We start from the raw sequence: 56,957 nt of genomic DNA, 5'->3' as shown, positions 1-56,957 counted from the left end.
CCGATCAAAATCCTGGCCAACGCCCTGGGCTCGCCGCCCGCCGATGTCGTGGCCCGCGCACATGATCAGGGTGTGCTCGTGGCCGCCCTCGCGGGCAGCGCCCGGCACGCGCGCAAGCACGCCGAGGGCGGTATCGACATCGTCGTCGCACAGGGCTACGAGGCGGGCGGCCACACCGGTGAGATCGCCTCCATGGTGCTGACTCCCGAAGTCGTCGACGCCGTCGACCCGTTGCCGGTGCTCGCGGCCGGCGGTATCGGCAGCGGACGGCAGGTGGCCGCAGCGCTGGCCCTCGGTGCCCAGGGGGTCTGGCTGGGCTCCCTCTGGCTGACCGTCACCGAGGCCGACATGCACTCGACCGCGCTCACGCAGAAACTGCTCGCGGCCGGCTCCGGCGACACCGTCCGCTCCCGCGCCCTGACCGGCAAACCCGCACGCCAGCTCCGCACCGAGTGGACCGACGCCTGGGACTCCACCGACGGACCCGGCACCCTCCCCATGCCCCTGCAGGGTCTGCTCGTCGCCGAGGCCGTCTCGCGCATCCAGAAGTACGAGGTCGACCCGCTCCTCGGCACACCGGTCGGTCAGATCGTCGGCCGGATGAACAGCGAGCGGAGCGTCCAGGCCGTCTTCGACGACCTGACCAGCGGCTTCGAGCAGGCTGTGAACCGAGTCAACAAGATCGCGGGACGGAACGCCGACGGAAGCAACGCAGACGGAAGGGGCGACCAGTCGTGAGCGGGACAGTGAGCGAGACCCCCAACGGATTCTGGGCACAGGCCGCCGCCGACCCGGAGCGCGCGGTCCTCATCGCGCCCGACGGTGAACAGTGGACCGCCGGACGGCTGCACGCCGCCACCAACCAACTGGTCCACGGGCTGCGCGCCGCCGGACTCGAACGCGGTGACGCCTTCGCCGTGGTCCTGCCCAACGGTGTCGAGTTCCTCGTGGCGTATCTGGCCGCCTCCCAGGCCGGGTTCTACCTCGTCCCCGTCAACCACCACCTCGTCGGGCCCGAGATCGCCTGGATCGTCTCCGACTCCGGCGCCAAGGTGCTCATCGCGCACGAGCGGTTCGCCGACGCGGCACGCGCCGCCGCCGACGAGGCACAGCTCCCGGCGGAGCGGCGGTACGCGGTCGGCGAGGTCGACGGATTCCGGCCGTACGCAGGGCTCCTTGACGGACAGCCCGAGTCGCCGCCCGACGAGCGCACCCTCGGCTGGGTCATGAACTACACCTCGGGCACCACGGGCCGCCCGCGCGGCATCAGGCGCCCGTTGCAGGGCAAGCCGCCCGAGGAGGCGTACCTCGGCGGGTTCCTCGGCATCTTCGGCGTCAAGCCGTTCGGCGGGAACGTGCACCTCGTCTGCTCGCCGCTCTACCACACGGCCGTACTCCAGTTCGCGGGCGCGTCCCTGCACATCGGGCACCGCCTGGTGCTGATGGACAAGTGGACGCCGGAGGAGATGCTCCGCGTCATCGACGCCCACAAGTGCACGCACACCCACATGGTCCCGACCCAGTTCCACCGGCTGCTGGCGCTGCCGGAGCGGGTACGGCGGGCGTACGACGTGTCGTCCATGCGGCACGCCATCCACGGTGCCGCGCCCTGCCCCGACCATGTGAAACGGGCCATGATCGACTGGTGGGGCGACTGCGTGGAGGAGTACTACGCGGCCAGCGAGGGCGGCGGGGCGTTCGCCACCGCCGAGGACTGGCTGAAGAAGCCCGGCACGGTCGGCAAGGCCTGGCCGATCAGCGAACTCGCGATCTTCGACGACGACGGCAACCGGCTGCCGCCGGGCGAACTCGGCACCGTCTACATGAAGATGAGCACCGGCGGCTTCGCGTACCACAAGGACGAGGGCAAGACGCGGAAGAACCGCATCGGCGACTTCTTCACCGTCGGCGACCTGGGCGTCCTGGACGAGGACGGCTACCTCTTCCTCCGGGACCGCAAGATCGACATGATCATCTCGGGCGGGGTCAACATCTACCCGGCCGAGATCGAGTCCGCCCTGCTCGCCCACCCGGCCGTCGCCGACGCCGCCGCCTTCGGCATCCCGAACGACGACTGGGGCGAGGAGGTCAAGGCGGTCGTGGAGGCGGCACCCGGACATGTGCCGGGGCCCGACCTCGCCGCCGAGATCCTCGGCCACTGCGCGCGCCAACTCGCCGGGTACAAGCGGCCCAAGAGCGTCGACTTCATCGAGCGGATGCCGCGCGACCCCAACGGCAAGCTGTACAAGCGCCGGTTGCGCGACCCGTACTGGGAGGGCCGTACGCGGGCTGTGTGAGCGACCGTGTGACCTGCGGTGCGGTGCGAGCCGAGCCGCGGTGTGATCCCGCCCCGCCCCGCGACGGGACGGGACCACACCGGGCCGACTGTACGTACGTCAGCCCGTCAGCTCATCAGCCGCGCACCCGGATCACCCGCAGCGCGGGCGACGACAGGATGTCCTTCTCGCAGAACCTCGCCCTGACCCACTTCTCGGCCGAGAACAGCCGTGTCTGGTCCGCGAAGTGCGGCGAGTTCGGATTCGACGACTGGGAGTACGTCAGCAGCGTGCGGGCCACCGGGCAGCGGCTGTCGTCCCAGCCCACGGCCTGGATGTGGCTGGAGCCGAACGCGTTGTCGCGGTAGCCGCCGCTCGCCGTGTCCCACACGGGCTCGATCTTGTTCCACACCCCGAGGGACTCCGTGCCGCCGCCGACCGGCAGGCGCTGACCCTTCCGTACGACGTACTGGTGCTCCCCGAGCTTGGCGTTCAGCGGAATGCCCGCCGCGCGCAGCTCCGTCACCGCGTCGGCGAGGGCTCTGGTGAAGCCCGGCGCGTCCGTGTTGAGCGTGTTGGGGGTGCCGACCGGGTCCGCCGCCGAGAACGGCACCTTCCAGCGCTGCGCGGACGGCACGGCGCCGAGCAGCTTGCGCCAGAAGCGGTCGAAGAGCAGCGCGCCCCGGCTGTCGCTGTTCATGGTGCGGTCCCAGGACGCCAGCACACCGCACGCCTGACTGACGTCAACTGCCGTACCGGTGCTACCTGTTGCCGTACCACCCGGCAGGGCCGCGCATGCCCGGGCCGCGTCGGCGGCGGCCAGCGCGCCCGACGTGGAACGGTTCGCGAACTGCTGCCGCTGGAGATCCGCGACCGTCAGCCCGCCCTTCGCGGCCAGCGCCGCCACATCGGCGACGGCACCCCGGGTGCGCGGTGAGGCGGCCGTGCGCACCGGGCCGAAGATCCGCTCGTACCCGGTGATCGGCTTGTCGAGATTCGTCAGCCACGCACTGTCGTTGGAGTTCTCGACGTACGGCGTGTCCTTCAGAGTCGGCATCCGCGAGGGCCCGAATATTCCGGGCGCCACGGCGTCCGGGTCGTCGCCGATGGCGCAGTCGGCGCGTGAGCCGTCGAGGACCGCGACCCCCGCCGCCGGATAGAGGACCTTGCCGAGCGGAGTCGAACAGGCGGCGGCCAACTCGTTGGTGACCCGGGGGAGTACCTGCGACTGGGCGAACAGGGAGTGCCCCGAGGAGTCGGCGGCGACGGTGTTCACCCAGGGTATGCCCTGGTGCTGGTCAAGGGAGTTGAGGACGTCGGCGGTGCCGCGTGCCTTGCTGAAGCCGAGCGAGGTGTCGTAGAAGCGCATGTTCGCCGCGTTCGGGTCGTTGAGCGCGAACGCCGTCGTCGTGGTCCAGGGCAACGGGAGATCGCCGCCGGGGGAGAGGACGACGGGGCCGTAGCGGGTCCACCACTGGGTGCGGGTCACCGGCGCGCCGTCCTTCACCGCCACCGTCACTGAGCGGCGTGTCATCCGTTCCGGCTTGCCGTCGACCAGGTACGTCGTCGGGTCGGCGGGGTCCAGCTTCAGCTGGTGCAGACTGAGGGGCACCCCGGTGGCCACGGTGTGGCTCCACGCCACGTTCGCGTTGTACCCGATGGAGATCGTCGGCGAGCCGAGCAACGAACCGCCCGCGACGTTCAGTTCACCCGGGATCGTCTGCTGGGACTGCCAGAACCGGCGTCCGCCCTTCCACGGGTAGTGCGGGTTGCCGAGCAGCAGGCCGCGGCCGTTGGCGGTCGTACTGCCGTTGAACGCCACCGCGTTGGAGCCCATGTCGGAGAGGTCGAACAGCTCGCGCGCACCCTTGGCGGCGTCAGCGGCGTCCGGGAGAGCCGACTTCGCGGCTGTGGTGGACGCGGCCGGAGGCTGCGCTGCGGTGATCGCGTCCACGAGGCCGCCCTGTCCGCCGAGCACCGCGAGGGCGTAGGCGCGGGTGGCCACGTCGACACCCGTCACGGGCCGGACCCAGGCGGCGCCCGCACAGGCCGGGTCCTTGACCCGGTTCTGCTTCAGCCAGGCGTTATAGCCGGCCGCCCAGCCGTTCATCAGGTCCTTGACGGCCCGGCTCGGGCCCAGTGGCGCCGGCTGGGCGATCAGCCGCTTGACCGTGCCGTTGTCCCGCACTCCACGGAAGTACAGGTCACTGGAGAGGTTGTCGGAGGCGTCGGAGAGCGAGAAGTCGGTCTCGGCGTCGGGGCCGAACCAGCGCGAGCGGTCGCCGCGCAGGGTCACAAAGCCGTCGGCGAGCACACACACCTGGTCGGCGGCCTGCGCCCAGCCGCTGCCGAAGCCGAGGTTCGCGTAGTCCTTCGCGACGATGTGCGGGATGCCGTACTCGGTGTAACGGATCACGGCGGACAGGCCGCCGTGGGAGGGATGTTGCTGTGACGCCTGCGATGCCTGTGAAGGCCCGCTCTGCGCCGTGGCGGCGGGCAGTGCTGTGGTGGCGGTGAGTAATGCGGCGGCCGTGACGACGAGCCGTCTCAAACGGGTGCGCATCGTGTCTCCCAACGTCATTGAGGGAAGAAGCGGTTGAGCGTACCAACGGGTATGTTCCCTGGCCCCCTCCGGTGCTTGACCTCGTTCGGTGCCGGAACGAGGATCATGAGTTATGACGCAGCAATACGGGAGCACGGTTGACGGGGTGTTGCGGCGCAGCGCCCAGCGCGTTCCGGCGCGGACGGCGGTCGAGTACCGCGAGCGTGTCTGGACGTACGAGGAACTCGACGAGGCCGTGTCCCGTGCGGCGGGTGTTCTGCGTGCCGAGGGCCTGGCACCCGGCGACCGGGTCGGTGCCTACGGCCACAACTCGGACGCCTACCTGATCGCCTTCCTCGCCTGCGCCCGCGCCGGTCTCGTGCACGTCCCCGTCAACCAGAACCTGACCGGCGACGACCTCTCCTACATCGTGGACCAGTCCGGCAGCACCCTGGTCCTGGCGGACCCGGACCTCGTCGCCAGCCTCCCCGACGGCGTAAGGACCCTGCCGCTGCGCGACGCCGACGACTCACTGCTCGCCCGGCTGGCCGGCACCGCGCCCTACGACGGCCCCGAGTCGCGCACCGAGGACCTGGTGCAACTGCTGTACACGTCCGGGACCACCGCGCTGCCCAAGGGCGCGAAGATGACCCACCGCTCCCTGGTGCACGAGTACCTGAGCGCGATCGCCGCCCTCGACCTGAGCCCCGGCGACCGGCCCGTGCACTCGCTGCCCCTCTACCACTCGGCGCAGATGCACGTGTTCCTGCTGCCGTATCTCGCGGTCGGCGCCCCGAACGTCATCCTCGACGCACCGGACGGCGACGCGATCCTCGACCTCGTCGAGGCCGGCCGGGCGGACAGCCTGTTCGCGCCGCCGACCGTGTGGATCGGCCTCGCCAACCGCCCCGACTTCGCGACCCGCGACCTGAGCGGACTGCGCAAGGCGTACTACGGGGCGTCGATCATGCCGGTACCCGTCCTGGAGCGGCTGCGCGAGCGACTCCCGAAGCTCGCCTTCTACAACTGCTTCGGCCAGAGCGAGATCGGTCCCCTCTCCATGGTTCTCGGGCCCTACGAGCACAAGGGCCGGCTGGACTCCTGCGGGCGGCCGGTGCTGTTCGTGGACGCGCGGGTGGTCGGTGAGGACGGCGAGGAGGTGCCCGACGGCACGGTCGGCGAGGTCGTCTACCGGTCTCCGCAGCTGTGCGAGGGCTACTGGGAAAAGCCCGAGGAGACGGCCGCCGCCTTCCGCGACGGCTGGTTCCACTCCGGTGACCTGGTCGTCCGGGACGCCGACGGTTTCTACACCGTCGTCGACCGGGTGAAGGACGTCATCAACTCCGGTGGCGTACTGATCGCCTCACGTCAGGTCGAGGACGCCCTTTACACCCACGAGGCGGTCGCCGAGGTGGCCGTCGTCGGTCTTCCCGACGAGCGCTGGATCGAGGCGGTCACAGCGGTCGTCGTCCCGCGCGGCGAGGTGACGGAGGCCGAACTCATCGCCCACGCCCGCGAGAAGCTCGCCCACTTCAAGGCACCGAAGCGGGTTGTGTTCGTGGACGAGCTGCCGCGCAACGCGAGCGGGAAGATCCTCAAGCGGGAGCTGAGGGACCGTTTCGCGGGTTCCTGACCGTCAGTTCTCGTCGCCGGCGGCGGTGAAGGTCGCTTCCGAGGTGCTGACCGTCCCGGCAGTGCGACCGGGGGCGCTCTGCCACTGCCAGTAGAGGTTGGTGTGCGAGATCACCTCGGCCGGCGTCGGAGCGCCGTACTGCGTGAGGTCCTCCGTTGTGTGGGCGTCGCCGACCAGCGTCACGTCGTATCCGCGAACGATGCCGCCGTGCAGGGTCGAGCGGATGCACGCGTCGGTCTGGGCGCCCGTGACGACCAGCCGGCCGACCCCGCGTTCGGCGAGGACGTCCTCCAGTTCGGTGGCCTCGAAGGAGTCACCGTACTTCTTGTGGACGAGGGGCTCGGTGTCGCGGCGGACCAGTTCCGGCACGTACTCCCAGCTTTCGCTGCCCGTCTTCAGCTCGTCGCTGGAGTGCTGCACCCAGACCACGGGCACGCTCTCTGTGCGAGCCTTGTCGACAAGGGCGTTGATGTTCGCGATCACCTCGTCGCGGTTGTGGGAGCTGTCCACCACGCCGTTCTGGACGTCGATGACGAGCAGGGCGCTGTTCGGGCGGTCGGGCAGGGTCGTCATGGGAACCTCTTAGTCTCCTCGGCGCGGATGCTGATCTCGCCACCCACACTAGAACCGACCACTGACAACGGCACCTGACCTGGCACTTTCCCCGTCGGGCACGTCTCAGGGCGAGCTGATGTCCACCACCTGCCTGGCCCTACTGCTTCTCCGGCCCGTACGCCGTCATGAAGCGGTCCCGGAACTTGTCCATGCTCCACTCCGGGGCGTCGGCCGCGGGCTTGAGTCCGTCGGTCCAGCCCCAGTCGGCGACGCGGTCCAGCACCTTCGGGTCGCGGGCGACGATCGTGACCGGCACGTCCTTGTTGGTGCTGCCCCCTGTGACCGTCGGGACGGGCTGGTGGTCGCCGAGGAAGACAAGGACGGTGTTGTCGTCGCCGTAGCGCTGGACCCACTGGGTCAGGCTGTCCAGGGAGTATTGGACGGCCTTGCGGTACTCGGTCCGTACGCGCGTGGCGCTCTTCCAGACCTCCGTGGGGTTCGTGCCCTCTTTCTTGATCTTGTTGAAGACCGTACCGTCCCCGAGGTCGTTCCAGTCGATCATGTGGGCGATGGGGGACCAGGGGTTGTGGCTGGAGGCCAGGATGATCTCCGCCACGATCGGGTCGCGGTCCTTCTTCCCGTGTTCCAGCTTCTGGAAGGCCTCCAGGCTGAACTGGTCCGGTACAGGTGTCCAGCTGAAGTACGGACCCTGATAGCCGAGGTGCGTGGAGTCGTAGATGTTGTCGAGGCCGAAGTACTTGCCCTCGGGCCAGGACTTCCGGACGCCGGGGACGATGCCGACCGTGCGCCAGGCTCCGGTCTTCTGGAAGTAGCTGGTGAGGGTGGCGCGGTCACTGGTGGTCACGGTCCGGTACCGCTGCTGGTTCTTGACCCACAGACCGGACAGGAACGTCGTGTGGGCGAGCCAGCTGCCGGCGCCCGTCACGGGTGACGTGAGCCAGCCGCTGCGCGCAGCGAAACCGGCCGACTTGAGCCTGGCGTCGCCCTCCTTGAGCGTCGCGTCGATCTCCGGGGCCATCGCCGGATCGTCGATCGCCACCCGGCCGTAGCTCTCGACGAAGGTGAACAGCACGTCCTTGCCGCGCAGTCCGGTCAGCAACTGGTCGGACGGGGTGTTGGCGAAGGCGTCGACCCTGAGCTGCTTGTCGAAGACCTCGGCGTCCCCGAGGCCGTCGCGTACGTACTGCACACGGTTGGAGAGGTACTGGCTGTAGCCCTTGGTCGCGATCGTCACACCACCTGACTGCACACCCATGGTGAAGCAGACGATCCACGCGGTGCCGAGGGCCAGCGTGCCGCGCACGGCCATGGGGCGGTGCCGGGCCATCAGGTCGGCCAGCCGCACCACCGCGAGCGCGCTCACCACGAGAACGGCGATCAGCAGCACGATCACGCCGATCACCGCGAGCACCTCACCCGAGCGGCCGAGCGAGTCCTTCAGGAAGTCCGCCGCGTCGTTCAGCAGAACCCAGTCGAAGACCAGGTCGAACGGCCGGGCCAGGGTCTGGTAGAAGCCCATGTCGAGGCACTTCAGGACGGTGGACAGCCCGATGAACGACCCCAGGACGACGGCCGTGATCCGCCGTGCCCTCGACGGCAGTACGAGCAGCACAGCCGCGAGGAAGATCGCCTCGACAGGCAGGCGGAGGAACGAATCAAAGCTGATCCGGTCGAGGCGGTTGGGCATGAGGAGCACGCCGAGCACCATCGCACCGGCCAGGACACTCGTACCCACCCGCACGGCACGTGCGGCGCGGGGGAAACGTCGGCGCCAGCCGAACCAGCCGGGGCGGGCAGCAGCGGAGGCGGCGCCGCTCGGGTCGGGTTCGTCGGTGGACGCGGAGTCGGAGGCCGCCGCGTCGGCGGACTCGCCGTCGGCGGAAGCCGCACGGGGGACGACGGCCTGGTTGGGCACCTTCCCGTCCTCTGCGCCGTCGGCCGGCTCCTCCACTGCGGGGCGTGGGCCCGGCTCGTCCGCCTCCGCCTCCGCGGTCGTCGTCGGCCCGGTCGTTTCGTCCGTCACGCCGGCCGCTTCCCTGTCGGCCGGTTCCACGTCCGCCGGGGCGCCGGGCTCGGTGTCGTTCACCGCGGGAGCGGTCGAGGCCTCCTCGGCTGTGGTCCCGTCCGGTCCGTCCGCGTCCGTCTCCGGCAGTTGACGAGGGGGCGTGTGGTGCGACACCCGAGGGTCCTTCCGTGCGAAGCCGCTGATGGCACGGCGGCCCGGGCCCGCAGGGCAGGGCCGCCAACCTCGCGTACGGCTCTGCGTCACCCTCCGTTCAAACCGGGTCAACCGCGCGCACAGAGTACGCCCGCAGTCCCGGCCGGCTCACGGGCGGGTCGCGGCCCCCCGCCTACCGGTCCGCGCCGACCGCCACCTCCTGGGCCCACCGGTAGTCCGCCTTGCCACTGGGCGACCGCTGTATCGCCTCGGTGATCACAAGCTGGCGAGGGATCTTGTAACCGGCCAGATGCGTACGGCAGTGGGACTGGACGTCCTCAAGCGAGGGCAGTGGCGCCCCCTTCCGCAACTGCACCACCGCAGCCACATGGTTTCCCCACCTCGGGTCCGGGACGCCGGCCACGAGCGCGTCGTACACGTCAGGATGGGACTTGAGCGCCTGCTCGACCTCCTCCGGATACACCTTCTCGCCTCCGGTGTTGATGCACTGCGAACCCCGGCCGAGGACGGTGACGACACCCTCCTCGTCGACCGTCGCCATGTCGCCGAGCAGCACCCACCGCTTGCCGTCCCGCTCGAAGAAGGTGTCCGCCGTCTTCCGCGGGTCGTTGTAGTAGCCGAGCGGTACGTGGCCGCACTGGGCGATCCGGCCCACCTCGCCCGCGGGCACCGGCTCGTGGGTTGCCGGATCCACCACCTGGGTCCGGGAGTTGACGCGGATGCGGAAGCCGCGCTCAGGGCCCGAGTCCGCGGTCGCCGTACCGTTGAAGCCCGACTCCGACGACCCGAAGTTGTTGAGCAGCATGACGTTCGGGACCAGGGCCTGGAAGTCGGCTCGTACCGTCTCCGACATGATCGCGCCGGAGGAAGAGACGCTGAACAGGGCTGAGCAGTCCGTGCCCTTCATGGGCCCGCTGAGGGCGTCGATCAGTGGACGCAGCATCGCGTCGCCCACCAGGGACACGCTGGTGACCTTCTCCTTCTCGATCGTACGCAGCACGTCCTCGGCGGTGAACTTACGGTGGATCACCACCCGTTGGCCGAAGTTGAAGCCGATGAAGGCGGTCAGGGTCGAGGTGCCGTGCATCAGCGGGGGAGTGGGGAAGAAGGTGATCCCCTCGCCGCCGGCTGCGACCCGCTCGGCCAGCTCCTGCGGGGACTTGACCGGCTCGCCGGTGGGAGCGCCACCGCCCAGCCCCGAGAAGAACAGGTCCTCCTGGCGCCACATCACGCCCTTGGGCATGCCCGTGGTGCCGCCGGTGTAGATGATGAACTGGTCGTCGCCCGAACGGGCCGGGAAGCCCCGCTCCGGGGACCCGGCGGCCTCGGCCTCGATGAAGGGCACTGCCCCCAACTCCGTTGATTCCGGCGACGGTTCGCCCACGCGGATCAGATGCCGCAGCGCCGTGGCCCGCGGCCGTGCCGCCGCCACCCGCTCCGTGAACTCCGCGTCGAACACCAGGGCCGCGAGGGCGGCGTCCCGGTAGAGGTACACCAACTCCTCTTCCACGTAACGGTAGTTGACGTTGACCGGCACGACCCGCGCCTTCAGGCACCCCAGTACCGTCTGGAGGTACTCGACCCCGTTGTAGAGATGCAGGCCCAGATGCTCGCCGGGGCGAATCCCGCTGTCGATCAGATGATGGGCTACCCGGTTGGCGGCGGCGTCCAACTCCGCGTAGGTCAGGCGCCGTTCCGCGCCCGTACCGGGGTGGTCGAGATACACGAGCGCCGCACGATCCGGCACGACGTCCACGACCGACTCGAACAGGTCGGCAAGGTTGTACTCCACCGCTCCTCCTGACCCTGGGCATCCCTGGCGGTTGTCGGCTCGCCGTCATCAGAGCAAAGGGCGCGGCAACTGTGAAGGGGCGGCGCCGAAGAAATCTGACTACCTGTCAGAAAACCCTTGAAGTGCTTCCTCCGCTCCTGCAACCTGTTCTCGTTCTTTCACCTGTTCTCGTTCTTTCAGAGGGGAGATGGGCGATGGGTGGCACGGAACACCTGACCGTTCGGCGTGAGAACGCCACGCTGGTGCTCACACTCAACCGGCCGGAAGCCAAGAACGCGCTCTCGCTGCCGATGCTCGTAGGGCTGTACGACGGCTGGGTCGAGGCGGACGAGGACGACGACGTCCGCTCGATCGTGCTCACCGGGGCGGGGGGAGCCTTCTGTGCCGGGATGGATCTGAAAGCGCTGGCCGGGAGTGGTCTTGAGGGGGAGGAGTACCGCCACCGGCTCAAGGCCGACCCCGATCTGCACTGGAAGGCGATGCTGCGCCACCACCGACCCCGCAAACCGGTGATCTCCGCGATCGAGGGCTACTGCGTCGCCGGCGGCACGGAGATCATCCAGGGCACCGACATCCGGGTCGCGGGTGAGTCTGCGACCTTCGGACTCTTCGAGGTCAAGCGCGGCCTCTTCCCGATCGGCGGCTCCACGGTCCGCCTCCAACGGCAGATCCCCCGCACCCACGCCCTGGAAATGCTGCTGACCGCACGCCCGTACAGCGCCCAGGAGGCCGCCGCGATCGGGCTGATCGGACACGTCGTCCCCGACGGGACCGCCCTGGACAAGGCCCTGGAGATCGCCGAACGCATCAACGCCTGCGGCCCGCTCGCCGTCGAGGCCGTCAAGGCCTCGGTCTACGAGACCGCCGAACTGACCGAGACCGAAGGGCTCGCCGCCGAACTCAAGCGCGGCTGGCCCGTCTTCGACACCGCCGACGCCAAGGAAGGCACCCGTGCCTTCGCCGAGAAGCGCCCACCCGTCTACCGGCGGGCCTGACCCGCGAAGGAGTGCACCAGGATGACCACCGAAGTCCTCAAAGCCCCCCTGGTCGTCGAATTCCCCTTCACCCGCTCCCTGGGCCCCGTCCAGAGCGCCTTCCTGACCGGCCTGCGCGAACAGGTCGTCCTCGGTGTCCGCGCCACCGACGGCCGCATCCTCGTCCCGCCCGTCGAGTACGACCCGGTGACCGCCGACGAGATACGCGACCTCGTGCAGGTCGCCCCCACCGGCACCGTCACCACCTGGGCCTGGAACCACGCCCCGCGTCGCGGCCAGCCCCTGGACACGCCCTTCGCCTGGGTCCTGGTCCGGCTCGACGGAGCCGACACGGCCCTGCTGCACGCCCTCGACGCCCCCGGCTCCGACGCGGTACACACCGGAATGCGTGTCCGCGTCCGCTGGGCGGCGGAGCGCTCGGGCGCGATCACGGACATCGCCTGCTTCGAACCGTACGAAGGCACGAGCGGCGATGAAGTGGCCGAACACGACGGCCAGTTCGAGTCCATGGTGACCGGCATCGTCGCCCAGGCCCGCCTCGACTACACCTACTCGCCCGGCCGCGCCCAGACCGCCTACATCAACGCCCTCGCCGACCGGCGGATCGTCGGCGAACGCTGCCCGTCCTGCCGGAAGGTGTACGTCCCGCCCAGGGGCGCGTGTCCCACCTGCGGTGTCGCCACGGCCGAGCAGGTCCAGGTGGGTCCCGGGGGCACGGTCACCACCTTCTGCATCGTCAACATCAAGGCGCGCAACCTCGACATCGAAGTGCCGTACGTCTACGCGCACATCGCCCTCGACGGCGCCGACCTCGCCCTGCACGGCCGGATCGGGGGCATCCCATACGACCAGGTCCGCATGGGGCTGCGGGTGGAGCCAGTGTGGACGGAGGGGGGCCGCTACCCCGACCACTACCGGCCCACCGGCGAACCCGACGCGGACTACGAGACGTTCAAGGAGCTGCTGTGACACGCGAGATCGCCGTCGTCGCCTTCGCACAGACCGATCACCGGCGCACCAGTGACGAGTTCTCCGAGGTCGAGATGCTCATGCCCGTGCTGCACGAGGTGCTCGACGCGACCGGGCTGAAGACCAGCGACATCGGCTTCACCTGCTCCGGCTCCTCCGACTACCTCGCCGGCCGCGCCTTCTCCTTCACCCTTGCCCTCGACGGGGTCGGCGCCTGGCCGCCGATCTCCGAGTCGCACGTGGAGATGGACGGGGCGTGGGCGCTGTACGAGGCCTGGACCAAACTGCTCACGGGCGACGCCGACACGGCACTCGTGTACGCGTACGGCAAGTCCTCGCCGGGCTCGGTGCGTGATGTCCTCACCCGGCAGCTAGACCCGTACTACGTCGCCCCCCTGTGGCCGGACTCCGTGGCGCTCGCCGCGCTCCAGGCGCAGGCGCTCATCGACGCGGGCGACACAGACGAGCCCGCACTCGCCGCCGTCGCCGCCCGGAGCCGGGCGGACGCCCAGGACAACTCCCATGCCCAGCTGCGGGGTTCGGTGCCGCACGGGGAGTACGTCGTGCATCCGCTGCGTACCGGCGACTGTCCGCCGATCGGCGACGGGGCCGCCGCAGTGATCCTCGCGGCCGGTGATCGCGCCCGGGAACTGTGCGAGCGGCCCGCCTGGATCCGGGGCATCGACCACCGCATCGAGGCACACTCGCTCGGTGTCCGCGAACTGACCGACTCGCCGTCGACGCGGCTCGCCGCAGAGAAGGCCGGCGCCTTCGAACGGCCCATCGACACCGCCGAGTTGCACGCGCCGTTCACCTCTCAGGAAGTGGTCCTCAGGAAGGCACTCCGGCTGGGTGACGACGTCCGCGTGAACCCGTCCGGCGGCGCCCTCGCCGCCAACCCGATCATGGCCGCCGGGCTCATCCGCATCGGCGAGGCCGCCGCTCGTATCCACCGGGGCGAGTCCGACCGGGCCCTCGCCCACGCCACCTCCGGGCCCTGTCTCCAGCAGAACCTGGTCGCCGTACTCGAAGGGGAGCCCCGTCATGCCCAGTGAGCCAGTGGCGGTCGTCGGGATCGGCCAGACCAAGCACGTCGCCGCCCGCCAGGACGTGTCCATGGCCGGATTGGTACGGGAAGCCGCGGGGCGGGCGCTCGCGGACGCCGAGTTGACGTGGGCCGACATCGACGCCGTCGTCATCGGCAAGGCGCCCGACTTCTTCGAGGGCGTCATGATGCCCGAGCTGTACCTCGCCGACGCGCTCGGCGCGGTCGGCAAACCGATGCTGCGCGTGCACACGGCAGGCTCGGTCGGCGGGTCCACGGCCCTCGTCGCCACGAACCTCGTCCGCTCCCGCGTCCACGCCACCGTCCTCACCCTGGCCTACGAGAAACAGTCCGAGTCGAACGCCATGTGGGGACTGTCCCTGCCGATCCCCTTCCAGCAGCCACTGCTGGCCGGGGCCGGCGGCTTCTTCGCCCCGCACGTCCGTGCCTACATGCGACGCAGCGGCGCCCCCGACACCGTCGGCTCGCTGGTCGCGTACAAGGACCGGCGCAACGCGCTCAAGAACCCGTACGCGCATCTGCACGAGCACGACATCACGCTGGAGAAGGTCCAGGCCTCGCCGATGCTGTGGGACCCGATCCGCTACTCCGAGACCTGCCCCTCCTCCGACGGCGCCGTCGCGATGGTCCTCACCGACCGCGCCGGAGCCGCCCGCGCACCGCGCCCGCCCGCCTGGCTGCACGGCGGCGCGATGCGCAGCGAACCCACGCTCTTCGCAGGCAAGGACGCGGTGTCACCGAAGGCGGGCCAGGACTGCGCGGCCGACGTGTACCGGCAGGCCGGGATCGCCGACCCGCGCCGGGACATCGACGCCGTCGAGATGTACGTCCCGTTCTCCTGGTACGAACCCATGTGGCTGGAGAACCTCGGCTTCGCCGCCGAGGGCGAGGGCTGGAAACTCACCGAGGCCGGGGTCACCGAACTCGACGGAGACCTGCCCGTCAACATGTCGGGCGGCGTTCTGTCGAGCAATCCGATCGGTGCCTCCGGCATGATCCGCTTCGCGGAAGCAGCCCTTCAGGTGCGCGGGCTGGCCGGAGAACACCAGGTGGACGGGGCCCGCAGGGTTCTCGGGCACGCCTACGGAGGCGGCTCCCAGTTCTTTTCCATGTGGCTTGTCGGCAGCGAACCGCCCGCCTCCTGAAGCGTCCCCCTCACGTGGCCTGTCGGCGGCAGGAACCGATGGCTAGGCTGACGGCGGACGACGTAACCGGGAGGAGCACGGACGTGGCCGAGAGCACGATCCAGGAGCACCCGCTCGCGGGCTGGGACAAGCCGGAGCTGGACCTCAGCAACGCCGACTGGCAGTCCAGCAGCAGTGGGCGAGGGGATGTCCAGATCGCCTTTGTCGAGGGGTTCATCGCGATGCGCAACAGTGGCCGCCCGCACAGCCCTTCCCTGATTTTCACGCCCGCGGAATGGGGCGCGTTCGTGTCGGGGGCACGGGAAGGGGAGTTCGACCTGACCTGAGACCGCGTTGCGACCTGAGACCGCGTTGACCTCGAGGTGAAGCCGCGACAGGGGCTGCCCGGCGAACGCCAGGGCTGCCCCTGCGGTGCTAATGGATGCCTCGGGGATTAGCATTAGCCTCATGCGGGACCTGATCACCAGCGACATCACGAGCGACGCGCGGCTCGCCCTCGACCTCGCCCTCACCGTTCGCCACGACGGCGACGGCGGCATCGCCGACGACCTCACCGACACCGCCGGCCTCGCCACCTGGGTGCGCGCCCACCACGACACCCTGCCCGACGTCGATGTCTTCGTCGCCGACGAGGCCGCGCTGAACGCCGTACGGGAACTGCGTGCCGCCGTGCGGACCCTCTTCGCGCGCGCGGTGCGGCCCGGGGAACCGAGCCCGGCGGACGCGGCACAGTTGCTGCCCCTGTCCGAGGCGCTGCGGCGGCTCAACGCGGCTGCCGCCCGCACACCCACCGTCCCCGTGCTCGACTGGGCCGACGACGCCGAACCCGTCGTACGTCACCAGGGCGTACGAGGTGAAGGGGAGGTCGTGGCCGTGCTCGCGCGGGCCGCTGTCGCCTTTCTCGCCGGTGCGGACCGGGAACGGCTGCGGGCCTGCCACGCTCCTCGCTGCGTGCGCTACTTCCTCAAGGAGCATCCGCGTCAGGAGTGGTGCAGACCCGCCTGCGGGAACCGGGCCCGTGTCGCCCGCCACCACGAGCGGCACAAGCAGGCGGGCTAGCGGTACGTAGAGCTTGTGCGGCTCCCGCGGGACTGGCAGTTCGGCGGAGCCCGTACCATGGCTGTATGTCGTTCCTCCGCCGCCGCAGCGCCACTCCCGCCGGCCCCGACTTCGATGTTCTGGCCATGGATCCGGGTGACTGGCCCGGCAACCTCGGCGCGGGCCTGTTGCCTGCCCCCGATGGCAGCTGTCAGGGCGTGTTCCTGCGCTACGACCTGTTCGGCGGCCGTGGCCCCGCGATGGTCATCGGCAACCTGCCCGAGGGCTCCCCGGCCCGTGACGTCGCCGAGGACGAGGTCCCGTTCGAGGTGGCCCAGCTGCTGGTGGCCCTGGAGAACGAGGAGGAGGTCACCGTCGTCGGCACCGAGGACATGCCGGTGATGCAGGGCGACAACCTCCTGATCGTGCGCCGTCTCAAGCTCTCCGAGAGCCGGATCGCCTGTGTGCAGTTCGACCGCAGTGACAACGTCCTGGTGACCATCGCCGCCTGGGACCGTCCGATCACGGACGATCTGTACGCCCTGCTGAAGCCGCTGCCCGCGGAGCTCTTCCAGACGGCCTGAAGTGACGCCCGCAGAGGTGGGGGCCGGTTTCCGCCGCGCGGCGGAAACCGGCCCCCACCTCTGTCGTCGGTTGCTCAGGACAGCGTGAGCCGTACGTCCGCCGCCCGGACGAACGCCACCCGGTGGCCGAACTGGATCTCGTAGTACTGATCCTTGCCGACCACGACCCGGTGCGAGGCCGTGTCGAATTTGACGGCGTAGTAGTACTCGCCCGGGACCTTCTCCCCGGCTACGTACTTCTGGCCCGCCGGCAGCTTGTACGGCAGTGGCGAGACCGCCTGGGCAGGCACGTCCGCCGGGTAGGCCGAGGCCTCCGGGTACGCCCTTCCGTACACCGGGACCTCCGTCAGACCGTCCTTCGGTGTCACGACCGCGCCGACGGCACTCACCGCCGTCGGGTTCTTGGCCGGGTTCTGGAACCAGGCCTTCTGGCCCAGGTACCAGATCGCCGTCCAGTCGCCCCTGCGCTCGGCGACGGCGTACTGCTGGCCGGTGGACACCCGCGACCCGATGTCGTTGACGCCGATCGACGAGGTGCCGTCGCCCGAGGGATGCGTCCCGATGTCCTTGACCAGCGCCGACGCGGTGTCCGGCTGCGAGTACAGCCGCACCTCGCTCGACCCGTGCGTCGCGCACGCCTGGCCAGACGTGACACAGCCCGTGTATGTCGGCCGGTTCGACGAGTAGTCCGGCCGGATCGTCACCACTCCGCTGTCGCCCCGCACATGGGCCGTGCGCTCGAAGGGGCGGCCCAGCAGCGTGAAGTAGTGCCGCCAGTCCCAGTACGGGCCCGGGTCGGTGTGCATACCGGAAACCGTCGAGGTGGTCGGACCGGGTACGTTGTCGTGGCCGAGGATGTGCTGCCGGTCCAGCGGGATGCCGTACTTGGCCGCCAGGTACTTCACCAGGCGGGCCGACGTCCGGTACATCGCCTCCGTGTACCAGGCGTCCGGGTTCGCCAGGAACCCCTCGTGCTCCAGCCCGATCGACTTGGCGTTGACGTACCAGTTGCCCGCGTGCCAGGCGACGTCCTTCGCCTTCACGTGCTGCGCGATATGGCCGTCGGTGGAGCGCAGCGTGTAGTTCCAGGAGACGTAGGTCGGGTCCTGGACCATGTTCAGTACGCCTTCCCAGGCGCCCTCGGTGTCATGGACGACGATGTACCGGATGCTCTGGCCGGCCGGCCTGTTGCCCAGGTCGTGGTTGCCGTAGTCGCCCTCGCCGAACTCCTCGTACGGAGCCGGAATCCACTCGCAGGACACCGTCGCCGGGCACTCGGTGCCTGCCGCGGACCCTTTTCGCAGCCCGGTCCGCTTCAACTGGGCTGTTTCGGGGGCTAGTTCAGGGCGTGCGGCGAGGGCGACCAGCTGTCCCTCGTCGGTCGTGCGCTCCTCACCGGTGCGCAGCACGTCGTACACGTCAGCGGCGTACGCCGCCGCCGTCACGGTGTCGTCGGCGCCGGAGAAGCGGGCCACCGCCCCGTACCAGTCCGCCGGGTCGGCGCTCAGCGGCTCGGCCAGGTCCCGCTGGGCGGCGGCGAGCAGCGCGGCGCCCCCGGCGACGTTGGCGGCGGGGTCGGTGCGGAGCTGCTGCGCGGGCAGACCGGTCAGCTCGGCAGCCTTCGTCAACGTCCGCAGCCGGGGCGGGAGTTCGGCCTGCGTCGGCACCTCGGCGGTGGGATGCAGGGCCGGACGGGAACTGTCGCCCCGCGCGTCCTCCGTGCCCTCGCTGTGGTGCGGGGCGTTCGCGAGGGCGGTACGGGCGTCCGTGAGGTGCATCGGGCCGTAGCCGCCGGTGACGCTGGGCGCCCCGGCGTGCGTGTCCCAGCGGGACTGGAGGTAGGAAACGGCGAGCAGAAGGCTCTGCGGCACGTGGTATTCGCTCGCCGCTGTGGCGAAGGCGCGCTGCAGTCGGGTGGCCGAGGCGCCGCTGTCGGCAGGGGCCGCGCCGAGCAACGGCAGCAGCAGGGCCGCCGAGGCGAGCGCACCGGCGGCTCTGCGCAGGCGTCTGTGTCCGGGATCGGTGGAGCGGGCGGGGTCGGTGGCATGTCCTCGCAATGCGGCCTCCGGGGTCGGGCGGGCGTGGGGGAGCGGCGGACGTGCGGAGCCGTTAAGCACATTAGTGGCTCGGCTGCCCGACGGTCCGTCAATCATGCCCAGAGACCGAAGACTTCCCATGTCAACAGCGGTGCGGGAACTTTCGTGGCGACCTGTGCCCACCCATGGCGAAGGCCCGCGATGCGCCGCTGTCCAGGCGCATCACGGGCCCACGTCCCTCGTCAGCGAGTGCCGACCGCCGCGCGCACGGCCCGTCGGGCTAGCTGGCAGTCGTCGTGCAGCCGCCTCAGCAGCAGCCGCTGTTCCTCGCCGGACGGCGCGGCCCCGGGCTGGGCCGGTCCCGGTGCCGACGGGGCCGTCTCGTGCATCGAACGCTGCACGGCCAGTTCGTACGTACGGATCTCGCGCGTCAGTACCAGCATCAGGTTCACCAGGAAGGCGTCCCGTGCCGTCGGTCCCGCAACCTGCGCGAGCTGGCTGATCTGTCGCCGGGCCACCGGCGCGTCACCGAGGACCGCCCACAGCGTCGCCAGGTCGTACCCCGGCAGATACCAGCCCGCGTGCTCCCAGTCCACCAGCACTGGACCGGCCGGTGAGAGGAGGACGTTGGACAGGAGTGCGTCGCCGTGGCAGAACTGGCCCATTCCCTGGCGGCCCGCCGAGTGCGCGATGCCGTGCACGAGCTTCTGGAGGTCGCCCATGTCCCGGTCGGTGAGCAGCCCCAGCTCGTGGAACCGGGAGATACGTGCCGCGTAGTCCAGCGGGGCGTCGAACGTGCCGGCCGGCGGACGCCAGGCGTTGAGCCGGCAGATCGCGCTGAGCGCCGCCCTGATGTCCGCGCGCGGCGGTGCCTCGGCCGGATGCCGCTGCAGGGCCGCGACCCGGCCCGGCATCCGCTCGATGACCAGCGTGCAGTTGTCCGGGTCCGCCGCGATCAGCCGGGGCACCCGCACCGGCGGGCGGTGCCGCACGAACGAGCGGTATGCGGCTATCTCGTGCCGGATGCGTTCGGCCCAGGCGGGGGAATGGTCCAGTAAACACTTCGCGACGGCCGTGCTGCGTCCTGTCGTCCCGACCAGGAGCACGGAGCGTCCGCTGCGGCGCAGCACCTGTACCGGGGCGAACTCCGGGCAGATCCGGTGCACCGAGGCGATGGCCGTGCGCAGTTGGGCGCCCTGGGGTCCGGACAGGTCGAGTCTGCCGCTGAGCGGCTGGGTGCCGATCCCCGGCAGCCGTCGTGCCCGGCCGGCACCGGCACCGAGTACGGGAGCCCCCGGACGTGCGGGGTCGAGATAGGGGCCGCTGCCACCCGGGCGGGGGTGCAGGAGTCGTGGAGGGGCGGACACGGAGGACGATGCTGCGTACATGGGAGAACAGATCCCTTCGTGTGCCGACGGCGGTCATGCGCTACCCGGCCCGGCCTCCCAGGTGCACCCTGGGGAGTGTTCCTCGGTGACCGGGTCGGGGTGGCGCGTTCCTACCTGACACCCGTCGACCAGTGGCACACCATCTGGCGAACCCTGGCGAACCCTGGCGAATAGTCGCTCAGCAACTGACAGACGGTTACTGTCAACTCAGCCGAGAACCTGGGGGCTTGACGTGAGCGGACAACCCAACACTCGTCTGACGGACCTGTTCGGCCTGGCCGGCTGGTCCAAGGGCGAACTCGCGCGGCTGGTCAACCGGCAGGCGGCGGCCATGGGCCACCCCCAGCTGGCGACCGACACCTCGCGGGTGCGTCGGTGGATCGACATGGGAGAGATCCCGCGCGATCCGGTGCCACGCGTACTGGCTGCCCTGTTCACCGAGCGTCTCGGCCGTGTCGTGACCATAGAGGACTTAGGTCTGGTCCGGCACGGGCGTGTGGGGAAACGGCCGGGCGCCGGGAGTGCTGAAGCTCCCGACGGTGTGCCGTGGGCGCCCGGACGGACTGCCGCGGTCCTCACCGAATTCACGGGAATGGACCTCATGCTCAACCGACGCGGCTTGGTGGGTGCGGGCGTCGCGCTCACCGCAGGCTCCGCACTCAGTAGTGCCATGCACGACTGGCTGCACACCGACCCGACTCTCTCCGCCGACGCTCCGGACCTCGACAACCCCCTGCACGCCGATCCCGCCGGTTTCGACCGGTACGAGGCCGCCCCCATCGGGTGGCAGGAGATCGAGGAACTGGAAACCGCGGTCGAGGTGTTCCGGAAGTGGGACGCCGCCCGCGGCGGCGGGCTCCAGCGCAAGGCTGTGGTGGGTCAGCTCAACGAGGTGGGCGGCATGCTCGCCTACCGACACCCCGACCCCATCCAGCAGCGCCTGTGGGGCGTCGCCGCCAACCTCGCCGTCCTCGCCGGCTGGATGTCGCACGACGTCGGCCTGGAACCCACGGCCCAGAAGTACTTCGTCATCGCCGCCCACGCGGCCCGGGAGGGCGGCGACCGGCCGCGTGCCGGGGAGGCGCTCTCCCGGGCGGCCCGCCAGATGGTGCACCTGGGGCGGCCCGACGACGCGCTCGACCTGATGAAGCTCGCCAACTCCGGCTCGGGCGAGGAGACCCTGCCCCGCACCCAGGCCATGCTGTACACCGTCGAGGCCTGGGCACAGGCGTCGATGGGGCGCGGTCAGGCGATGCGCCGCACCCTCGGTCAGGCGGAGGACCTCTTCGTCTCCGACAAGGGTGATGTGCCGCCGCCCAGCTGGATGCAGATGTTCAAGGCGGAGGACCTGTACGGCATGCAGGCGCTGGCCTACCGCACCCTGGCGGAGCACGAACCGGCTGCGGCCGTGCAGGCCCAGTACTACGCGGAGAAGGCCCTGGAACTGCGGGTCGACGGCCGCCAGCGGTCGAAGATCTTCGACTTCCTGTCCATGGCCTCCGCCTGCTTCATCGCGGACGACCCCGAACAGGCCGCCGGATACGCGCGGTTGGCACTGGTGTCGATGGGCTCGAACTCGTCCCACCGCACCTGGGACCGGCTGCGCGAGATGTACCGGCTCACCGCCGAGTACTCCAGCTATCCGAAGGTCAACGAACTTCGCGAGGAGATCAAACTGTCGCTGCCGAAGCAGGTGAGAAGGAGCGGCACCAACACGCGGGTATAGGCAGCCCGTGGGGCCTCGCCCTGACTGCTACGGGGTCTTGGCCCTGATTTTCTACGGGGCCACCCTGGCGATCAGTACGCAGGCGTCGTCCTCGCGCTCGGTCTCGCCGAACTCCTCCACCACCGCCCGTACACATTCCTGCGCGGTCCGCGCCTCGCCGAAGCGCGGGGCCAGTTCGAGCAGGCGGTGCGCGGCGGCGGTGCCTTCCCGGCGTCCGGGCACCAGTCCGTCGGTGTGCAGGAGGAGCACATCGCCGGGTTCGAGGGTCTCCTCGGCCTGTCCGTAGACGGCGCCCGAGGTCGCGCCGAGCAGGACGCCGTCCGGTGGGTTCAGCACGCGCCCCGTCCCGTGGCGGAACAGCAGCGGGGCGGGGTGGCCTGCCTGGGCCCAGGTGAGGGTGCGGGTTTCGGGCCGGTAGCGGCAGCAGACCGCGCTGCCCAGGGCCGGCTGGACGGACGCGTCGAGTAACTGGTTGAGCCAGGTCATGAGTTGACCCGGCTGGGTGCCCGCGACGGCCATGCCGCGCAGCGCGCCCAGCAGCATCGCCATGCCCGAGGTCACGGTCACCCCATGGCCGGTGAGGTCGCCGACACTCAACAGGGTGTCGCCGTCGGACAGTTCGAGCGCGTCGTACCAGTCGCCGCCGATCAGCGCGCTCGTCGAGGAGGGGAGGTAGTGGGCGGCCAGATCCAGCGCCTGCGGTCCCTGGTGCGGGAGCCGCAGGGAGCCCCGCCACGGCGGCAGTACGGCCTCCTGCAGTTCGACCGCGAGCCGGCGCTCGGACTGAGCGTGGTGCCGGTGACGCTGCAACGAGTCACGGGTCTCGCTCACCGTCCGCTGGCTGCGCCGCAGTTCGCTGACGTCCCGCAGCACGGCCCACATCGAGGCGGTGCTGCCGTCGGCGTCGAGCACGGGCTCGCCCATCATGTGCACGGTCCGTACCCCGCCGTCGGGCCGCAGGATGCGGAACTCGCCGTCGATGGGCTTGGCGTCGATGAGACAGTCCGTGACCATCGCGGTGAGCCTCGGCCGGTCCTCGTCGAGGACCAGGGAGGGCAGTTCGTCGAGAGTGAGCGGGTCCGCGGCAGGGTCCCGGCCGAGGATCTGGAACAGCTCACCGGACCAACTGGCCTCGTCGGTAAGGAGATTCCACTCCGCGCTGCCGACCCGGCTGAGGAGCGAGTCGCGCCGGGGAACGGCCGGAGCGGCTCGGACGACGGGGACCGCCTCGGCGGCGACGGGAGCCTCGGGGAGGCGCTGTGGGCCGTCCCGCAGCTGGGCCAGGTGCTCGTCGAGGTCACTGAGTTGGTGCAGCGCCAGGTCGTACAGCGCGCGCTGCCAGCGTCCCTGCGGGTCCGATCCGTCATCAGCGGGTGTGTCCCGTCGTACGGCGTCCACGTCACCTTTGAGCTGTCGGGTCTGCGTTATGAGCGCCTCGACCGAGCCGCGCGCGGGCGGCTGGGCGGCTGGACGGTCCGCGGAGAGATGGGGCGGCATGACGCACTCCGATGAAGAGACGGTTCGACCAAGGCTTACGGAAGGACCGGTTACGACTGTTGCACAGCCTGCGACACCCTGTAAGGGATTTGGCAACACACGAGACGATGATGCTTCTGGCATATGCCACAGTCTTCTTGGATGGTTCTACTGATGCGAAAGCGGTACGCGTCCGGCGTGTCATGTCGTAGAGGGGGTACGCGATTCGGTGGAGTGATGAATATGAGCGCCAACTCATTCAAGCGCGTGTTCGACGCTCTTTTGTGCGATGCGTGGCGATGTGTTGACGGGGCGCATCGTCAGGTTGCCCCCGAATCGCCCAGCGGTCCGTGATCCCTGCGGAAAACCACGCGCATTAGTGATGCAGCTCACATTATTAGCTACGGAATCCGCGTAATCGGAGAGGCCATTTCGGGGTCGTAACACCACGTCGGCACAACGCGTCGGCATCATCATCGTCGGCCCGAACCGGAGCGGAGACTGCCATGGATGTCACCCTCGAACAGCCTGCGCGTGCACGCCTGATCGCCTCGGAGGAGCAGGAGCTCCCCGTGCGCGCCACGCTCCGCTACGCGTCGACGGATCCGCTGGCCGTGCACATCGACTTCCCGGCCGAGGTCGCCCTGGACGGCGAGGGGGTGAGCTGGACCTTCGCCCGGAGCCTGCTGGAGGAAGGGGTGCGGCGGCCCGCCGGGGGCGGTGACGTCCACATCTGGCCGTGCGGTCCCGCACACACGGTCCTGGAGCTCCACTCACCGCACGGCCTGGCCCTGCTCCAGTTCGGCACACCGGCCCTGCGCCGGTTCCTGCTCCGTACGTTCGCCGTCGTGGCGGCCGGGAGAGAGGATCTCGGCGACGCCGTGGACCGCGGCCTGGCCGACCTCCTCGGCGCCCCGTCGGCGGGAAGCGAGGGCAGGGAGCAGTGAGAGCGGAGAAGGCGCTGTCCCGAGACCGGCGACACGGCGGCCGGCGGCGCTGCGGTCAGTAACGCAGCACGCCTGCGATCCCCGTCGCCTCGGTGAGTGTCCCGTCCGGTACGAAGCGGACCTCCGCCCCGGTGCTCAGGCACCGCTCCACGATCTCGTCCACGATGTCCTCGCGGGCGTCGAGGTCACCGCTCCCGGCGGGCACGAGGTGGTCGCCGCCGTCGTCCCGCACCGTCACCCGGTAGTTCTCCTCGACGGCGAGGAGTCGGATGCGCCCCTCGGCGGCGCTCTGCCGGACCTCGTCCACGCCGGCGGCGAACTCCCGTCGGCCACGCGCGGTTTCGAGGTCCTTGTGGACCGCGTCGGCCCGCGCCCGCTGCCGGTCCATGACCAGGGGGCGGACGGCCTGCCACACCGTCTCGCCGCGGGCGTGCCCGAGGCCGCCGTGCGGGACGTGCGTCGCGTCCCTGACAGCGGTACCGACCTCGGCGAGAGCGGCCAGGGCCGCCGGTTCGCCGGTCACGTACAGCGGGCGCGGGTGCGAGCGCAGTACGCCGCCCATCGCGAGGTCCGCGTCGCGCAGGAACCTGCGCGTGTGCTCGTCCCGGAAGGTGCTCGGCAGATCACCGACGCGCTCCTTGCGCTCGGCGTCCGGGTCCTCCAGGCTCCGGCTCAGCGGAAAACCGCCGGTGTTCTCCTCGACGACGCGGTCCGTGCGGCCGTTCCACAGCGAGACACGGTCGGCGGCGACCGCCAGCACCCAGAACGCCTGTTCGGCGGCCTGCGCGGAGACCAGGTTCCGGGTCAGGAAGGTGTCGGAGAGCACCACCCGCTCGGGCACGGGCCGGCCCAGGGACCACACCTGGTGCTCCCCGGGCGCCGCGAAGATCACCAGACCGTCAGCTGCGTGCGCGAGGTCCACCTCGGCGAGGGCCCGGTCGAGCTGGCCGGCGACATCGACGCGCCGCTCGCGGGTGACGGCCGGATCGGCCTCCAGTCGCTTCTTGGCCTCGGCCACGGCGTTGCGCAGCCGGACCGGATCCTGTGCGTTGTCGGGTTCGCGGCGATGGGTCGGCGTCAGCACGGAGACCGCCGGGTAGGGACGCGGGCGCCGCAGTTCGGTGAGCGTGGCGGGACTGAGGGCTTGCTCCATATGTGCACGATAGGCCGGATTCGGGCGTCAGGCATTCGGAGTAATCGGGGGAGTCGGACAGCGGGTGCGGCGGAGCGCAGGAGGTTCGGCCCGGCACCCGGATGTCGCCCTCAGTCGGCGTCGTCCGCGCCGCAGGAGCTGCCGTCGGCCGGGAGGGAGCCGTACAGCAGAAACGTGTCGACCGTCCGGTGCACGCACTTGGAGGAGGCGTACCCCGTGTGCCCCTCGCCCTTGTTGTCGAGGACGACGGCCGACGAGCCCAGCCGCTCGGCCGTCTCCGTGGTCCAGCGATACGGCGTGGCCGGGTCGCCGCGCGTGCCCACCAGGAGCATCTTCGGCGTGTCGACGTCCCGGACCTGTGTGCGGATGAAGTCGGTGCCCCTGGGGCGGCCGTAGCACGTCAGGACCTCGGTGAGGCGGTAGCGGCCGAAGACCGGGGAGGCCTTCTCGTACGCGGCGCGCAGGCCGGCGAATTGCTTGGTGATCCGGGCCGTGGTGGGCCGGTCGGGGTCGTCCGCGCAGTTGACCGCCATCAGCGCGGCGGGGAGGTTGTCGATGGGCACCTCCACCTCGTCGACGAGCCCGCCGTCGGAGTCCGGGGAGGGGTTCTGGCGTACGGGCTTCTGGCCTACGCCGCTCTGCCTCGGCAGGGCGGGGACCGCGGCGCCTCCGCCGCCGAACCCCATGACCCCTCGCGCGTCCCCGTCCTCGACCAAGGAGGCCAGGGCCCGTTCCAGGGGCGACCACATTCGCTTGCTGTAGAGCCCCTGACCGATGGCGCCCACGAGGTCCTGGCCGGAGAAGCGGTCACCGAAGCCGGTCGGCACCGGGTCGCTGTCGAGTGAGGTGACCAGATCGACGACCCGCCGGCGGGCGATGCGGGCGTCCTGGCCGAACGGGCACGCGATGTCGGTCACGCACCAGTTGAGGAAGCCCTCCAGCGCGGTCTGCTGCCCGGCCGCGCCCGCGAGACCCTGCTCGGCGAGCGACTCGGTGAGAGTGTCGACGCCGTCCAGGACGAACCGGCCCACCTTCTTGGGGAATTGGGCCGCGTAGACCGCGCCGAGCCGGGTCCCGTACGAGAATCCGAGGTAGTTGAGCTTCTTGTCGCCGAGGGCCTGGCGCATCACGTCGAGGTCGCGGGAGGCGTCGACGGTGCCGATGTGGCGCAGGACGGGCCCGGAGTGCCGCACACAGGCCCGGGCTGCCCTGCGCAGTTGTTCGAGGACGGCGCCCGGATCGTCCCCGGCCCCGCCGCCGGGCACATCGGCGTCCGCGTCCGTGCCCTCGCCGCAGCTGACGGGGGAGGACCTGCCGACGCCGCGCGGGTCGAAGGTGACGACGTCGTAGCCGTTCGTCAGGCCCATGAAGTCCTTTCCGTCATAGGCGAGTTGACTGACGCCCGCGCCACCGGGCCCGCCGAAGTTCAGCAGCACGGAACCCCGGGAGCTCCCGGTCGCCCGGTAGCGGGCCATCGCCAGGTCGAGTGTGCCGCCGCCGGGCTTCGCGTAGTCGAGCGGCACGGTGACCTTGCCGCACTGCAGGTCGTCCGTCGGCACCTCGTCCATCGCCGTCTCGTCGGCGCAGGCCGACCACTTGATCTTCTGGTGGTAGAAACGGGACAGGCCGGATTCGTCGTCCGCCGCGGCCACCGTCGGCGCACCCGTTCCCAGCAGGGCGAGGGTCGCGGCCGAGGCGAGCGCCCGGCGTCGGTACGCGGACCGCATGAATGCCTCCAGGGGCGGGCCCGGCTGCGGACCGGGACGGCGCCCTCGAACACGATAGACGGGCCCACAGTGCCTCGCCTCCCGGCGGGCGGACCCGCGTGCGTGCTGCGGCGTCGGGTGGTCGCGGCCCCTTCCGCCGCCATGGTCGGATGGGGCCGCGTCCCCCCACCGAACGGAACGGAGCACATCCATGACCTCCTCCGCAGGCACCCTCTCTCCGGTTCCGGAAGGCCTCGTCGTCACCCGGGCCACGCCCGAGGACTGGCCGGTGGTCACCGGATGGGCGGCCGACGAGGGCTGGAACCCGGGGCTGTCGGACACGGCCGGGTTCTTCGACGACGCCAGGGCGCTGTTCGCCGCGCTGACCGGCGACGCGGCCGGGACGGAGGTCGCGATCGATGTCCCCGAGCCGAACACGGCTGCCGTCGCCATGGTGGCGGAGGCGGGTTTCATGACGTCCTTCGAGACGGCACGCATGTACACGGGCCCGGTGCGGGAGTTCGCGCGGGAGCGGATCTTCGGGGTGACCACGCTCGAACTCGGGTAGTGGCGAACGTCTGGCTGAACGGCACCGTGGCGGCACTGAACAGTACTTCGCATATGCGAATAGATCAAAGGGTGACCTATTGCGGGCGCCAATACCGTTGCGCTTGCCGCATGGGGATGCTGGAGTAACGGCATGGATCATGTAGGAGTGCTCGCCCTTTACGACCGGGACATGCGCGAAGGGGCGCAGCCTGACGGGCCAGGCGCCCGGATCGAACGGGTGGGCGGGGTGGTGCGCCAGGTCGCAGACGCCCAGGGGTGGAACGGGATCGTCTGGTCCGACCTCGACGCCGAGCGGGTCGACGAGGCGATCGCCGAGCAGATCCGCCACTACGGTGACCTCGGGCGGACGTTCGAGTGGAAGCTCTACGGCCACGACCTCCCCATCGACCTGGGGCAACGGCTGAGGACGGCGGGGTTCACGCCCGAACCCGAGGAGACGCTGATGATCGGCGAGGTCGCCGGTCTGACCTTCGACACCGAGCCGCCCGAGGGCATCCGCCTCGTCCCGGTGACCGACCGGGCCGGCGTCGAACTCGTGGCGGACGTGCACGAGAGGGCGTTCGGCACCGACAGCTCCCGGATGCGGCACCAGCTGCTCGCCCGGCTCACCGACGACCCGGACACGGTCACCGCCGTCGTCGCGCTGGCCGGCGACGAGCCGGTGAGCGCGGCCCGCATGGAACTCGTACCCGGTACCCGGTTCGCCGGGCTGTGGGGCGGCGGCACTGTCGAGGCCTGGCGCGGCAAGGGCATCTACCGCGCCCTGGTCGCCCACCGTGCCCGCGACGCCGTGAAGCGCGGCTACCGCTACCTCCAGGTCGACGCCTCCCACCAGAGCAGGCCCGTCCTGGAACGCCTCGGCTTCGAACCGCTCACCACCACGACGCCGTACGTGTACGAGTCCTGACCCGTGGCGGCCGGATCGCCGGGCGGCGCCGGTCTCACAGCCCGAGCTGGTACTCCGCAGCCCTGTGCGTGGGTACGTACCCCAGCTCGTCGTTGATGCCGAGCATCGGCGCGTTGCCGGTCGCGGTGTCGGTGAGCAGCCCGGTGAGCCCGGGGTGGCGGTGGCGGGCCCGGCGGATCGACGCGGCCTTCATCCAGCGGCCGAGGCCGCGTCCGCGGTGCTCGGGCAGTACCGCCGTACCGTAGTGCTGTCCGTCCCCCTGCCCGTTGCCCGGCACCACCAGCTCGGAGAAGCCGACGACCGAACCGTCCGCCCTGTCCAGCGCGGCCACGGTGTGCAGCAGGTCCCCGCGCCCCGCGACCGTCTCGGCAGCCGCCAGGACACGGTCGACGTCCCACACGACCGTGCCGTAGTCGGTGTCCTCCATCGGCATGTCGTCCATGGCGCGGCGCGAGTCGGCGTAGCTCCGCGCCAGTTCGGGCGGCACGGCGCCCTCCCAGGACGTCAACCGGTAGCCGGGGTGCGGGAGTTCGGCGAGGCGGGTGATCTCCGCGAGGTCCGCGTCGGTGAGCACCAGCCGGGCGTACGTCAGTGCCAGCACCCGGCGAAATCCCCGGTCCGCCAGGAAACGGTCGCCGGGGGAGTCGTCCTCGGCCTGTGCCACCACCGACCTTCTTCCGTCGCTCCGCGCCGCGGTGACGGCGGCCTCCAGGAGCCGGGTGCCGACACCCTGCCGGCGCTCGGCACGGTGGACCGAGATCTCCAGCTCGGCGAGATGCTCCTGCCCCTCCCTGGTGAACAGACGCAGGAACGCGGAGCCGAGCGGTACACCGCCCGAGTCGGCGGCCAGCCAGACGAGCCGTCGGCTCGACGCGCCGGGTTCGGGATCGGTAAGTGCGGTGATGCGCGGGGGCAATGGGTCTCCGTGACGCTGATTGGGCCGTACAGGGCAGTACGACGGCCGGACCGTACCCGGACATGAGTGCGGGCGGTGGCCCGCCGAAGCTAGCTTCGGCGGGCCACCGCCCGAAACGAGAATTCGGCGCTTCGGATACCTGGCCCCGCAGGGCCGCCCCGGGTCTCCGACGCTTGCCCGCGCCCTGTCAGCGCCGCCTGCTGCGTGTGCGTCGCGGCGCCTTCGCCCGGTCCAGGGCGGCCACACCGACGGCGGCGAGCCCGATCTGGATGAGCCACTCGACCCAGTCGACGCCGTCCGTGTCGGACACGTCGAGCCCGGCGGCGATCGCCGATCCGATGAGCGCTGCCGCGATGCCGACGAGGATCGTCCAGAGGATTCCTATGCGCTGGCGCCCCGGGACGACGAGCCGACCCAGGATGCCGATGACGGTGCCGATGATGATGGCGCCGATGATGCTGGAGATCGTCATTTCCGCCCCAATTCGCCGGTGTTGGCTACTTCCTCTCTCTTGCCCGCTGGGGCCCGGGCCAGTCCACTGAACCGGTGAACGGCGAGCGGGCTCGGCCCCTGGAGGGACCGGGCCGCTTTCACCTATGCCCTGGGGGCACTTCTCGCTGTCGCGCCCGCACTCAACAGCCCCAGGAACAGGGCTAGGACGCCGATGATGACGTTGTTCAGCACGACACCCGCATCGGGACTGTCGCCGACGATCCACGGCGAGACGATCATCCAGATGCCCATCGCGCACAGGGCCCCACTGAGGCCGTACATGCGTTCAGGAGTGTTGGTGAACCCGAGGGCCAGCAGGCCGATCGCGATGCCCATGATCAGGTTGTGGGTCACGAGCGGGGGCTGACTTGTCGTGTAGTGGAGGATCCAGGGGGATGCCGCGCAGTACAGACCGACGAGGAACACCGGTCCGTCCACGAGCGCCACATCGCGACCGCCGAGCATACGGGCGTACCGCGCCCGCATTTCGGTTACATCAGGGTGACTGTGGATGTCACCACTGGTGTGCGAGACATTGGCCATGACTCGTCTCCTTCGACTGTGCAGGCCTGACCGCGTCCGACGCGGTCTGCGGTAAACGCCGCGTACTCGCATTGTGCTCTTATTTATCCCTTATGTGTAGTTCGGTGATGTTGGGTGACCCGCCCTGCACGGTGAGTGTCCCGCCCAGCTCCCTGGCCCGGCGCACGAACACCTCGTGCAGATCACGCGCGGCCAGGGGTACGGACTCGGCGCGGCGGCGCTGGAGGGTCAGCATCACCCGGGTGGTGTCGTCCTCCGCGATCGGCCGGTAGGTGAGGATGCCGCGCCGTTCCAGCGGGTCGCCGATCACGCTGAAGTCGGGCAGCACGGTCGCCCCGAGGCCCTCGGCGACCATCAGCTTGCCCATCTCGGCGCCGTCCGTGGAGTAGGCGAAGGCCGCGCCGTGCCCGTCCAGCAGCCGGTGCAGGTAGCGGTGCATGACGTAGCCGGAGCGCATCGCGATCAGTGGCCCGGCGAGCAGGTCGGCCACCGACACCGCCGGCCGGGCCGCGAGGGGACTGTCCGGACGTACGCACACCACAGGCCGTCCGCGCAGCAGTTCGGTGCTCTCGAAGCCGGTGGGTACGTCGTCACCCTCCAGCTGGTTGACCAGCCCGAGGTCGAAACCGCCCTCCGTGAGCCCTCGGTGGATCTCCGCCTGCTGCACGTCCACCACCTCCACCTGGGTCAGTTCGTGGGTCGCGTGGAACTCCCGCACGGCGGGGATGAGCAGGGGCACGGTCGCCGCGTTCACCGTGCCGACGCGCACCATGCGGCTGATGCGGTGCTGTTCACCCGCGGCGCCCCGCAGCCGGTCCACCGCGTCGAGGACGTCGATGATGTGCGGCAGCAGCTCCCGGCCCTCCGCGCTCATCGTCGCGCCGGACCGTTTCCGCTCCAGCAGGTCGACCCCGAGTTCCCGCTCCAGATTGCGCACGGTCTCGCTCAACGCGGGCTGCGACAGGCGGAGTTCATCCGCCGCCCGGCGCAGCGAACCGAGCCGGGTGACCGCCGCGATGTATTCGAGCTGTTCAATACGCACGGCAGCAGAATGCGGGCGTCCGCGCGAGCCGTTCAAGGGTTTCCCTGTCACGCCTTCGTGAAATCAGGTGGTCCGGGATGCGAGACCGGTCGGGTTTTCCTTGACTGCCCTCTTCGGCGACTGTCACGATCGACGACATGAAGATGCGACTGGACCTCACGCGGCGACGGCACGTCGACCTCGCGCGCGTCTCCAGTGCCTCCTGTTGCCTCGCGGCCTGATCCCCGTCCCGATCCGCCGCGTCCGTTCCGTTTCCGTAATCGCCTGAGATTTTGCCGGATGTCGCTCCGGACGGGAATTGGCGTGCCCGAAAACGCATTCCGCAACAGGAGTTACGCATGTCCGCAGAGCCCGTGAAATTCGCCTACTGGGTGCCCAACGTCAGTGGCGGACTCGTCACCAGCCGGATCGAGCAGCGCACCGACTGGGGTTACGACTACAACCGCGAACTCGCCGTCCTCGCCGAGAACAACGGCTTCGAGTACGCGCTCAGCCAGGTCCGTTACATGGCCAGTTACGGCGCCGAGTTCCAGCACGAGTCGACCAGCTTCAGCCTCGCCCTGCTCCTCGCCACCCAGCGCCTGAAGGTCATCGCCGCCGTCCACCCCGGCCTCTGGCACCCCGGTGTCCTGGCCAAACTCGGCGCGACCGCCGATCACCTGTCGAACGGACGCTTTGCCGTGAACGTCGTCAGCGGCTGGTTCAAGGGCGAGTTCACCGCCCTCGGCGAGCCCTGGCTGGAGCACGACGAGCGGTACCGCCGCTCCGAGGAGTTCATCCGGGCCCTTCGCCAGATCTGGACCGAGGACCACACCGAACTCGCCGGTGACTTCTACCGGTTGCGTGACTTCTCCCTCAAGCCCAAGCCCCTCAACACCCCCGAGCGCCCGCACCCCGAGATCTTCCAGGGCGGCAACTCCACCGCCGCCCGCGCCATGGCCGGCCGGGTCTCCGACTGGTACTTCTCCAACGGCAAGGACTTCGACGGAGTCGTCGAGCAGATCAACGACGTACGGGCGTCGGCGGACCAAGTCGGCCGCCGGGCACCGAAGTTCGGCCTCAACGGCTTCCTGATCGCCCGCGACACCGAGGCCGAGGCCCGCGACACGCTCCGCGAGATCGTCGCGAACGCCGACCGGGAGGCCGTCGAGGGGTTCGGCGCCGCCGTCAAACAGGCCGGGCAGTCCGCCGGCGACGGCAAAGGCATGTGGCAGGACTCCACCTTCGAGGACCTCGTCCAGTACAACGACGGCTTCCGTACGGGGCTCATCGGCACCCCGGAACAGATCGCCGAGCGGATCGTCGCCTACAAGCGCCTCGGCGTCGACCTGCTCCTCCTCGGCTTCCTTCACTACCACGAGGAGGTCGAGTACTTCGGCCGCCGGGTCCTGCCCCTCGTCCGTGAACTCGAAGCCCAACTCCCCGAGAACGAGCCCGAGTCCGCAGCGGTCCACGCCTGACGCCCGTCACCGTCCCGTTCACACCGCCGCTGCGGCAGGGGTTCACCCTTGAGTACCGCCTCGCCCGCCGCCCGGTACCTCTGACCGCCCGATCTCCCGGGTCGCCTGCCACGCACAGGCGCTCCGGATCCCGGCAAGCCTCCTGAAAGAGGACCCATGGCCACCGTCCTGTCCGTCTCCGGCAGCCCCTCCGTCTCCTCCCGCACCGGAAAGCTCCTGCGCCACCTGGACGCCAGGCTGGTCGCCCAGGGACACGAGGTGATCCCGCTCGACGTACGCACCATCCCCGCCGAGGCACTCCTCGGGGCCGACTTCCGGCACCCGGCGATCGTCGAGGCCACCGAACTGTTCGCACGCGCCGACGGCGTCGTCGTCGCCACCCCGGTCTACAAGGCGTCCTACTCCGGTGTCCTCAAGGCACTCCTCGACCTGCTCCCGCAGTACGCCCTCACCGGAAAGACCGTGCTGCCGCTCGCCACCGGCGGCACCACCGCCCACGTCCTGGCCATCGACTACGCTCTGCGGCCGGTCCTCAACTCGATGGGCGCCGCCCACATCGTCCAGGGCTGGTTCACCCTCGACAAGGACATCACCGCACACGAGGACGGCTCCATCGCGGTCGCCCCGGCCGCCACCGAGGCCCTCACCCAGGTCCTCGACCAGTTCTCGGCGGCACTCGGCCGCTCCCCGTTCCTCGCCGCGGCGGTCTGACCCGCATGACCGCGAAAGTCATCGCCGACGACGTGGAGGCCCTGACCGTGGCGGCGGCCCTGGCGGACGAGTTCCGCCCCGGGGCCGCCGTGCGGGACGCCGAACGACTGCTCCCACGGGCAGAGTTGGACCGCCTCTCGGCCTCGGGACTGCTCGCGGTCACCGTGCCGGCCGAGTGCGGGGGAGCTGACGTACGCCAGGAGACCCTGGCCGAGATCTTCCGGCTGCTCGCCTCGGCCGACGCCAGCCTCGCCCAGATCCAACAGAACCACTTCGTGTACGTCAATGTGATCCGACGTCAGGGCACGGCGGAACAACGGGAGTTCTTCTTCGGTGAGATCCTCGCGGGACGGCGGTTCGGCAACGCCCAGTCGGAGGCGGGTACGAAGAACGTCCAGGACATCCGCACCCGCCTGGACCGGCAGCCCGACGGCTCGTTCACGCTGACCGGCGTCAAGCACTACTCCACCGGCGCCCTGTTCGCCGACTGGATCCCGGTCCTCGCCCGCATCGAGGACGACAACCTGCACGTGGCGTACGTCCCGCACGACGCGCCCGGCCTCACGGTCGTGGACGACTGGGACGGCATGGGCCAGCGGACGACGGCCAGCGGCACCGTCCGGCTCGACGCGGTCCCCGTCCCGGCCGACCGGGTCCTCCCGCACCACCTCACCTTCCAGGAACCCCAACTCCACGGAGCCGTGGCCCAGTTGCTGCACACGGCCATCGACGTCGGCATCGCCGGGGGTGCACTCGCCGAGGCCGCGGAGTTCGTCCGGACCAAGAGCCGGCCCTGGTTCGAGAGCGGCGCCGAGACCGCCGCCGACGACCCGCTGCTGATCCAGCGGTTCGGTGAACTCGCCGTCCAGCTGAGGGCGTCCGAGGCGCTGCTGCGCGAGGCGGCCCGTGCCGTGGACGCCGCGCGCGCCGACCTCACCGACGACTCGGCGGCCGACGCGTCCATCGCGGTGGCCGTCGCCAAGGCGCACGCGACGACCACCGCGGTGGAGGTCACCGGGGCTCTCTTCGAGGTCGCCGGCACCCGCTCGGCCCTCAACTCCCTCAACCTGCACCGGCATTGGCGTGACGCCCGCACCCACACCCTGCACGACCCGACCCGCTGGAAGATCCAGCACATCGGCCGCCACGTGCTGAACGGCACGAAACCGCCCCGCCACGGCCTGTTGTGACGCGACGTACGCGACGTTCCTGATCGGAGATTTCGGTGTCCCTCATATTCCACTGGTTCCTCCCCACCAACGGCGACAGCCGCCATGTCGTCGGCGGCGGCCACGGCACCCCGGCCACCGCCTTCGGGCAGAACCGGCCGCCGACGGTCGCCTATCTGGGCCAGATCGCCCGCGCCGCCGAGGACCTGGGCTTCGTCGGCGCGCTCACTCCCACCGGTGCCTGGTGCGAGGACGCCTGGCTGACCACCGCCATGGTCAGCCAGCACACCGAGCGCCTGAAGTTCCTGGTCGCCTTTCGCCCCGGCTTCGTGTCTCCGACCCTCGCCGCGCAGATGGCGTCCACCTTCCAGCGCCAGACCGGCGGACGGCTCCTCCTCAACGTGGTCACGGGTGGCGAGAGCCACGAACAGAAGGCCTACGGCGACTTCCTCGACAAGGACGCCCGGTACCGTCGTACCGGCGAATTCCTCGAAGTCGTACGGGAGTTGTGGGAGGGCAAGACGGTCGACCTGACCGGCGAACACCTCCGGGTCGAGGACGCCAAGCTGGCCCGGGTGCCCGATCCGGTCCCCGAGGTGTACTTCGGCGGATCCTCACCCATCGCCGGTGAGGTCGCCGCCCGGCACGTCGACGTCTACCTCACCTGGGGCGAGCCGCCGGCGCAGGTCGCCGAGAAGATCGCCTGGGTCAGAGGGCTGGCCGCCAGGCAGGGGCGCACCCTGCGGTTCGGCATCCGGCTGCACGTCATCACCCGCGACACCGCCGAGGCGGCGTGGGCGGAGGCGGACCGGATCCTGGCGGGCTTCGACGCGAAGACCGTACGGGACATCCAGGCCGGGCTCGCCCGCAGCGAGTCGGAGGGACAGCAGCGGATGCTCGCCCTGCACGGCGGCGGCAACCGGGACGGGCTGGAGATCCACCCCAACCTGTGGGCCGGCATCGGCCTGGTGCGGGGCGGGGCGGGCACGGCGCTCGTCGGCAGTCACGACGAGGTCGCCGACCGCATCGCCGAGTACCACGCCCTGGGTATCGACGAGTTCGTCCTCTCCGGCTATCCGCACCTGGAGGAGGCGTACTGGTTCGGCGAGGGGGTGCTGCCGCGGCTGGCCGCGCGTGGGTTGTGGCGGCATCCGTTCGCGGCTACGGCCGCCCCGGCGGCACAGGTGCCGTTTGGCGGTTAGGTGGTTGTTGTCCGCGGATTCGGTGGGGGCTGGTCGCGCCCCGCGGCGGAGCCGCAGATCGATACGGCCCCGCGCCCCTAAAGGGCGCTATAGCGCCCCCGAGTTCGTCAGCCGCTAGTCGGCCAGTGAGGTGAGGTGGGCGCTGCGTACGTCCGTCGTCTGGGCCTGTACCAGTAGGAACAGGCCTTCGCGGGCCAGGCGTTGGGCGGGGCTGTTCAGGTCCAGTGATCTGCCGCCCCCGGCGACGATCGCCGCGGTCGTCGCGGAGCGCATCAGGTCGTACGCGCGGGTCTTGAGCGCCAGCCGGTCCGCGATGTGCTCCTGCGGTCGGCGGTGGTCCGCGAGGGCGTACGCGTTGCGGCGTACGGCGTCGAGGCGGGTGCGCAGTGAGCGCGCCGTCAACGTGGCGTCCGGGTGGGCGGCGAGGAGATCGAGGGCCGCGTACGCCACCCCGAACACGGCCGGGTTCGTGTTGGCGGCCCGGGGCAGGTCGACGAGGGCGAACTTCTCGCGAGGGGTGCGCAGGACGACCGCCTCCTCCGGCAGCCGCAGGCCCTTGAGCTCCAGGGAGACCGTCCGGGCGGCCGTGAGTGCCGCCAGCCGCATGGGCGGCGAGGCGCGCAGCCCCGGCTGCTCGCGGGCGTCGGCGAAGGCGAACACCACCTCGTCCGTGTCGGACAGCCCCGCGAGCAGCATGACGTCGTTCAGTCCCCAGCCCGTGTACCAGGGAACCGTTCCGTCGAAGCGCCAGCCGCCCCGCTCGTACCCGACCCGTACCGGGACGCGAGGGAAGGAACGCAGGTGCGCGTACGCGATCCCGGACAGCAGGGCACCCGTCGACAGCGGGCCCAACAGACGTTCCCGCACCGGAAACTGGGACTCAGCCAGCAGCTTCACCGGTGTGTGGTGCTGCGTCTGCACGAACCAGGTCGAGCAGCAGGCACCGGCCAGGATCTCGGTGACCTCCCGGGCCACCGAGGCGGGCGCGCCCGCACCCCCGTACTCCTTCGGCGCGCTCACCCCGAGCAGTCCCGACCGCTTGATGGCCTTGATGCTGCTCGCGGGCACGCCTTCCTGGTCGACCCGGCCGGCCTGCGGGGCCAGGACATCGGCGGCGAGCCGGTGGGCGACGGTGACGAGCGGGTGCGCGATGGCGGTCATGGACAAGATTCTCCCGGTGTCGCGGTGCGTTGCGCCTCCGTAGCGGTGCTCCCTTCGTGTAGGAGATGGGGCAGAGCCGTGATGCCCAGGAGGACGCGATGAAGTACTACCTGCTCAGCGCCATGAAACCGGTCGGGGAGCCGACCGCGCCCGCGTCGATGGTGGAGATCAACCGCAGACTGAGCGTCTTCCACGACGAGTTGCGGGAGGCCGGGGCCTGGGTCTTCGCGGGCGGACTGCACCGCCCGGACGCCGCGACCGTGCTGCGGCCCCTGGGCGACGAGGTCGAGGAGACGGAAGGTGCCTACGCCGAGAACAAGGAGTTTTTGGGCGGGATCTGCCTCCTCATGGCACCCGACCTCGACGTCGCCCTGGAGTGGGGCCGCAAGGCGGCCCTGGCGACGACGATGCCGGTCGAGGTCCGGCCCTTCCTGGGCCAGGTCGACGACTGACGGAACGGCGTCGTGGCGCCGGGGCGGTCCGGTGAACTTTCAGACGTCTCATGCGATGTACATATCCACGGGATCGAGGAGCAGGATGCCCACGCCGTCGCAGCGCTGGCCCCAGGACCTTCTGCGGCTCCTGACGCGGGCCGAGCGACTGGCCGCGCGCCGCCTCCAGCCCGTCCTGGACGAGCACGGCTGCTCCCTCGACGCCTGGCGGGTACTCGCCCTGCTCTCCGACGGCGCCGGTCACCACATGACCGCGATAGCCGAGGCAGTCTTCCTGCCGCCGCCGACGCTGACCCGGCTGGTCGACCACCTCGTCGACCAGAACCTCGTGCACCGGCGGGTCGATCCGCACGACCGCCGCCGTATCCTCGTCCACCTCACCCCGCGCGGCCAGGAGTACTGGCGCCGCCTCGACCGTGAGGTCCGCGCCGACTGGCCGCTGCTCAGTGACGGGGACGACGAACTGCTGAGCGCCCTCCTGGACCGGCTGGCCGTGACACTCGACGGGACGACGGCCCAGGTCTGACACGCACGGCGACGACCAGTTGCTCACGGTCATCTTCGTGTATGTGGAATATGTTTTGCCGCGCGAAGGGTTGGCATATGAGTCGAGAGCATCGAGCCGGCCTTCCGCGCCCGAGACCACCGCATGACACGACCGTGAGCGAGGCACCGTGAACCACCCCACGCCCCCCGAGCAGCCCGCCGACATCGTGACGCGCCTGCGTGCCACCTTCCGTGCGGGCCGCACCAAGCCCGTCGAATGGCGCAAGGCCCAACTCGGCCGACTGCGCGAACTGCTCACTGAGCACGGCAAGGACGTGGCCGCCGCGCTCCACGCGGACCTCGGCAAGAGCTCGACCGAGGCCTTCCGTACGGAGATCGACTTCACGATCCGGGAGATCGACCACACCCTCGAACACCTCGACGGCTGGCTGCGTCCCGAGCCCGCGCCGGTCCCCGAGCGTCTCGGTGCCGACGCCACGGCCTGGACGCAGTACGACCCGCTGGGCGTCGTCCTGGTCATCGCCCCCTGGAACTATCCGGTCCAGCTCCTGCTGACCCCGGTCGTCGGCGCGCTGGCCGCCGGTAACGCGGTGGTGGTCAAGCCGAGCGAACTGGCCCCCGCCACCTCCGACATCGTGGCCCGGCTGCTGCCCCAGTACCTGGACACGGACGCGGTCGCCGTCGTCGCGGGAGGCATCCCGGAGACCACGGCCCTGCTGGCCGAGCGCTTCGACCACATCTTCTACACCGGCAACGGCACCGTCGGCCGTATCGTGATGCGCGCCGCCGCCGAGCACCTCACCCCGGTCGCCCTCGAACTCGGCGGCAAGTCCCCGGCGTTCGTCGACACCGGCATCGACGTGGACGTCGTCGCCGACCGGCTGGTCCGGGGCAAGTTCCTCAACGCCGGCCAGACCTGCGTCGCCCCCGACTACGTCCTCACCGACCCGGAGACCGCCGCCGCGCTGGAGCCCGCGCTCGCCAAGGCCGTCGAGAACCTGTTCGGCGCGGACCCGGCCACCTCCACCGAGTTCGGCCGGATCGTCAACGAGCGTCACTTCGACCGGCTCGGCGGCCTGCTCGACTCGGGCCGCGTCGTCACCGGCGGAGTCAAGGACCGTACGACGAAGTACATCGCGCCGACCGTCCTCGCCGACGTCGACCCCGCCTCGCCCGTGATGCGGGAGGAGATCTTCGGCCCGATCCTGCCGATCGTCACGGTGCCGGGACTGGACGACGCGATCGGCTTCATCAACGACCGCGACAAGCCGCTCGCGCTGTACGTGTTCACCGAGTCCGGCACGACCCGGGAGCGGATCGCCGCCGAGACGTCCTCCGGCGCTGTCGGCTACGGCCTGCCGCTCGCCCATCTCACCGTCTCCGACCTGCCGTTCGGCGGGGTGGGAGAGAGCGGGATGGGCAGCTACCACGGCCGCTACTCGATCGAGACGTTCAGCCACCGCAAGGCAGTGCTGGCGAAGCCGCTGAGCTGAGCCGAGGCCCCGCCGAGCCGGGACGCCGATCGCCCGCGCTGCCGAGAACAAAGTTCTCAGTGGCACGGGCGATCACTTTTACGGTGTGTATGGTGTGACTCAGGCGCCCGAGATCCCGCCGAGGCAGAACTGCCACACCTCGTCGGCGGTCACCGGGTGGGCCTGGCTGTCCGAGGGGACGCCATTGGCCCGAGCGGAGAACATGACGGTCTGCATGAGGAGCGCCGCCAGTCGCCGGGGCTTGTCCGCGTGGACGCTGCCCGCCTCGGCGGCCTGCTCCAGCAGTTCGGTGAACAGGTTCAGCAGGGGCAGGTGCGCGGTGGCCACCTGGGCCGGGTGCTTGACCAGCAGTTGCAGGGCGAAGTCGCTGAACAGGGGGCGCTGGACACCGGGGTTGGGCAGCGACTGCTCGAACAGCATCTCCACCGCGATCCGAAGCCGGGGCAGCGGTTCTCCGCCGCCCGACGTGGCTTCGCGGATCTCGATCGCCGACGTGGACAGGGCGTCCTCGAACAGGGCGAGCAGCAACTCGTGCTTGCCGTCGAAGTGCTGGTAGAAGCTGCGCAGTGACTGCTTGGAGCGGTCGACGACTTCCTGGACGGTGAAGTCGGTCGTGGCCTTCTCCGCGATGAGTTCCTGCGCGGCGTCCAGGAAGCGCTGAACGCGCTGCTCGGCACGCTGTTTCGCGGCGCGGGTGGATCGCTCAACGGCACGCTGGCGCCAGGCGGGCTCTTCGGGGATGGCGGTCACGCGTAGAACGATACTGCACTTCAGCGGTAATCAGTCGAAGCTCCCTATCGAATCACGTACCGCAGGTTTCGAGACTCTTACTTGCATGAAATGAGAATGTCATTCTCATCCCTCGGGGAGAATCCCGCTGAGCGGGACCGCCTCAGCCGCGACCGGGACACCCTGCTGGACTCTGCCACGGAGGAGTTCCTGCGGTTCTTCGCGCCCGCGCCGGGTGACGGACGCAGGTTCTCCGCCGACTGCGAGATCGCCGGAACACGGTTCAAGGAGGGAGAACGGCTCTGGCTGTCCTGGGCGATGGCCAACCGCGACCCCTCCGTTTTCCCCGACCCCGACACCATCCACCTGGAACGCCCGGCCAACCGGCACAGCAGCTTCGGCCTCGGCATCCACCGCTGCATCGGATCCAACGTCGCCCGTACGGTCTTCAAACGCATGGTCACCCAGGTGTTCGACCGTATGCCCGACTACCGGTGCGACCCGGAGGGCACAGTGCACTACGAGACCATCGGCACCATCCAGGGCATGCGCCACCTCCCGGTGACCTTCACCCCGGGCCCCCGGCTCGGCGCGGGGCTCGACGAGACCCTGGAGAAGCTGCAACGGGTCTGCGACGAACAGCGGCTCGCCGAGCCGGTGACGGTTCGCAGGGCGAAGGCGCAGATCGCCGAATGACCGACGAGACACCCGACGCGTTGGGCCGGGCCGCGCCGGAGATCACGGAGGAGAACGCCTTCTTCTGGACCTCCGGCGCGGACGGCCGGCTGCGCCTGACGGAGTGCGGGTCCTGCGCGGCCCTCATCCATCCGCCGCAGCCGGTGTGCCGCTACTGCCACGGGCACGAGACCGGCGTACGGGCCGTCTCCGGCTTCGCGACCCTGATCGGCTTCACCGTCAACCACCGTTTCCCCGCACCCGGGTTGCCGACGCCCTTCGTCGTCGCCCAGGTCGCCATCGAGGAGGACTCCCGGGTACGCCTCACCACCAACACCGTCCAGTGCGAGCCCGACCAGCTGGAGTTGGGCATGCGCATGGAGGTCGTCTTCGAGCGGGCCGGGGATGCCTGGCTTCCGCAGTTTCGTCCGGCGGCGGATCAGGAGGCACTGGCTCCCTTTCCCACGGACGCCATTGAACCCGCCCAATTCCGGTCCCACGTACGCCCGATGGTGACCCCGGAGAAGTTCGAGGACAAGGTCGCGATCACCGGTGTCGGCGCCTCGGAGGTCGGGCGACGGCTCCTCGTACCGCCCCTGTCGCTGACGGTGAAGGCCTGCGAACGGGCTGTCGCCGACGCGGGGTTGACCATCGCCGACATCGACGGTCTGGCGGCCTACCCGGGCGCAGGGGCGTACGGAGGCTTCGCCGAGGGCGGAGTCATGGCGCTGGAGGCCGCGCTGGGTGTCCGGCCCACCTGGTACAACGGCGGCAGCGAGACCTTCGGCCCCGGCGGCTCACTGATCGCGGCGATGCTCGCGGTCGCGGGTGGACTGGCCCGGCATGTGCTGTGCTTCCGTACGGTCTGGGAGTCGTCGTACGGCGAACTGGTCAAACGCGGCCGGATCACCCCGCCCGGCGGTCCTGCGGCGGCGGCCTGGATGAAGCCCTTCGGTGCGATCTCCGCCTCGCACACCCTCGCCATGAACGCGCAACGCCACTTCCACCGCTACGGCACCACGCGCGAGACCCTCGGCTGGATCGCGCTCAACCAGCGGGCGAACGCCGCGCTCAACCCCACCGCGATCTACCGCGACCCGCTGACCATGGACGACTACCTCCAGGCCAGAACGGTCACCACCCCCTTCGGGCTGTACGACTGCGACGTGCCCTGCGACGGATCGGTCGCCGTGATCGTGTCCGCCGTCGACGCGGCCCGCGACCTGGCCGGACCGCCCGTCCTCGTCGAGGCGGTCGGCACCCAGATCCTCGAACGCGTCGAGTGGGACCAGAGCACCCTCACCCACGAACCCCAGGTGCTCGGCCAGTCCGCCCACCTGTGGACCCGCACCTCGCTGCGGCCGAGGGACGTCGACGTCGCGCAGCTCTACGACGGCTTCACCTTCAACTGCCTCTCCTGGATAGAGGCGTTGGGTTTCTGCGGGATCGGTGAGGCCAAGGACTTCCTGGACGGTGGCAAGAACATCGCCCGCGACGGACTGCTGCCCCTGAACACCCACGGCGGACAGCTCTCCCACGGTCGCACCCACGGCCTGGGCCTGGTCCACGAGGCGATCACCCAACTGCGCGGCGAGGCCGACGCACGTCAGGTGCCGGGCGCCCGGGTCGCCGTGGTCAGCACCGGAGGACTCACCCCCAGCGGTGCGATCCTCTTCCGGTCCGATACATGAGCCGACACATGACCGGTGCCTCACGCGTCGTCGTCGATGTGGACGGCATCCCGGTATCGGCCCTGCTGCGCGAGGTACGGCACCCGCGCGCCGTCGTCCTCGCGCTGCACGGCGGGGCCGCGCTCTCCGGCTACTTCGACTACCCGGACCGGCCCCGGCTGTCCCTGCTGCGCACCGGCGAGGCTCTCGGATTCACCGTCATCGCCATCGACCGTCCGGGATACGGCAGTTCGGCCCCGCACGCCGACGAGTTCACGTCCGCCGAGCGGCGCGTCGACGTCGCCTACGGGGCTGTGGAGCGGCTCCTCGCGGCCCGCCCGCGCGGGGCCGGCGTCTTCGTGTGGGCCCACTCCATCGGCAGCGAACTCGGTGTCCGCATGGCGGCCGACGAGCGGCGCGGACCGGACCTTCTCGGCCTGGAACTTGCCGGCACCGGACGCCGCCACCACGACGACGCGGCCGGAATCCTCGGCGACTGGCGGCACCGGTCACCGAACAGCGGGGTGCGCGACCTGCTGTGGCAGCCGTCCCGTCTCTACGCCGACGATGTGGTCGGCGGCGCCCGGATCTCCTCTCGCTCACCCGCGTACGAGGGTGTCGTGGCCCGGAGCTGGATCGACACGTTTCCCCAGCTCGCTCCCCTGATCCGCGTCCCCGTCCACTACACGCTCGGTGAGCACGAGCGGGTGTGGATCTCGGGGCCCTCGGCGCTCGCAGACATCGCCTCCCCGTTCTCCGCTTCGCCCCGGGTCGCCGTCGACGAACAGGTCGGCGGCGGACACAACTTGAGCATTGGGTTGACGTCTTTGGCCTATCACCTCAAGGTGCTCTCGTTCGTTGAGGAGTGCGTGCTCGCACGCGAGGAAGCAGAAACGGCAGCGGCAGCGGCGGCGGAAGTCGCCGAACGGCAGCAGGGGAGGGCGAGTTGACGAACGCGGAAGCGGTCGCGGTACTGGTCGTCAGAGTGGTCCTGGGCGTCATCATGATCGCGCACGGGCTCAACCACTGGCGGGGCGGCGGAAAGATCGAGGGCACGGCCCGCTGGTTCGGCGGGCTCGGGCTGCGGCACGGGACGCTGCAGGCGTGGATGAGCGTCATTACCGAGGTAGGTGCGGGCGCGCTGCTGGTCCTCGGTCTGTTCACCCCGCTGGCCTGCGCGGCGGTGGTCTCGGTGATGTTGGTCGCGGGGCTTCTGGCCCACCGGCCCAACGGGTTCTTCGTGTTCAAGGACGGCTACGAGTACGTCCTGATGCTGGCCGCGATCTCCCTCGCGCTCGGGGTACTGGGGCCAGGCAAGGTTTCCGTGGACCACGCTGCCGACATCGAGGTCACCGGCTGGGCCGGGGGCGGCGTCGCGCTCGGGGTGGCCGTGGTGGCGACGGCGGGGCTGCTGGCGACGTTCTGGCGGCCCGAGCGTCCCGAGCGGGCCGTGAAGACGGAGGACCCGGCCGTCACCGGAGTGGCAGGGCAGGAGACAGGCTGATGCGTGTGGGGTTCATCGGGCTCGGGAGTCAGGGCGGGCCCATGGCACGGCGTATCGTCGACGCCGGTTTCCCGACGACGCTGTGGGCGAGAAGGCCCGCCTCGCTGACCCCGTTCGTCGGCACACCTGCTCAACGTGCCGTTTCCGCCGCCGAGTTGGCCGCCGCCAGTGACCTGGTGTGCGTCTGTGTCGGTGACGACGCCGACGTGGAGGAGGTCATTGTCGGCGACGGGGGCGTGCTCGCCGGACTCCGGCAGGGCGGGGTGATCGCCGTGCACAGCACCGTCCACCCCGACACCTGCCGTCGGCTCGCCGACCGGGCCCGGCTGCGCGGGGTCGCCCTGGTCGACGCGCCGGTCAGCGGCGGCGGCGCGGCGGCGGCCGAGGGGCGGCTGTTGGTGATGGTCGGCGGTGAGTCGGGGACTGTGGCGTTCTGCCGACGGGTGTTCGAGACGTACGGCGATCCGGTCGTCCACATGGGCCCGCTGGGCTCGGGGCAGGTCGCCAAGCTGCTCAACAACGCCCTGTTCACGGCGAATCTGGCGACCTCGGCCGACGTACTCGCCCTCGGGCGCACCCTCGACGTGGATCCCGCCGGTCTCGCCGACGTCCTGGCGCACGGCAGCGGGGCGAGTTCCGCGCTCGGCCGGGTCGCCGCGGCCGGCGGCACCCTCGACCGGATCGCCGTTCATGGCGGACCGCTGCTGCGCAAGGACGCCCGGCTGCTGGCAGACCTCGCCGAAGGAGCCGGCGCTCCGGCGGGCTCGACCGTGATGCGGACGGCCGACGACGCCCTCGCCGTCATGGCACGGATCGACCGCTGATCTCCACGAGGCGGGTCCCAGGACAATTCCCCTGAATGGAAATGCACTTCTTGTTATTTGAGAGCGCTGAGACGGAAGGAGCGGTACAGGCCGCGAATGACTTCGAGGCGATCGATTTCTTCCGGAACGAGGGGGCCGTCGCGGACCCGTATCCGTACTTCGAGGCCCTGCGCGGCCAAGACCCCGTACAGCGCGAGAACCATCACGAGGTGACGGGGTTTCCGGCGAGTGGGCCCTCCGGAGTTTCAGCGGCAGACGGAGAGGTGACACACCATCGTGCACATCGGCAGATATTGGCCTAAACGGCGCGAGGTGATGTATGGATCGTTGCTTCTGGTTTTTCTACGTGTGCTGATCCTCGCGGTCGTGGTGATGGGGCTTGTCATGTGTGCGGATCGTGTCGAAGCGCACTACCAGAAAGTCGTGGTGTACAGGAATGCTCCCCTCTGTCCCGCCGCGACACGGTGGCAGACGGCAGACGACTGCGTCGCACAGATCACTGGTGAGGTTGTCGACGCGCATCGGGGCGAGTCGTGTACCACCGATAGCAACGGGGTCAGCTCGTGCACCGTCACCTACAGCGTGCATGTCCGCTTCGGGCAGCACAGTCAGTGGCTGACAGTCGACGCGAGTACGTACCGCGCAGTGGAGATGGGGGACCGGGCCGATCTGCGCCTCTGGCACGGAGAAGTCGTACGGATGACGACCCAAGGCCATACCGAGGACTACCTGACAGCCTCCGAGCTTGCGTCCGCGGGGTGGCTGATCTTGGCGTGGCTGCTTTTAGGAGCCACGTGGCCGACCCTCTTCGGGGTGCGGCTGATCGGGCTCCTGCCAGGCTGGCTCGTGCTGACCGTGCCGTACCTGATGGTCGCGTACAACCTCCTGGGGCTCAATCCGATGGGAGTGGTGGGTTGGAGCATCACCGCAGTGCTCTCTGCTGTGGGGATGGGTTTCATGGGGCGATGGCTTTTGGAACTAGCCGATTGGTGACCACCTTCCCGGACCGGCCGGTTTGCCGTAGTCGCGTTCGCCTCGGTCACCGTGATCGCAGCGCTGGTGGCGGTCATGGTGCAGGCCGCGCAAACGCCTTCCCCTGCTCACCGCGGAGGACGGGCGTCAGCGGCGGCGAATGACTGTTTGTTGGGCTTCGAGTGGCTCTCGGAAGCGGACGTTCTCGAGGGTGACGTACTGGATCCGGGCAGTGGCGATGGCGAGGGCAGCGGTGAACTCTCGGTTGCGGCGCCGGAGCTTCGCGTTGCGGACGGTCAGGGTGTCCAGGGTGGACGGCTCGTGGACCTGCTCGTCGGAGGAGACCGTCCAGCGGGCGGTTATTTCCTGGACGAGGCCGGGGTAACGGCGGCGGAAGGTCGTGTTGCTGATGCCCAGGCTGCGGGCGAACGCCAGGACGCTCGGCCGGCGGTTGGAATCGTGACGGGCGGCCGGCATCTCCTCCATGCGCTTGCGGACGAGAGCGTCGGGAAGTGGGCTGACCAGGTACCAAGGCGTAACACCTGCGGACCGTGCGGCATCCCGGTCAATGACCGAGCGCACACAACCGACGTGACGGGGCAGGGCGAAGAAATCCGGCGCGCAGTACAGCGCCCCTTCGGGAGCGCTGGGAACTGCGCGATCAGCCACAGACGTCCCGCAGACTCAATACCGCACATCGCGCAGAGCACTCAGTCCCGCTGAACGACCTCGTCGACCAACCCCCACCGAAGCGCCTCCCTCGCACTCAACGCCTCCCCCGACAGTGCCAGATAAGCCGTACGTTCCCTCCCGATCCGCAGCGGCAAGCTGGCCGTGCCGCCCGCGCCCGGAATCAGCCCCATCCCCACCTCGGGCAGCCGGATCACCGTATCCGGCGCCGCTCGCACCCGCCCCGCGAACGCCGTCAGCTCGATGCCCGCCCCCACACAGGCGCCGTGCAGATGCGCAGTGACCCTCGCACCGCACCGCTGGAGCAGGGCGGCCGGACTCCGGTGCACGCGCACCAGATGAGCCTGCGCGGGATCCCTGGCCGTGCCGAACTCGCTCAGGTCCCCGCCGGCGCAGAAGGACGGCCCGTTGCCGTAGAGGTCGACGCGGGTGATCGACGGGTCCAGTGCGGCGACTTCGAGCGCCTCGCACAGGGCGTCCCGTGTGCCGGCGTCCATGGCGTTGCGAGCCTCCGGCCGGTCGAGGGTGATGGAGAGGCTGTCACCGTCACGGGCCAGCGCCACAGGCTCAGCGGAGGGGCGCGGCGTACGAGCGGGCGCCGAGTCCAGCCAGGCGCGGAAGACAGTCGACGCCTGGAGCGTCGAATAGGCGAGCGACTCGACCACGAGACGGTCGGGTGGCGCCAGCGCCGGACCCATCCGCAGCACCTGCATCAGGGCGACCGAGGCGGCGGGACGGTCCGCCACGATCTCCGCCAGACGGCGGGCCGTGGCGTACGGGTCGGCGCAGCTCACCCAGGGGCGTGGTGGATCGGGCTCGCTGGTGAGGAGGACGTCGAAACAGCCGTCGGCCCCGGTGGGTTTCTCCGCGATGCCTATGAGCACCCGCCCGGTCACTCCAGTCGTTCCTAGGCCTAGGTCGGGACTCGCTCCACGGTCGAGGTCGACGAGGGCGAAGGGGGAGTGCAAGGTCACGACCGGAGTGTAATTTGGGGCTACCTCGGAGGAGAAGGGTGTTTGGTCATTGGAGAATGACGCTCTCAGCAGCTGGTCGGCGTCGGTCGAGCCCTACCTGCCTCCGCTGGCCCCGGTCGCGAAGGAGTTCACCGCTCTCACGGGCGTGCCCGTCGACCTGCACAGGGCCCTCTTTCTCCGTGCCCGGCTGATGGGTCACGCCCTCCCGGGCCGGACGTCGGCCGGCGGCTCCTGTCACCTCCTCGAAGTGGCCGACGGCTGGACCGCCGTGAACCTCGCCCGCCCCGACGACCTGGCCGCCGTACCGGCTCTCATCGCCATCCTGAACGGGGCGGACGGCGAGCCGCTCCAGGAGGTGGTGAACCGGGCCAGGGCCGCCGAAGTTGCAGCGAGCGCACAGCTGTTGGGGATTGCGGCCTCGGAGCACGCCTCCGTGAGCGGGCCCCCGGTACGCAGCGAGAGTCTCGGCGAGCAGCGCGTACGCGACACAGCCGCTCTACGCGTCGTAGACCTGTCGGCCCTGTGGGCGGGCCCCTTGTGCGCACGCCTTCTGGGGCTGGCGGGCGCCCAGGTGCTGAAGGTGGAGAGCACGACCCGCCCGGACGGTGCCCGCGCCGGATCGCCCGCCTTCTACCGCTGGCTGCACGAGGGGCACGAGAGCCTGGTGCTGGACTTCGCCTCGGGTGCACTCACCGAGGTGATCGAGGGGGCCGACATCGTCATCGAGGCGTCCCGGGCGAGGGCAATGCGCCGGCTCGGGGTACACGCCGAGGAGTTCCTGGCCGCCCGGCCGGGCAGGGTCTGGGTGAGCATCACCGGGTACGGCAGGGACGACGACCGCATCGCGTTCGGCGACGACGCTGCCGTCGCCGGCGGCTTGACCGGCCTCGACAGCCACGGCGACCCCGTGTTCCTCGGCGATGCGCTCGCCGACCCGGTCACCGGCATCTACGCCGCCCATGCCACGGCCCGCTCCCTGGCCACCGGTGGCGGCGAGCTGCTGAGCCTCGCCATGTCGGCCTGCGCCTCCTCCCTGGTGCCGTCGCCGTGCTGATCAGGAACGTCGAGATCCAGGGCGCGGGGCGGGTGGACGTACGTGTCCGGGCCGGACGTATCGCCGAGATCGGCGATCGGCTGGACGGGAGGGAGGAGCCCGACGCCGTCGACGGGCACAGCGGCGCCTTGCTGCCCGGCCTTCATGACCACCACATCCACCTCGCGGCGCTGGCTGCCGACACCGCGTCCGTCCGGGTCGGCCCGGTGGACGTCACCGGCCGGGACGGACTCGCCACTGCCCTGCGCGATGGGCCGCCCGAGGAGTGGGTGCGGGCCATCGGCTACCACGAGAGCGTCGCGGGTGACCTCGACCGATGGGTCCTCGACGACCTCGTGCCGCACCGGCCGGTACGCGTCCAGCACCGGACCGGCGCGCTGTGGGTGTGGAACAGTGCCGCGCTGCGGGCGGCCGGGCTGGAGGCGGAGTCGGGCGACGGACGGTTCTGGCGGGAGGACGAACGGCTGCGTGGACACGTACCGCCCGTACGCCTGGACCTGGAGGGTGTGGGGCGCAGGGCCGCGGCGCTCGGCGTGACAGGGTTCACCAACGCTGATCCGCACCCCGCGGACGGCCTCCTCGATCTGCTGTCGGTGCTGCCGCAGCGGCTGCTCGTCATGACGGTCGACGCGCCCGTGAAGCTGATGCTCGACGACGCCACCCTGTCCGCGCCGGCCGAACTCGCCGTCAGAATCGCATCGCTCCGGCCACGCCCGGTGGCCGTCCACTGTGTGACCCGGGTGCAGCTGCTCGTGACCCTCCTCGCCCTGGACGAGGCCGGTCCGGTCGACGGCGACCGCGTCGAGCACGCGTCCGTCGTCCCGGCCGAGACGATCCCCTGGCTCAAGCAGCTCGGCGTGACGGTCGTGACCCAGCCGCACTTCCCCGCCGAACGCGGCCACGCCTACGCCACCGACGTGGCCCCCGACGACCGCCCCCACCTCTACCGCTGCCGGTCCCTGGCCGAAGCGGGCGTCCCGCTCGCCGCCGGCACCGACGCTCCCTACGGAACCCACGACCCGTGGGCGGTCATGCGGGCCACTGTCGAACGCGCCGGGGGAGAGGCCCTGGACGCGGAAGCGGCCCTGAACCTGTTCACCGGGGAGCCCCAACACCCCGCCAGGGCAAGGCGAGTGATGGTCGGCGAGGTCGCCGACCTGTGCCTGCTCCACGTACCCCTGCGGGAAGCACTCGACGTACTGACGGCCGACACCGTGCGGGCGGCGTTCGTAGCCGGAGCCCGCATCACCGCACCCGAGTGAAGAAGCGCGAGTGAAGGGACGCGTCAGACGCTGTACCCGCCGTCCACCCCCAACGCCTGACCCGTGATGAACCCCGCGTGCTCCGAGGCGAGGAACGCCACCGCCTCCGCGATGTCCTTCGCGGCCCCGAAGCGGCGCAGCGGGATGTTGCGCCGGGTGCCCCGGCGCGGGCGAGCGCCCGGGCGACAGCGGCGCCGATACCGCCCGCCGCCCCGGTGACCACGCGTACCGGCCGGTCAGATCGAACAGACCCTTGGTGTCGCTCATGACCGACTCCCCATCATCAAGCCTTTGGCCGGCGACAACCGATGTCCCATCAGCGATGGTCAGTAACTCCTCGGCAGTCCCAGCACATGGGAGCCGAGACAGATGGCTGGGGTGCGGGTGTGACGGGTTTGCTGACTTCGTGCCGGGCTTCGTGATGTCATGCCCCTGCCGACCAAGTCGTCGAGCCGCCGAGTCGATGAAGGGCCCCCGTAGATGCCGACCCCCCGCACCGCTCTGCTCACCGCAACAGCCGCATTGGCGACGGTGGTTGCCGCCCCGGCACCGCCCGCCCTGGCCGCCCCTGTTCCGGCCGCCGGCGCCTACTACGTCCAGAGCGCCACCACCGGACTCAACGCCGCCGACGACGCCGGAGCCGTCGAACAGCACAGGCCCAAGGGCAACGAGGACCGCCAGCAGTGGACGCTGCGCGCGAGCGGCACCTCGTACCTCCTGGAGAGCACCGACACCGCGGGCTCCTGTCTCGGCCGCTCCGGCGACCAGGCGAGGACCGTCGCCTGTACGAGCGCCGACGCGGCCTGGGAGATCACCCCGTCCGGCACCGACCAGTACACCCTCAAGGCCCCGGGAACCACCCGCTACCTGACGGTCGCCGCCAAGCCGTCCGGCGCCAACTACCCCGACCAGCTGGCCATCGGCGGCTCGGGCGGCCTGGCCGCCTGGTACCTCACCCCGGTCGCCCCCACCGTCGCCCCGATGCCGTCCGCCGACCAGCGGACCCTGGACCAGGTCACGTTCCTCACCGCCCACAACGCCTACGCGAACGGCGTCGACGGCGGCTTCGCCCCGCCCTTCGTCAACCTCGTCCCGAACCAGTCACGCGGCATCAACCAGCAACTCACGGACGGAGTGCGGGGGTTCATGCTGGACATCCACCAGACCTCCGACGGCGCGATCCTCTGCCACAACAGCTGCACCCTCGTCGGCAGCCCGGTCGCCCTCTGGGTCGACCTCCAGCGGATGGTCGACTTCCTCAAGCAGAACCCCACCCAGGTCGTCACCGTCTTCCTGGAGGACTACGTCGACCCGGGCGTCCTGCGCAGTGAACTCGCCCGTGTCAGCGGCCTGTCGGACGTCCTCTACCGGCCCGACCAGACCGGAGTGCGGCAGAACGGCTGGCCGAAGATCGCCGATCTCATCGCCGCCAACGACCGGCTGCTGATCTTCACCGACCACAGCCGCTCCGCCGACCAGACCGCCGGACTCACCCGGGACACCTTCGGCGTGATGTACCAGCGCGAGTGGACCGTGGAGAACTACTGGTCCATGGGCGGCGGCCTCGGCACCTCCGACTGGTCCTGCTACAGCCGCTGGTACGGCGCCGACTCCAACACCCCGCTGACCCGCACCGAGGGCGCCTTCAAGCCCCTGTTCGTCATGAACCACTTCCGGGACGTGGCGATCGCCTCCACAGCGACGACCGACAACACCAAACTCGCCGACCGGGCCCAGCGCTTCTGCCAGCCGGCCGCCCGCAAGAAGCCCAACTTCCTCGCCGTGGACCGCTACGACCTCGGAAACCCCGCCTCGGCGGTGACCACGCTTAACACCTACGTGTATCCGTAAAGGGCGTCTAAAGGCCGCCTCCGACGCCGGTCGGGTACCCGCGCCGCGTGCGAGACTCCGCCGATGACCTCGGAGACGATCACCGCGGACGCCGCGGGCACCTGGAAACTCGGCGACCTCACCGTCAACCGGCTCGGCTTCGGAGCCATGCGGCTTACCGGCAGCGCGGCCTTCCACCTCGGCACACCCAGCGACCGCGAACGGTCGCTGGGTGTGCTGCGGAAGGCCGTCGAACTCGGCGTCAACCACATCGACACCGCCGCCTTCTACTTCTCCGCGCTGCGCTCTGCCAACGAACTCATCAACAGCGCGCTGGCGCCGTACGGGGACGACCTCGTCATCGTCACCAAGGTCGGCCCCTACCGCGACTACTCGGGGGAGTGGGCCACCCCGGCCCGCCCCGACCAACTCCGCGGCCACGTCGAGGAGAACCTGCGCCAACTCGGTCGCGACCACCTCGACGTGGTCAACCTGCGCAGGCTGGAGCAGGACTCCATCGCCGAGCATTTCGGTGCGCTCGCCGATCTGCGTGAGGCCGGCCTGATCCGCCACCTCGGCATCTCCGGTGTCGAGCCGAAACACCTCGCCGAGGCGCAGGAGATCGCCCCGGTGGTGTGCGTGCAGAACCGGTACGGGCTGGACCGCCTGGACCCCGAGGGTGACGAACTCCTCCGGCTGTGCGGGGAGTCGGGCATCGCCTTCGTGCCCTTCTTCGCCGTCGCGGGCAGCGGCGGAGCCCGGGGCGCCGCCGACACCCATGACGACGCGGTGCTCGCCGTCGCCCGCGCGCACGGCGCGAGCCCCGCCCAGATCCGGCTGGCGTGGAGCCTGCACCAAGGGGCGCATGTCCTCGCCATCCCGGGCACGGGCGACCCGGAGCACGTCGTGGACAACGTGGCGGCAGGTGGACTGCGGCTGACAGGCGACGAGCTGGCCCGACTCGGTGCGTCACGTCACCCGTAATCGCCCTCAAACACCCCTTCCCGACCGGTGGTTGCACGTGCGTAAGAGCTTTACGTGAAACCCCGGCCGGGCCTCCCGGTGGCGTGGATCTTGTCGGTACGGTCCTGCCTTGTGTGCACCGGGAGACCGTCATCGCCCGGTCTACGCGCGCAGATTCGTCACCCGCACTGCTTTCCCCCAGTTCTCCCCCCACCCATGGAGGAATGCCAGATGTACGTCATCACCGGGTCCCGCCACAGATTCACCTCGGCCCTGGCCGTGCTCGGCCTGATCGCCACCGGCGTCGCCGTCCAGGCCACTGTCAGCGCAACCACCGCGACCGCGGCCACCCCCCACCGCGTCCTCTTCGACAACGCCCACGCCGAGACGGCCGGCAACGCCGACTGGATCATCTCCAAGAGCCAGCCCAACCCGCTCTCCGAGGACTCTGCCCCCTCCGACGAGACCGACTGGACCGGCGCGCTCTCCTCTTGGGGTGTCGCCCTCCAGAAGGCCGGCGACTACAGCCTCAAGACGCTGGCCTCGGGCTCCAGCCTCGCCTACGGCGGCTCCACGGCGACCGACCTGTCGAACTTCGACACGCTGGTGCTCCCCGAGCCCAACACGCTGTTCACCACCGCCGAGAAGACCGCCATCATGAAGTTCGTCCAGAACGGCGGCGGCCTCTTCATGATCTCCGACCACACCGGGGCCGACCGCAACAACGACGGTGAGGACGCCGTCGAGATCCTCAACGACCTGATGACCAACAACAGCGTCGACTCCACCGACCCCTTCGGATTCTCCATCGACTCCCTGAGCATCAGCTCCGGCTACCCGGCCGCGATCACCGCCGCGGCGAACCCGGTCCTGCACGGCACCTTCGGCACGGTCACCAAGAGCCTCATCGCCAGTGGTACGACGGCCACGCTCAAGCCCGCCGACAACTCCGCCGTGAAGGGCCTGCTCTACCGCTCCGGGTACTCGGGCAACACCGGCGCCTTCTTCCTGACCAGCACCTTCGGCAGCGGCCGGATCGCGTTCTGGGGCGACAGCTCCCCGATCGACGACGGCACCGGTCAGTCCGGCAACACCCTGTACGACGGCTGGAACGACACCGGCGCCACCAACGCGCCCCTCGCCCTCAACGCCACGGCGTGGCTCGCGGGCGCGAGCAGCTGACGCAGGGGAGCGGAACGGAACTGACGTACAAGAACGAAAGGTGAGGGCGGGCCTGGGGAAACCACCCCGGGCCCGCCCTCACCTCGCGTCAACCGCCCATGCCCAGCACACCGGCGTTCAGCGGACCTGCTCCTTGAGAAATGGCACCGTGCTCTCCCATGCCCGGGTCGCCGACTCGGCGTCGTACACCGGGCGGGAGTCGTTGAAGAAGGCATGGCCGGCCGGGTAGAGGCGCAGGTCCGGGGTGATACCGGACTGTTCCTTGATGGCCTCGCGCAGCGGGTCCAGGCTCTCCACCGGGATGCTCCCGTCGAGTTCGCCGTAGTGGCCCAGCACTTCGGCCCTGAGGCCGGAGAAGTCGGGCAGCTCGCCCTCGATCATGCCGTAGAACGGCACGGCGGCGCTCACGCGCGGGTCGGCCGCCGCCTGGTGGAGCACGAAGCCGCCGCCCATGCAGAAACCGACCGAGCCGACCGTCGCCGACGTGACCTCCGGCCGCGCCAGCAGGTAGTCGACCGCCCCGGAGAGGAGTTCGACGCCCTTCGGTACCGGCAGGGCCAGCTTCATGCGCAGCGCCTCCTCGCTCTCGTGTGCGACGTTGCCGCCGTAGAGGTCGGGGGCGAGGGCGACGAAGCCCTCCTGCGCGAGCCGGTCGGTGACGTCCGCGATGTGGTCGGTCAGCCCCCACCACTCCTGGATGACGATGACGCCGGGCCCGCTGCCGGACGGCGGCAGTGCCAGATAGCCGTGCGCGGTGGTGTCAGCGCTGGGAAACGTCACGTTCTGGCGGGAGGGGGATCCGGTCGGCTTCGGCAGCTCGGACATGGCACTCAACTCCTGGAAGGACAACGCTCGGTGGGGGTGCGCCGCGGTCGGACTCCGGCGCGATCTTCACCTTGCCACGGATGAATCGGATATCCGATCCCGGCCCCGGTATACCGGGCAGCAGCGTCACCCCTGGCCGCAGGGTGCTGTCGCCGCGCAGCACCTCCGCCCAGGCGTCCGGTGCGAAGCGCGCCAGGCTGTATGCCGCAAGGCCCAGCCACCACACGGCGAACAACCAGCCGCCGACGACGTCCGAGAACCAGTGGACGCCCAGATAGACCCTGGTCAGCCCGACCAGCACACCCCAGCTGCCGACCACGGCGACGGTCAGGTACCGGCCGCGCGGCGCCCGGGTCAGGACGGCCAGGACGAGCAGTCCGGCGGTGACGGCCGACGTGGTGGTGTGGCCCGAGGGGAACGACCAGTGGCCGGCGTCCGTCGCCCAGAGCGCCGTGTCGGGCCGGGGCCGGGACAGCAGCGCCATCACCGAGAACCGCACCGCCTGGGCGGTGACCAGGCAGACGAGACAGGCGGCGGCTGCCTGGATCCGCTGCCGTGCCGTCCGGCCGAGCAGATAGCCGGCCAGGGCGACCAGGACGTACGGCACGAAGCCCGTGCCGGTGTGGGTCACCACACGGGCGAGAGTGACGGCCAGGTCCGGGCGGTGGGCGAGAGACCACTCCAGCAGATCCCGGTCCCCGAAGAGGGTGCCGCCGCCCCGCGCCACGACCGACACGGCGAGCAGCGCCAGCAGCACAAAAGCGACCAGGCTCCCCATCGCGGGGAGGCCGGCCCTTGCCACGGCACGCTCACGGTTCACATCTGCTCGACGATCACGCCCCGGCGATCGTTCCCGGGAGCTGCGGATGCGGAGGAGATCACACGTGCGGGTACGGAGGTGACACACCAGGGGTGTTACGTATAACCTCACCCGTCAACCGCACGTGATCCGCAGGCCGGCCGGACAGGCCGCCGCGCCACCACCCCACCCCGAGAGGCCGAGGAGAGCCGATGAGACGTATCGCCCTCGTCACCCTCGTCGTCGACGACTACGACGAGGCGATCCGCTTCTACACCGACGCGCTCGGCTTCCGGCTCGCCGAGGACACCCCGCGCCCCGACGGCTCCCGCTGGGTCGTCGTCGAGCCGGGTTCCAATGGAGCAGGCGCCGGAGCGAGCGCCACCGGTCTGGTGCTCGCCAGGGCCAAGGGCGAGGACCAGCGCTCCCGGATCGGCGACCAGACCGGCGGGCGCGTCGGCTTCTTCCTGCACACCGACGACTTCGCCCGCGACCACGCCCGGATGACCGCCGCCGGCGTGACCTTCCTGGAGGAGCCGCGCCATGAGCCGTACGGCTCGGTGGCCGTCTTCCAGGACCTGTACGGCAACCGCTGGGACCTCCTCCAGCCTGCCACCACCGACTGACCCATCCCACCGCGTACCACCACCTGCCGAGGAACACCGCACATGACCGCGTCCCCCGTCGACACCGCCACCATCCGCCGCCTCCCCAAGGCCGTGCTGCACGACCACCTCGACGGAGGCCTGCGCCCCGCCACCCTGGTCGAGCTCGCCGCCGAGATCGGCCACACCCTGCCCACCACCGACCCGGACGAGCTGGCCGCCTGGTACTACGAGGCCGCCAACTCCGGTGACCTGGTGCGCTACATAGCCACCTTCGAGCACACCCTCGCCGTGATGCAGACCCGCGAGGGACTGCTGCGCACCGCCGAGGAGTACGTCCTCGACCTCGCCGAGGACGGCGTCGTCTACGGCGAGGTGCGCTACGCCCCCGAACTCAACGTGAACGGCGGTCTGACCCTCGCCGAGGTCGTCGAGACCGTCCAGGAGGGCCTGGCGGCGGGCATGGCGAAGGCCGCCGCCGCGGGCACCCCGGTGCGGGTCGGGACGCTGCTGTGCGGGATGCGCATGTTCGACCGTGTCCGTGAGG

Annotated in this window: 51 protein-coding genes and 3 pseudogenes (2 of these 54 running past the window's edge); 34 read left to right on the top strand and 20 right to left on the bottom strand. The window is 70.2% G+C overall.

Annotation, left to right across the window (positions count from 1 at the left end; translation table 11 throughout):
- A protein-coding gene (locus G3I56_RS13010) for a nitronate monooxygenase family protein (RefSeq protein ID WP_164409081.1) crosses the window boundary here: on the top strand, nt 1-738 show its 3' portion. The gene continues 405 nt to the left of window position 1, outside the view; 738 of the gene's 1,143 nt are visible here — the last part of the coding sequence; its start codon lies off the left edge, out of view; it ends in the stop codon at nt 736-738.
- 8 nt (nt 739-746) lie between these two features.
- Nucleotides 747-2,297, top strand: coding sequence for an acyl-CoA synthetase (locus G3I56_RS13005; protein ID WP_164409170.1), 1,551 nt, complete (start codon nt 747-749; stop codon nt 2,295-2,297).
- A 115-nt stretch (nt 2,298-2,412) separates the two neighbouring features.
- Here the strand turns inward: G3I56_RS13005 and G3I56_RS13000 are convergent, their stop codons facing one another.
- A complete protein-coding gene (locus G3I56_RS13000) occupies nt 2,413-4,839 on the bottom strand; it encodes a penicillin acylase family protein (protein ID WP_164409080.1) in 2,427 nt (808 codons plus the stop codon).
- A 112-nt stretch (nt 4,840-4,951) separates the two neighbouring features.
- On the opposite strand from G3I56_RS13000, the gene G3I56_RS12995 reads away from it, so the two are divergent.
- Nucleotides 4,952-6,451 carry an acyl-CoA synthetase gene (locus G3I56_RS12995; protein WP_164409079.1) on the top strand — a complete coding sequence of 500 codons (1,500 nt, stop codon included), beginning with the start codon at nt 4,952-4,954 and terminating at the stop codon, nt 6,449-6,451.
- A gap of 3 nt (nt 6,452-6,454) precedes the next feature.
- Here G3I56_RS12995 and G3I56_RS12990 read toward each other — a convergent pair whose 3' ends face one another.
- From G3I56_RS12990 to G3I56_RS12980, 3 genes are all read right to left on the bottom strand, one after another.
- Nucleotides 6,455-7,024 carry a cysteine hydrolase family protein gene (locus tag G3I56_RS12990; RefSeq protein ID WP_164409078.1) on the bottom strand — a complete coding sequence of 190 codons (570 nt, stop codon included), beginning with the start codon at nt 7,022-7,024 and terminating at the stop codon, nt 6,455-6,457.
- 139 nt (nt 7,025-7,163) lie between these two features.
- The gene (locus G3I56_RS12985; RefSeq protein ID WP_164409077.1) at nt 7,164-9,206 is read right to left on the bottom strand and encodes a sulfatase; all 2,043 of its coding nucleotides are present in this window, start codon (nt 9,204-9,206) and stop codon (nt 7,164-7,166) included.
- Nucleotides 9,207-9,378: 172 nt separating this feature from the next.
- Nucleotides 9,379-10,998 (bottom strand): acyl-CoA synthetase, encoded by a 1,620-nt coding sequence (locus tag G3I56_RS12980; protein WP_164409076.1) that lies wholly within the window; start codon nt 10,996-10,998, stop codon nt 9,379-9,381.
- A 194-nt stretch (nt 10,999-11,192) separates the two neighbouring features.
- On the opposite strand from G3I56_RS12980, the gene G3I56_RS12975 reads away from it, so the two are divergent.
- The 7 genes from G3I56_RS12975 (at nt 11,193) to G3I56_RS12945 (ending at nt 16,795) form a co-directional block, all read left to right on the top strand.
- Nucleotides 11,193-11,993: a crotonase/enoyl-CoA hydratase family protein gene (locus tag G3I56_RS12975; RefSeq protein ID WP_164409075.1), complete on the top strand. Its 801-nt coding sequence runs from the start codon at nt 11,193-11,195 to the stop codon at nt 11,991-11,993.
- A gap of 21 nt (nt 11,994-12,014) precedes the next feature.
- Entirely contained in the window at nt 12,015-12,962 is a 948-nt protein-coding gene (locus tag G3I56_RS12970; RefSeq protein ID WP_164409074.1) for an OB-fold nucleic acid binding domain-containing protein, read from the top strand.
- Complete coding sequence (locus tag G3I56_RS12965; RefSeq protein WP_164409073.1) at nt 12,959-14,017, top strand: thiolase domain-containing protein; 1,059 nt, start codon at nt 12,959-12,961, stop codon at nt 14,015-14,017. Before G3I56_RS12970 ends, G3I56_RS12965 begins: the two co-directional genes overlap by 4 nt.
- The gene (locus tag G3I56_RS12960; protein ID WP_164409072.1) at nt 14,007-15,173 is read left to right on the top strand and encodes a thiolase domain-containing protein; all 1,167 of its coding nucleotides are present in this window, start codon (nt 14,007-14,009) and stop codon (nt 15,171-15,173) included. The genes G3I56_RS12965 and G3I56_RS12960 overlap by 11 nt, the downstream gene beginning before the upstream one ends.
- Before the next feature lie 83 nt (nt 15,174-15,256).
- Nucleotides 15,257-15,499: a DUF397 domain-containing protein gene (locus G3I56_RS12955; RefSeq protein ID WP_055523791.1), complete on the top strand. Its 243-nt coding sequence runs from the start codon at nt 15,257-15,259 to the stop codon at nt 15,497-15,499.
- A gap of 121 nt (nt 15,500-15,620) precedes the next feature.
- Nucleotides 15,621-16,232: an ABATE domain-containing protein gene (locus G3I56_RS12950; RefSeq protein ID WP_164409071.1), complete on the top strand. Its 612-nt coding sequence runs from the start codon at nt 15,621-15,623 to the stop codon at nt 16,230-16,232.
- Nucleotides 16,233-16,297: 65 nt separating this feature from the next.
- On the top strand, nt 16,298-16,795 hold the full coding sequence (locus G3I56_RS12945) for a hypothetical protein (RefSeq protein ID WP_164312929.1): 498 nt from the start codon (nt 16,298-16,300) through the stop codon (nt 16,793-16,795).
- 74 nt (nt 16,796-16,869) lie between these two features.
- Here the strand turns inward: G3I56_RS12945 and G3I56_RS12940 are convergent, their stop codons facing one another.
- Entirely contained in the window at nt 16,870-18,852 is a 1,983-nt protein-coding gene (locus tag G3I56_RS12940) for a peptidoglycan recognition family protein (RefSeq protein ID WP_164409070.1), read from the bottom strand.
- Between the two features lie 221 nt (nt 18,853-19,073).
- Nucleotides 19,074-20,219 carry an aminoglycoside phosphotransferase family protein gene (locus tag G3I56_RS12935; RefSeq protein ID WP_164409069.1) on the bottom strand — a complete coding sequence of 382 codons (1,146 nt, stop codon included), beginning with the start codon at nt 20,217-20,219 and terminating at the stop codon, nt 19,074-19,076.
- A gap of 232 nt (nt 20,220-20,451) precedes the next feature.
- Here G3I56_RS12935 and G3I56_RS12930 point away from each other — a divergent pair, with 232 nt between their 5' ends.
- A complete protein-coding gene (locus tag G3I56_RS12930; protein WP_164409068.1) occupies nt 20,452-21,945 on the top strand; it encodes a hypothetical protein in 1,494 nt (497 codons plus the stop codon).
- A gap of 51 nt (nt 21,946-21,996) precedes the next feature.
- Here G3I56_RS12930 and G3I56_RS12925 read toward each other — a convergent pair whose 3' ends face one another.
- Nucleotides 21,997-23,442, bottom strand: coding sequence for a PP2C family protein-serine/threonine phosphatase (locus G3I56_RS12925; protein ID WP_164409067.1), 1,446 nt, complete (start codon nt 23,440-23,442; stop codon nt 21,997-21,999).
- A 485-nt stretch (nt 23,443-23,927) separates the two neighbouring features.
- Here G3I56_RS12925 and G3I56_RS12920 point away from each other — a divergent pair, with 485 nt between their 5' ends.
- Nucleotides 23,928-24,368, top strand: a complete 441-nt coding sequence (locus tag G3I56_RS12920; protein WP_164409066.1) for an SsgA family sporulation/cell division regulator — start codon at nt 23,928-23,930, stop codon at nt 24,366-24,368.
- 55 nt (nt 24,369-24,423) lie between these two features.
- Here the strand turns inward: G3I56_RS12920 and G3I56_RS12915 are convergent, their stop codons facing one another.
- Nucleotides 24,424-25,521 carry a chemotaxis protein gene (locus G3I56_RS12915; RefSeq protein WP_164409065.1) on the bottom strand — a complete coding sequence of 366 codons (1,098 nt, stop codon included), beginning with the start codon at nt 25,519-25,521 and terminating at the stop codon, nt 24,424-24,426.
- A gap of 110 nt (nt 25,522-25,631) precedes the next feature.
- Entirely contained in the window at nt 25,632-27,248 is a 1,617-nt protein-coding gene (locus tag G3I56_RS12910; RefSeq protein WP_164409064.1) for an alpha/beta hydrolase, read from the bottom strand.
- 313 nt (nt 27,249-27,561) lie between these two features.
- On the opposite strand from G3I56_RS12910, the pseudogene G3I56_RS12905 reads away from it, so the two are divergent.
- Together G3I56_RS12905 and G3I56_RS12900 are read left to right on the top strand one after the other, a co-directional pair.
- A pseudogene (locus tag G3I56_RS12905) lies at nt 27,562-27,795 on the top strand (GNAT family N-acetyltransferase); the annotation flags it as partial.
- A 132-nt stretch (nt 27,796-27,927) separates the two neighbouring features.
- Complete coding sequence (locus G3I56_RS12900; RefSeq protein ID WP_164409062.1) at nt 27,928-28,704, top strand: GNAT family N-acetyltransferase; 777 nt, start codon at nt 27,928-27,930, stop codon at nt 28,702-28,704.
- Between the two features lie 34 nt (nt 28,705-28,738).
- Here G3I56_RS12900 and G3I56_RS12895 read toward each other — a convergent pair whose 3' ends face one another.
- From G3I56_RS12895 to G3I56_RS12880, 4 genes are all read right to left on the bottom strand, one after another.
- On the bottom strand, nt 28,739-29,620 hold the full coding sequence (locus G3I56_RS12895; RefSeq protein WP_164409061.1) for a GNAT family N-acetyltransferase: 882 nt from the start codon (nt 29,618-29,620) through the stop codon (nt 28,739-28,741).
- 187 nt (nt 29,621-29,807) lie between these two features.
- A complete protein-coding gene (locus G3I56_RS12890) occupies nt 29,808-30,092 on the bottom strand; it encodes a GlsB/YeaQ/YmgE family stress response membrane protein (RefSeq protein WP_164409060.1) in 285 nt (94 codons plus the stop codon).
- Nucleotides 30,093-30,214: 122 nt separating this feature from the next.
- Complete coding sequence (locus G3I56_RS12885) at nt 30,215-30,655, bottom strand: SPW repeat protein (protein WP_164409059.1); 441 nt, start codon at nt 30,653-30,655, stop codon at nt 30,215-30,217.
- A 79-nt stretch (nt 30,656-30,734) separates the two neighbouring features.
- Nucleotides 30,735-31,697 carry a LysR family transcriptional regulator gene (locus tag G3I56_RS12880; protein ID WP_343239932.1) on the bottom strand — a complete coding sequence of 321 codons (963 nt, stop codon included), beginning with the start codon at nt 31,695-31,697 and terminating at the stop codon, nt 30,735-30,737.
- Between the two features lie 338 nt (nt 31,698-32,035).
- On the opposite strand from G3I56_RS12880, the gene sfnG reads away from it, so the two are divergent.
- The 4 genes from sfnG (at nt 32,036) to G3I56_RS12855 (ending at nt 36,239) form a co-directional block, all read left to right on the top strand.
- Nucleotides 32,036-33,157, top strand: coding sequence for a dimethylsulfone monooxygenase SfnG (sfnG, locus tag G3I56_RS12870; RefSeq protein WP_164409057.1), 1,122 nt, complete (start codon nt 32,036-32,038; stop codon nt 33,155-33,157).
- A 156-nt stretch (nt 33,158-33,313) separates the two neighbouring features.
- Nucleotides 33,314-33,868 carry an NADPH-dependent FMN reductase gene (gene ssuE / locus G3I56_RS12865; protein WP_164409056.1) on the top strand — a complete coding sequence of 185 codons (555 nt, stop codon included), beginning with the start codon at nt 33,314-33,316 and terminating at the stop codon, nt 33,866-33,868.
- 5 nt (nt 33,869-33,873) lie between these two features.
- A complete protein-coding gene (locus G3I56_RS12860; RefSeq protein WP_164409055.1) occupies nt 33,874-35,058 on the top strand; it encodes an SfnB family sulfur acquisition oxidoreductase in 1,185 nt (394 codons plus the stop codon).
- 35 nt (nt 35,059-35,093) lie between these two features.
- Nucleotides 35,094-36,239, top strand: a complete 1,146-nt coding sequence (locus tag G3I56_RS12855; RefSeq protein WP_164409054.1) for an LLM class flavin-dependent oxidoreductase — start codon at nt 35,094-35,096, stop codon at nt 36,237-36,239.
- 114 nt (nt 36,240-36,353) lie between these two features.
- Here G3I56_RS12855 and G3I56_RS12850 read toward each other — a convergent pair whose 3' ends face one another.
- Nucleotides 36,354-37,400, bottom strand: a complete 1,047-nt coding sequence (locus G3I56_RS12850) for an acyl-CoA dehydrogenase family protein (RefSeq protein ID WP_164409053.1) — start codon at nt 37,398-37,400, stop codon at nt 36,354-36,356.
- A gap of 98 nt (nt 37,401-37,498) precedes the next feature.
- Between G3I56_RS12850 and G3I56_RS12845 the strand changes: the two genes are divergently transcribed.
- The 3 genes from G3I56_RS12845 (at nt 37,499) to G3I56_RS12835 (ending at nt 39,852) form a co-directional block, all read left to right on the top strand.
- A complete protein-coding gene (locus G3I56_RS12845; RefSeq protein WP_164409169.1) occupies nt 37,499-37,852 on the top strand; it encodes a YciI family protein in 354 nt (117 codons plus the stop codon).
- A gap of 85 nt (nt 37,853-37,937) precedes the next feature.
- Nucleotides 37,938-38,378: a MarR family transcriptional regulator gene (locus tag G3I56_RS12840; protein ID WP_164409052.1), complete on the top strand. Its 441-nt coding sequence runs from the start codon at nt 37,938-37,940 to the stop codon at nt 38,376-38,378.
- Between the two features lie 148 nt (nt 38,379-38,526).
- Complete coding sequence (locus G3I56_RS12835) at nt 38,527-39,852, top strand: aldehyde dehydrogenase family protein (protein ID WP_164409051.1); 1,326 nt, start codon at nt 38,527-38,529, stop codon at nt 39,850-39,852.
- A gap of 99 nt (nt 39,853-39,951) precedes the next feature.
- Here G3I56_RS12835 and G3I56_RS12830 read toward each other — a convergent pair whose 3' ends face one another.
- Nucleotides 39,952-40,602: a TetR/AcrR family transcriptional regulator gene (locus G3I56_RS12830; protein ID WP_164409050.1), complete on the bottom strand. Its 651-nt coding sequence runs from the start codon at nt 40,600-40,602 to the stop codon at nt 39,952-39,954.
- 96 nt (nt 40,603-40,698) lie between these two features.
- Here G3I56_RS12830 and G3I56_RS12825 point away from each other — a divergent pair, with 96 nt between their 5' ends.
- The 6 genes from G3I56_RS12825 to G3I56_RS12800 all read left to right on the top strand — a co-directional run bounded on the left by G3I56_RS12825 (nt 40,699) and on the right by G3I56_RS12800 (nt 46,247).
- Nucleotides 40,699-41,277 (top strand): cytochrome P450, encoded by a 579-nt coding sequence (locus G3I56_RS12825; protein WP_239134846.1) that lies wholly within the window; start codon nt 40,699-40,701, stop codon nt 41,275-41,277.
- Complete coding sequence (locus G3I56_RS12820; RefSeq protein ID WP_164409049.1) at nt 41,274-42,947, top strand: OB-fold domain-containing protein; 1,674 nt, start codon at nt 41,274-41,276, stop codon at nt 42,945-42,947. The genes G3I56_RS12825 and G3I56_RS12820 overlap by 4 nt, the downstream gene beginning before the upstream one ends.
- Nucleotides 42,944-43,876 (top strand): alpha/beta fold hydrolase, encoded by a 933-nt coding sequence (locus G3I56_RS12815; RefSeq protein WP_239134845.1) that lies wholly within the window; start codon nt 42,944-42,946, stop codon nt 43,874-43,876. The genes G3I56_RS12820 and G3I56_RS12815 overlap by 4 nt, the downstream gene beginning before the upstream one ends.
- On the top strand, nt 43,873-44,430 hold the full coding sequence (locus G3I56_RS12810; RefSeq protein ID WP_164409048.1) for a DoxX family protein: 558 nt from the start codon (nt 43,873-43,875) through the stop codon (nt 44,428-44,430). Before G3I56_RS12815 ends, G3I56_RS12810 begins: the two co-directional genes overlap by 4 nt.
- 41 nt (nt 44,431-44,471) lie before the next feature.
- Nucleotides 44,472-45,254: an NAD(P)-binding domain-containing protein gene (locus G3I56_RS12805; RefSeq protein ID WP_239134844.1), complete on the top strand. Its 783-nt coding sequence runs from the start codon at nt 44,472-44,474 to the stop codon at nt 45,252-45,254.
- A 276-nt stretch (nt 45,255-45,530) separates the two neighbouring features.
- Entirely contained in the window at nt 45,531-46,247 is a 717-nt protein-coding gene (locus tag G3I56_RS12800; RefSeq protein WP_164409046.1) for a hypothetical protein, read from the top strand.
- Nucleotides 46,248-46,373: 126 nt separating this feature from the next.
- On the opposite strand, the gene G3I56_RS12795 is transcribed toward G3I56_RS12800, so the two are convergent.
- Together G3I56_RS12795 and G3I56_RS12790 are read right to left on the bottom strand one after the other, a co-directional pair.
- Complete coding sequence (locus G3I56_RS12795; RefSeq protein WP_164409045.1) at nt 46,374-46,703, bottom strand: hypothetical protein; 330 nt, start codon at nt 46,701-46,703, stop codon at nt 46,374-46,376.
- A gap of 233 nt (nt 46,704-46,936) precedes the next feature.
- Nucleotides 46,937-47,890 carry an enoyl-CoA hydratase/isomerase family protein gene (locus G3I56_RS12790; RefSeq protein WP_164409044.1) on the bottom strand — a complete coding sequence of 318 codons (954 nt, stop codon included), beginning with the start codon at nt 47,888-47,890 and terminating at the stop codon, nt 46,937-46,939.
- 49 nt (nt 47,891-47,939) lie between these two features.
- On the opposite strand from G3I56_RS12790, the gene G3I56_RS12785 reads away from it, so the two are divergent.
- On the top strand, nt 47,940-48,944 hold the full coding sequence (locus G3I56_RS12785; protein WP_164409043.1) for a CoA transferase: 1,005 nt from the start codon (nt 47,940-47,942) through the stop codon (nt 48,942-48,944).
- Nucleotides 48,938-50,206 (top strand): amidohydrolase family protein, encoded by a 1,269-nt coding sequence (locus G3I56_RS12780; protein ID WP_164409042.1) that lies wholly within the window; start codon nt 48,938-48,940, stop codon nt 50,204-50,206. The genes G3I56_RS12785 and G3I56_RS12780 overlap by 7 nt, the downstream gene beginning before the upstream one ends.
- Nucleotides 50,207-50,229: 23 nt before the next feature.
- Here G3I56_RS12780 and G3I56_RS12775 read toward each other — a convergent pair.
- Nucleotides 50,230-50,364: pseudogene (locus G3I56_RS12775) on the bottom strand (SDR family oxidoreductase); the annotation flags it as partial.
- A gap of 322 nt (nt 50,365-50,686) precedes the next feature.
- On the opposite strand from G3I56_RS12775, the gene G3I56_RS12770 reads away from it, so the two are divergent.
- The 3 genes and pseudogenes from G3I56_RS12770 to G3I56_RS12760 form a co-directional block, all read left to right on the top strand.
- Entirely contained in the window at nt 50,687-52,057 is a 1,371-nt protein-coding gene (locus G3I56_RS12770; protein ID WP_164409041.1) for an RICIN domain-containing protein, read from the top strand.
- A 63-nt stretch (nt 52,058-52,120) separates the two neighbouring features.
- On the top strand, nt 52,121-53,020 hold the full coding sequence (locus G3I56_RS12765; RefSeq protein WP_164409040.1) for an aldo/keto reductase: 900 nt from the start codon (nt 52,121-52,123) through the stop codon (nt 53,018-53,020).
- A 210-nt stretch (nt 53,021-53,230) separates the two neighbouring features.
- A pseudogene (locus G3I56_RS12760) lies at nt 53,231-54,175 on the top strand (hydrolase); the annotation flags it as partial.
- A 123-nt stretch (nt 54,176-54,298) separates the two neighbouring features.
- Here the strand turns inward: G3I56_RS12760 and G3I56_RS12755 are convergent.
- Both G3I56_RS12755 and G3I56_RS12750 read right to left on the bottom strand, forming a co-directional pair.
- Nucleotides 54,299-55,006: a dienelactone hydrolase family protein gene (locus G3I56_RS12755; RefSeq protein WP_164409038.1), complete on the bottom strand. Its 708-nt coding sequence runs from the start codon at nt 55,004-55,006 to the stop codon at nt 54,299-54,301.
- The gene (locus G3I56_RS12750) at nt 54,942-55,826 is read right to left on the bottom strand and encodes a phosphatase PAP2 family protein (RefSeq protein WP_343239931.1); all 885 of its coding nucleotides are present in this window, start codon (nt 55,824-55,826) and stop codon (nt 54,942-54,944) included. The genes G3I56_RS12755 and G3I56_RS12750 overlap by 65 nt, the downstream gene beginning before the upstream one ends.
- Nucleotides 55,827-56,017: 191 nt before the next feature.
- Between G3I56_RS12750 and G3I56_RS12745 the strand changes: the two genes are divergently transcribed.
- Together G3I56_RS12745 and G3I56_RS12740 are read left to right on the top strand one after the other, a co-directional pair.
- The gene (locus G3I56_RS12745; RefSeq protein ID WP_164409037.1) at nt 56,018-56,431 is read left to right on the top strand and encodes a VOC family protein; all 414 of its coding nucleotides are present in this window, start codon (nt 56,018-56,020) and stop codon (nt 56,429-56,431) included.
- Between the two features lie 42 nt (nt 56,432-56,473).
- On the top strand, nt 56,474-56,957 hold the beginning of the coding sequence (locus G3I56_RS12740) for an adenosine deaminase (RefSeq protein ID WP_164409036.1). Its footprint extends 587 nt past the window's final position; the window shows 484 of its 1,071 coding nt (coding positions 1-484); the start codon lies at nt 56,474-56,476; its stop codon lies beyond the right edge, outside the window.

The sequence above is a fragment of the Streptomyces sp. SID12488 genome, from assembly GCF_010548275.1.
GTDB lineage: Bacteria > Actinomycetota > Actinomycetes > Streptomycetales > Streptomycetaceae > Streptomyces.
Note: the sequence above shows the minus strand (reverse complement) of the source record. Positions and strands in the feature narration are given on the sequence as shown.

What these genes read in the sequence shown, in the direction of transcription:
- G3I56_RS12935 (WP_164409069.1), bottom strand. Translation starts at nt 20,219, where the DNA reads ATGTACGCAGCATCGTCCTCCGTGTCCGCCCCTCCACGACTCCTGCAC.
- G3I56_RS12840 (WP_164409052.1), top strand. Translation starts at nt 37,938, where the DNA reads ATGCCCACGCCGTCGCAGCGCTGGCCCCAGGACCTTCTGCGGCTCCTG.
- G3I56_RS12885 (WP_164409059.1), bottom strand. Translation starts at nt 30,655, where the DNA reads ATGGCCAATGTCTCGCACACCAGTGGTGACATCCACAGTCACCCTGAT.
- G3I56_RS12815 (WP_239134845.1), top strand. Translation starts at nt 42,944, where the DNA reads ATGAGCCGACACATGACCGGTGCCTCACGCGTCGTCGTCGATGTGGAC.
- G3I56_RS12950 (WP_164409071.1), top strand. Translation starts at nt 15,621, where the DNA reads ATGCGGGACCTGATCACCAGCGACATCACGAGCGACGCGCGGCTCGCC.
- G3I56_RS12975 (WP_164409075.1), top strand. Translation starts at nt 11,193, where the DNA reads ATGGGTGGCACGGAACACCTGACCGTTCGGCGTGAGAACGCCACGCTG.
- G3I56_RS12915 (WP_164409065.1), bottom strand. Translation starts at nt 25,521, where the DNA reads ATGGAGCAAGCCCTCAGTCCCGCCACGCTCACCGAACTGCGGCGCCCG.
- sfnG (WP_164409057.1), top strand. Translation starts at nt 32,036, where the DNA reads ATGTCCGCAGAGCCCGTGAAATTCGCCTACTGGGTGCCCAACGTCAGT.
- G3I56_RS12805 (WP_239134844.1), top strand. Translation starts at nt 44,472, where the DNA reads ATGGCACGGCGTATCGTCGACGCCGGTTTCCCGACGACGCTGTGGGCG.
- G3I56_RS12860 (WP_164409055.1), top strand. Translation starts at nt 33,874, where the DNA reads ATGACCGCGAAAGTCATCGCCGACGACGTGGAGGCCCTGACCGTGGCG.
- G3I56_RS12825 (WP_239134846.1), top strand. Translation starts at nt 40,699, where the DNA reads ATGTCATTCTCATCCCTCGGGGAGAATCCCGCTGAGCGGGACCGCCTC.
- G3I56_RS12900 (WP_164409062.1), top strand. Translation starts at nt 27,928, where the DNA reads ATGGATCATGTAGGAGTGCTCGCCCTTTACGACCGGGACATGCGCGAA.
- G3I56_RS13000 (WP_164409080.1), bottom strand. Translation starts at nt 4,839, where the DNA reads ATGCGCACCCGTTTGAGACGGCTCGTCGTCACGGCCGCCGCATTACTC.
- G3I56_RS12990 (WP_164409078.1), bottom strand. Translation starts at nt 7,024, where the DNA reads ATGACGACCCTGCCCGACCGCCCGAACAGCGCCCTGCTCGTCATCGAC.
- G3I56_RS12745 (WP_164409037.1), top strand. Translation starts at nt 56,018, where the DNA reads ATGAGACGTATCGCCCTCGTCACCCTCGTCGTCGACGACTACGACGAG.
- G3I56_RS12970 (WP_164409074.1), top strand. Translation starts at nt 12,015, where the DNA reads ATGACCACCGAAGTCCTCAAAGCCCCCCTGGTCGTCGAATTCCCCTTC.
- G3I56_RS12765 (WP_164409040.1), top strand. Translation starts at nt 52,121, where the DNA reads ATGACCTCGGAGACGATCACCGCGGACGCCGCGGGCACCTGGAAACTC.
- G3I56_RS12960 (WP_164409072.1), top strand. Translation starts at nt 14,007, where the DNA reads ATGCCCAGTGAGCCAGTGGCGGTCGTCGGGATCGGCCAGACCAAGCAC.
- G3I56_RS12755 (WP_164409038.1), bottom strand. Translation starts at nt 55,006, where the DNA reads ATGTCCGAGCTGCCGAAGCCGACCGGATCCCCCTCCCGCCAGAACGTG.
- G3I56_RS12945 (WP_164312929.1), top strand. Translation starts at nt 16,298, where the DNA reads ATGTCGTTCCTCCGCCGCCGCAGCGCCACTCCCGCCGGCCCCGACTTC.
- ssuE (WP_164409056.1), top strand. Translation starts at nt 33,314, where the DNA reads ATGGCCACCGTCCTGTCCGTCTCCGGCAGCCCCTCCGTCTCCTCCCGC.
- G3I56_RS12890 (WP_164409060.1), bottom strand. Translation starts at nt 30,092, where the DNA reads ATGACGATCTCCAGCATCATCGGCGCCATCATCATCGGCACCGTCATC.
- G3I56_RS12910 (WP_164409064.1), bottom strand. Translation starts at nt 27,248, where the DNA reads ATGCGGTCCGCGTACCGACGCCGGGCGCTCGCCTCGGCCGCGACCCTC.
- G3I56_RS12920 (WP_164409066.1), top strand. Translation starts at nt 23,928, where the DNA reads ATGGATGTCACCCTCGAACAGCCTGCGCGTGCACGCCTGATCGCCTCG.
- G3I56_RS12820 (WP_164409049.1), top strand. Translation starts at nt 41,274, where the DNA reads ATGACCGACGAGACACCCGACGCGTTGGGCCGGGCCGCGCCGGAGATC.
- G3I56_RS12770 (WP_164409041.1), top strand. Translation starts at nt 50,687, where the DNA reads ATGCCGACCCCCCGCACCGCTCTGCTCACCGCAACAGCCGCATTGGCG.
- G3I56_RS12795 (WP_164409045.1), bottom strand. Translation starts at nt 46,703, where the DNA reads ATGCCGGCCGCCCGTCACGATTCCAACCGCCGGCCGAGCGTCCTGGCG.
- G3I56_RS12850 (WP_164409053.1), bottom strand. Translation starts at nt 37,400, where the DNA reads ATGACCGCCATCGCGCACCCGCTCGTCACCGTCGCCCACCGGCTCGCC.
- G3I56_RS12845 (WP_164409169.1), top strand. Translation starts at nt 37,499, where the DNA reads ATGAAGTACTACCTGCTCAGCGCCATGAAACCGGTCGGGGAGCCGACC.
- G3I56_RS12995 (WP_164409079.1), top strand. Translation starts at nt 4,952, where the DNA reads ATGACGCAGCAATACGGGAGCACGGTTGACGGGGTGTTGCGGCGCAGC.
- G3I56_RS12925 (WP_164409067.1), bottom strand. Translation starts at nt 23,442, where the DNA reads ATGCCGCCCCATCTCTCCGCGGACCGTCCAGCCGCCCAGCCGCCCGCG.